This window comes from Streptomyces sp. NPDC126499 (assembly GCF_040302485.1).
GTDB lineage: Bacteria > Actinomycetota > Actinomycetes > Streptomycetales > Streptomycetaceae > Streptomyces.
The window spans coordinates 1-43,487 of sequence record NZ_JBEOUO010000036.1 but is presented as its reverse complement, the minus strand read 5'-3'; the positions used below and the strand labels follow the sequence as shown (position 1 = coordinate 43,487).

Below are 43,487 nucleotides of genomic sequence, written 5' to 3'. Positions count from 1 at the left end.
CCGTCGAACGCATGATGCGCGACGCCAAGATCACCCAGATCTACGAAGGCACCAACCAGGTCCAGCGCATCGTCATGGCCCGCAACCTCCCGTAATCCCCCCACAGGAACCCGCGGCCCCCGGCACGAAAGCGCCGGGGGCCGCGGTCCGTGAGCCCGTCCGGGACTACCGGACCTTCTCGCCGTCCGGCACCTGGTAGCAGCCGGAGACCACGAACAGGTTGAGCTTCGGAGGGTTCTCCTCGGCCCAGTGGGCGATCTTGACGCTGTGCTTCTTGGCGTCGTTGTCGGCCGTGAGGGTCAGGCTCCTGCTCTTGGTGTTGTCAGGCCCGAAATCGACGACCTTCCAGCCGTGCTTGGGCAACTCTTCCCTGAGCCGCTCCATGACGCCGTCGAGCTGGTCGGGCGACGCCGGGGTGAAGGTCCACGCGTGGAACGTGGTGAAGTACTTCTCCGGATCCTTGCCCGAGCACGCGTTGGTCCCGGGGCCGGGCTCGGTCGCCTTCCCCTTCAGACCGATCAGGTCGTAGAGCTCGCTCGAGACCTTCTCCGTCGCGTCCGCCGCCTGGGACGTCGTGGCGATGCCCGCGAACGGAGGGCTGTCGGACTCTTCGGCGTCGGTCATGCTGCATCCCGTGACGGTCGTGAGGGCGAGGGACATGAGGAGCGCGGCTGCGCCCACCTTGATCTTCATCTGACTAGCGCACTCCTGGCGTGGGGTTGGGCGGCGGCTTCAGGGCCACGTGTTCCGGTTCGCCCGCGACGACCATGCCCTGATTCTTCAGGCTCGTGGTGCCCTCCTTCCAGTAGTCGCTGTGCCCCTCGGTGTCCGTGGTCATCTGGTTGGCGCCGAAGCGCGCGTCGCTCGGGACCGTCCACGGGCCGTCCCAGTCGGTGCCGCCGTGCCCGAACCGGCCGACGTCCGGGACGATGTCCCCGTCGGCCTCCTGGTTCCAGACATGGCCCTTGGGGACATCCATCTGCTCGGCCTTGGGCACCTGCACGCCGGGGCTGCCGGCCAGGATCACGTCGTCCGCGTTCAGGTCGCCCTGCCGGGCCGCCGAGCCGATGAGGGTCGTGCCGTACGAGTGGCCGATCGCCGTCCGGTGGGGGTCGGAGTCGACCGCGCGGGACGCGTCGAGGCCGTCCATGAAGCGGTTGTACGCAGGGGCGCCGTCATTGGCGTAATGGCTGAAAGGAGCGTCCTTGACGATGTCCTGGGGGGCGTCGTAGCCGAGCCAGGTGATCGTGGAGACCGAGCCGTTCTCGGCGCCGGCGGCCACGCGCCACACGTTCTCCATCCGCTTGATGTCGCCGTCGATGCTGCCCAGGTTCGACGTCGTGCCCGGCACGTAGACCGCCTGGTGGTCGGCCGTGTCCGGGTTCCCGTTGGCGACGATCGCCCGGCCGTTCCTCTCCGGATTGAAGCCGAGTAAGTAGGCCTCGGGCAGACCTCTTTCCCCTGTCCTGTCGAAACGGGCCTGAATCGCGTTCATGCCGTTCAGGGACTTGTTGAGCTGTTCGTAGCGCTCGCCGTACTGCCGGTGCCACTCCATCCACTCGTCGGTGTGCACCTTCACCGGGTACCTCCCCGCCGTGATCCACGTCCACTCGTTGGCCGGCGGCTTCGGGATGGAGTTCAGCTCCGTCTGGTACTGCCCGTGCTTCTCCGCGAGGACGGTCCGGTTGGCCTCGTCGCGGACCGGCGACGGCAGGCCGTCCAGCGCGCCCACGGTGTCGGGCCGCAGGGACAGCCACGCCGACTGCTGTTCCGGGTCGAGTCCCTTCCACCAGGCCGCGTTGTCCTTGGGGCTGCCGTCCTTGGGTGGCTGGGGCAGGGAGGCGAGGTAGCTGTTGCCCGCCTCGTGGACCCCGCCCATGTCCGACTGGGCGTCGGCCCAGTCCCCGTCCGAGACCTTCAGGTCGTCGTCGGCCTTCAGGGCGCGCAGCTTCGGCGCCCACTTCGCGTCCGCCTCCGTGGCCTCCCGCAGGGCATCCGCGATCCGGTTCGCGAACGCGAGCGCCTTGCCGTAGTGCGGGTTCGGGTGGATGTTGACGGCCTGGCGTTCGAGCGCGTCGGAGGTCGCGCCGCCGCCGGCGCTGCCGGTGACCGTGCCGCCGTCCTCGACCTTCTCCGCGCCGGGCTTGGAACCGGGCGGGAAGCCGACCGAGCCGTTCGGGTGGACGGTGCAGCCGGCGGCCTGGGCATCGGCGATCGCGGCGTCCAGCTTGCGCTTGGCGGCGCCGACGTCGAAGGCGAAGCCGTTCAGCGCGGTGCTCACCAGACCGCACTCGGTCTGCGCGTAGTGGAAGTTCTTCGACAGTTCCTTGAGCTCGCCCAGGGCGGCCTCGGCGGCCGCGCCCTTGAGCTCGCCGCGGATGCCCGCCGAGATCCGGGTGTCGATCGCGTCCTTTGCTGTCATGGCCATGTCACCGACGGCCCGGTAGCCGTCCGCGGCCTCCTCGTACTCCGTCTGCTTGAAGGCCCGTAAGGTCTCCAGATCCATGGCCGCGGTCACTTCTCCTTCGCCTGGCCGCCGACGGCCGCGGTGTCCGCGTACCGCTTCGCGTGCGCGTCGAGGTCCTGCCTGACCGACTCGTCGGGCTTCGCCAGGTCGTGCCCCGACTGCTGAAGGATCCGGCTCAGCGACTCGCAGCGACCGCTCACGTCACCGACGTACTTCTTCCAGGAGTCGTACAACTCCTTCTGCGCCGCTGCGCTCTGGCAGCCGCCGGTGTCTCCGAGCCCCGCCTGTCCGCTGTCGAGCTTCGACAACGCCTTGGCGACGTCGTCCTTCAGGCCCGAGACGCCCTCGCCGGCCTTCGCCCAGGCCCTCTTGTCGGTCTTCAGGTCCTCCGAATACCCGCCGCCCTGCTCGGGCGCGACCTGGTTCAGGCGCATCGACGACTGGCGTGCCGCCGTCTCCGCCTTGGCCTGCTCCCACTCGTCCCACGGCATCCGCGAAACCTCCCCGTGTCCCCGTAGTCCTGCTGCCTTCGCCGTCAGGAGTCCCGGCAACCTTCAGGACTCGCGGCCCATACTGTCCGGTTCCATGGGCGCCGGCGGGCGAATCCAGACATTGGCCGAACGCCTGGCCGCTTCGACCGGACAGGAGTGCGTCGAGAACCTGTTCCCACCGGGCGGTACCGTGTGTCACGGGCACCGGCCCAGGGTTTCCGGGCGGCCGTGTCCCCTCTCCGCCCGACCCCAGTGAGGCCAGCACCGATGACCGGCGAGTCCGCCATGTCCCGCTCCCGACCGCTCGACCCGGGCCGGCTCCTCGCCGCGCTGCGGGGCGCGGCCCTGCTGCTCGTCGCCGGGGCGGTGCTCATGATCGTGCGGCTGCCGTGGATAGGCGACATGGGCGTGCACGCCGCCACCATAGAGCGGCTGCGGCACGACCTGGTCCACCCCGGCAACCCGATGGTCGACTCGCCCACCGACAGCCCCTACTACTCGCCGTGGACGGTCTGCCTGGCCCTCTTCGCCAGGGTGACCGGCCTGGACACCTTCGACGTGCTGCGGTGCGCCGCCGTCGCCGGTCTGCTCCTCCTGGCCGTCGGCGTACGGCAGTTCGTCCGCACCCTCAGCCGCCATCCGGCCGCGCCGCCGCTCGCCGTGCTGTGCCTGCTGCTGCTGTGGGGCGTGAAGCCCTTCATATGGAGCGGCTTCCTCGGCCTCACGTCGCTCTCGGCGAACGCCTCGTACCCGAGCACCTTCGCCACCGGCCTCGGCTTCCTCTTCCTCGCCCTGCTCACCCACGCGCTGCGGCGTCCCGGCACGGGCGTCGCCGCCTACGCCGGGCTCGGCGCGCTCTGGGCCGTTCTGACGCTCAGCCACCAGTTCACGGGCGTCGTCTTCACCTTCGGCGCCCTCGGTGTCCTCGTCGCCGCCCGCGTCCGGCCCACCCGGGCCCTGGTGCTGCGGCTCGCCGTCGCCCTCGCCGTGGGGCTCGCGATCCTGGCCGTCTGGCCGTACTACTCCTTCTTCGCCCTGCTCGGCGCGGGCGGCCTGGAGGACATCCACCAGCCGCTCTACCGGCACCGGCTGGTCCGCTTCACCCTCGTCCCGCTCGGCGTGTTCGCCCTCGCGCTGCGGCTGCGCCGGAACCGCCGCGACCCGCTGGTCGTCTGGTTCCTGCTCGGCCTGGTGACGGTCGCCGCCGGCGCGGTCTTCGACAAGTGGTCCCTGGGCCGCACCGAGCCCGCCGTGGTCATGCCCGCGCAGCTCGCCGCCGCCCTCTGCGTCCTGCACGGCGGCACCCGCCGCTTCCGCGCCGTGTTCGGCGCGGTGCTGGCCGCCGCCCTCGTGGTGGGGGCGTGGGCGCAGCGCGACTCCCTGACCTTCGTCATACGCCCGGACGCCCTGCCCGCGGCCGTCACCGCGGGCGCCTGGAAGGTGTGGGAGCCGCCGGCGTGGACGAACCGGTACACCGCCTACGGCGACGTCGTCCTGACCGGCGACCGGGGCTCCGCCATCACCCTGCCCGGATACGGCAGGTACACGGTCGCGCCCGGCTACCCCGACTTCTTCCTGCCGGACGAGGAGCGGCGGACCGCCGACAGCGAGCGCTACTTCGCCCCCGGCACCCCGCGCGAGGAGCGGCTGGCCGTGCTGCGCGCGTACGGCGTGACCTGGGTGCTCCAGCGGCCCTCAAGCGGCGGGCTCCCGGCCGGGGACCCCGCCCTGCGCGAGGTGGGCCGGGGCCCGGACGGCCGCGTGCTCTACCGGGTGGTGGACCAGGCGCTCGGCGGGACACGCGCCGGAGGCTGACCGCCCGAGGCCGACCGCCGGAGGCCGACCGCCGGAGGCTGACCGCCCGAGGCCGACCGCCGGAGGGCTGGCCGCCCGAGGCGGCGGTCAGCGGTTCCAGGTGACCGTCAGCGGCCGGAGGCCGACGTCAGCGGTTCGAGGTGACCGTGACCGGCTCGTCGTTCTGGATCTCCTTGACGAGCTGCTTCACCTTCGGCATGTCCCACTTCAGGGAGCCCTGCGGGGCACTGCCGCTGATCGGGATGTTCATCGACTTCCCGTCGCCGCCGCTGATGCCCTTCATCGCGAAGAACATCGTGGCCAGGTCGTAGAGCGACATGTCCTTGTCCACGATCAGCGTGTCCAGGCCCGCGCCCAGCGTCGGGTACAGCGTGAACGGGTTGAGGATCGTGCCCGGTGTCGCCGCCTGGTTCGCCAGCGCGGACAGGAACTTCTGCTGGTTCTTGGTCCGTGCCAGGTCCGACTCGGCGAAGGCGTAGCGGGTCCGCACGAACGCCAGGGCCTGCTCGCCGTTCAGGGTCTGCGGGCCGGCCTGGAAGTCGGCGCCGGACTTCTTGTCCTTGAAGCCCTTCTCGATGTTCATCTCGACACCGCCGAGCGCGTCCACGATGTTCGCGAAGCCGGCGAAGCCGATCTCCGCGTAGTGGTCGATGCGCAGCCCGGTGTTGTACTCGACCGTACGGACGAGCAGCTCGGGGCCGTCCATCGCGTACGCCGCGTTCAGCTTGGAGCCGCCGCGCGGACCGAACCGCTTGCCGGACTCCGAGCCCACGAAGGACGGGATGGTCACCCAGGAGTCACGGGGCAGCGAGATCATCGTGTTCCCGCTGGAGCAGGCCGCGAGGATCATCATCGAGTCGGTCCGCTTGCCCTCGGCGGAGCCGGTGTGCAGCTTCTTCTTCTCCTCGGCCGACATGCCCTCGCGGCTGTCGGAACCGACGATCAGATACGTGGTGCAGTCACCCTCCGCGGGCCGCTCGATCACCTTGGCGAGATCGACCTCGTTGCGCATCTGCGAGCTGGCCCACGCGTACGTGCCGACGCCCCACGCGAGGACGCCGACCAGCAGCACGACCGAACCGACCTTGATCCGGCGCCGCCAGTCGGGCGCGGGGGCGCCCGGCGCGCCGGAGGGGCGCGGGGAGTACTGCGGCGGTACGGTCCCGTGCCCGCCGCCCCGGCCGCCGCCCGCGCCCTGCGGGCCGCCGTAGACCTGGCCGGTGCTGTAACCGGAGTCGTACCCGGACGCCTGGGCCTGGGTGAAGTTCGGGTGGTAGCCCTGGCCGCCCCGGTCGTACCCCGGCTGCTGCTGCGGCGCCTGCGGGTACGGCTGCTGCGGGGGGACCTGCGGGCGCTGCACATGGCGCATCCGGCGAGGCCCCTCGGGCTGGGCGTCGGGCCACTCATTCATGCGGGACAGTCTGCCGTTCGGGCCGGGCGGCCCGACAGGCCGGGTGGGGAATCGGGGCGGCGCTGTTGCCAAGCTGATGCAAAGCGGACGGCGTCGCGACCCGCCGGAGGGCCGGGCATAAGGTAGAGGGCATGACAGATCAGGCCGACATCCCGGGCAAGCCCACCTCGGCGTCCCGCACCACCCTCAGCCACATCATGACCGCCCACGACACCAACCTCCTCGGCACGGTGCACGGCGGCGTGATCATGAAGCTGGTGGACGACGCGGCGGGCGCGGTCGCGGGCCGGCACTCGGGCGGCCCGGCCGTCACCGCCTCCATGGACGAGATGGCCTTCCTGGAGCCCGTCAGGGTCGGCGACCTCGTGCATGTGAAGGCCCAGGTCAACTGGACCGGCCGGTCCTCGATGGAGGTCGGCGTCCGCGTCATGGCCGAGCGGTGGAACGAGTCCACGCCCGCCACCCAGGTCGGCTCCGCCTACCTCGTCTTCGCGGCCGTCGACGCGGACGGCAAGCCCCGCCGGGTCCCGCCGGTCATCCCGGAGACCGAGCAGGACAAGCGCCGCTACCAGGAGGCCCAGATCCGCCGCACCCACCGCCTGGCCCGCCGCCGCGCGATCATGGACCTGCGCGAACGCCGGGCGGCGGAGGGCTACGAGGACTAGGACGCCCCCCGGGACACCGGCCCGCCCGCCCGACCGACCCCTCGGCGAGTGAGCCGAAGGGGCGCGCCGGGGGAACAGCGACGAGCGCGCGGAGCCTCCCGAGGAACGAGGGAGGCGAGCACGTACGGCGCTGTGAGCCCGGCTCAAGCGCCCCGGAGGAGAACCGAGCCACAGAAAATCACGGACACACGACCTGGTCGCCGGTGACCGCCTCGAACTGGCCCTTCTGCGTCTCCCGCGCCCGTACCGGCGTCACGCCCTTGTAGTCCGCGCCCACCGTGACCCGCAGGGTGCCGCCCTGGCCCTTCACCGGGCGGAGCTCGGCGCCCGGGAGGGCGGCGGCGAGGGACTGGGCCGAGCGGTCCCAGCCCGGGTCGTACTCGATGAGGGTGCGCGCGTGCTGACGGCCCGCGACGGCGGTCCGCGGGGCGCGGGTGGTGTCGAAGCCGGCACCCCGCAGGGCGGCGTCGACCCGGCCGCCGAGCCCGTCGGTGCGGGTGCCGTTGTAGACCTGGACCCGGATCGTCTTGGGTGCGACGTCCACGTCGACGGGCCGCGGCCCCTGCGTCGCTGGCGGCCGGGCGGGGGCGAGGGGCCGGTCCTCGCGCAGCGACTGGAACAGCTTCTGCGCCTTCGGCGCGTCCCACTTCACGGTGGAGCCGATCCCCTTGACCTGGAAGCTCATGTCGCCGATCGGCACGGACACGAACTCCGAGGACGCCGGCGTGAAGCCCCGCATCGCCTTCGCCAGGGCCAGCATCTGTTCCGTACGGAAGCCCTCGTCGGCCCGGACGGAGCCCAGCGTGGTCGTGGCGACCTGCCGGAACCGCACCGGGTTGAACAGCACCCCGCTGCCGGTGATCCGGTCGACGAGGGCGGCCAGGAACTTCTGCTGGCGCTGGATGCGTCCGATGTCGGCGGCCCCGTCGACATGGCGGGCCCGCACGTACTGGAGGGCCTCACCACCGTTGAGCTCATGGGGTCCGGCGGGCAGGTCGAGCCCGGTGTGGGAGTCCTTCAGCGGCTTGGTGGTGCAGATCTGCACTCCGCCGACGGCGTCGACGGTCTTCATGAAGCTGGTGAAGTCGACCTCCAGATAGTGGTCGATCTTCACGCCGGTCATCGACTCGACGGTCCGTACGGTCAGCCCGGGCCCGCCCTCCGCGTAGGCGGCGTTCAGCTTCACCGGGTGCGCGTTGTGGTGCCGGCCGGTGGTGAGGTCGGTGTGCGCGGGCATCTCGGCGTACGAGTCGCGCGGCAGCGACACCACGCTCGCCCGCTCCCGGTTCTCGGAGATGTGCACGAGCATCACCGTGTCCGTGCAGTGGCAGGGCTCTCCGCCGAGCCGGTACGTGCGCCGCTCCTCCTCGGTGATCCGGTCGCGGCCGTCGGTGCCGACGACCAGGATGTTCATGCCGTGCCCGGCCTGGGGGCGGTTCTTCATGTCCTTGAAGGGGTCGACCCGGCTGATGCCGGTGTCCAGGCCGGTCACCACCGCGTGCCCGATGCCTCCGGCCGCGAGTACCACCACCGACAGCGTGGTCGCCATCCGCATTCCCCACCGGGGCCGTCCGGGGCGGCGCCGCCGGCGGACCGGTGCGGGGCGGGCGGCGGGCCGGGACGGACGGGGCGTGCGGGGCGGTGTGGGCACCGGGGGACACCTCCGCGAGGGGACAGGGGACACCGTGAGCACCGTAGGCCCATACGATCAGCGCCACCCCGCATCGGGACCCGAGGCGCGCGAACGTGTCCCCCGTTCGCGGTAACGTGGCGGGCGATAACGCCGTCTCCCGGGGGCCGACCCCCGGACCCCCGAGCCTGTCTTCTGGGGGACGACCCCCAGGCCCCGAGACTGTTCCTTCTGGGGGACGACCCCCAGACCCCCGAGGAAGTTCATGCAGCCCCCTGTCTCCGTGATCATGCCGGTCCTCAACGAGGAGCGGCATCTGCGCAACTCGGTCCGCCACATCCTCGAGCAGGAGTACGACGGCGAGATGGAGGTGGTGATCGCGCTCGGTCCGTCCACGGACCGCACCGACGAGATCGCCGCCGAGCTCGTCCGCGAGGACCCGCGGGTGCACACCGTGCCGAACCCCACGGGCCGTACCCCGGCCGCGCTCAACGCGGCGATCAAGGCGTCCCGTCATCCGATCGTGGTCCGCGTCGACGGTCACGGCATGCTGTCGCCGAACTACATCGCGACCGCCGTCCGCCTCCTGGAGGAGACGGGCGCGCAGAACGTGGGCGGCATCATGCACGCCGAGGGCGAGAACGCCTGGGAGGAGGCGGTCGCCGCCGCGATGACCTCCCGGATCGGCGTGGGCAACGCGTCCTTCCACACGGGTGGCGCGGCCGGCCCCGCCGAGACCGTCTACCTGGGGGTGTTCCGCCGGGAGGCCCTGGAACAGCAGGGCGGCTACAACGAGGAGTTCATCCGCGCCCAGGACTGGGAGCTGAACTACCGCATCCGCGAGGCCGGCGGTCTGATCTGGTTCTCGCCGGAGCTGCGCGTCCGGTACCGGCCGCGGCCGAGCGTCCGCGCGCTGGCGAAGCAGTACAAGGACTACGGCCGCTGGCGGCATGTGGTGGCCCGCTACCACGAGGGATCCATCAACCTGCGCTATCTGGCCCCGCCGGCCGCGGTCTGCGCGATCGCGGCGGGTGCCGTGGTGGGCGCGCTGGTCACCCCGCTCGGCTTCCTGGTCCCGGCCGGCTATCTGGCCGCGATCACCGCGGGTTCGGTCCCGGCGGGCAAGGGCCTGTCCCTGAAGGCGCGCCTGCGGATCCCGGTGGCGCTGGCGACCATGCACATGTCGTGGGGCTTCGGCTTCCTCACCAGCCCGCGCTCGCTGGCGAAGAAGGTCATCGCGAGCAAGCGCCCGGCGGTCACCGCACAGCCGCCGGCCGAACGGTCCTGACGACGGTGGCCGGGCCCCTCGGGAAGGGGCCCGGCCACCGTCGTACCGGAACGTCACGGGACCGTGGGGTCAGCTCTCGCCGTCCCAGCGGTAGACCGAGTAGACGTCCATGCAGGCGGTCTTGCTGGACGCGCCCTCGGGCAGGTCGCCCGCCTGGACCGTCGGCCTCTTGTACGTGCCGCCCTCGCGCCAGTCCGAGCCGATCACCAGGGTGATCTGCGACACCTCGGCGTCCGGGCGGACGGCGGTCGCCGGCAGGCCGAGCGAGACGGCCACGGACACCGCGTTCGCCTTGCCCTGCTCGCCCGCCGCCTTCGGGTAGAACACCGCGCTGTCCTTGCGCGGCTTGGCGTCCCGGGAGGAGTCGGCCTGGGCGAAGCCCTTGCCCCGCAGGTTCTCGGCGATCGAGCCGGCCCGGCCCTCGGCGGGCGCCTGGCCGTCGCCCGAGGTGCCGTTGACGACCGAGACGGGGAAGGAGTCCGGTGCCCCGGCGGTCGCCGACGGCTTCGCGGAGGCGGTCGGCTTCGGCTTGTCGGCCGGGTCGCCGTTCTTGTCGAAGGCGACGTCCTCGCGGAGCATCGACCACATCTTGTCGGCGGACGACGGGACCATCTGGAGCCACGCCCGGGGGTTGCCCGGGTACGGCTGCGTCGGCACGGTGGCCGTCGTGAGCCGGTCCAGCTTCACGTTCTTGAGCTGCATCGACAGGTCGAAGAGCCGCTTCACCGACTTGATCTCGTCGGAGACCATCAGCGCCCGGGTGGCCACGTCGGCGAGACCCATGAGCCGGCCGGTGTCGGTCCAGGCGTTCTGCTCCTGGAGCTTCTTCATCATGCCGTTCATGTACATGTGCTGCGCCTTGGCGCGGTTCTGGTCGCTGCCGAACGCGTGCCGGGTGCGCAGCCACTGGAGGGCCTGCTCGCCCTTGACCTCGTGGGTGCCCTCGGGCAGCTTCAGGCCGGAGCCGCCCTTCTCGTGGGCGGTGGACCGGTCCCACACGCCGGTCTTGACGCAGACGGGGACGCCGCCGACCTCGTCGGCCATCGCCACCACGCCCGCGAAGTCGATCATCACCCAGTGGTCGATGTAGACGCCGGTGAGCGTCTCCCAGGTGGTGAGGGTGCAACCGGGGCCGCCGCGGCTCAGCGACTCGTTGATGGGCCGGTTGGTGGTGGCCGGGTAGGTCTGCTCGCCGTCCCGGCACGTGGGGATCGGCACGACCGTGTCGCGCGGGATGGAGATGATGGAGGCGTTCTTCCGGTCCGCCGACACGTGCAGCAGCATCTGCACGTCGGCGAGCGGCTTGCGGTCCCGGTCGTTCTTGCCGCCGCCGAGGGCCACGTTCCTGGCGTCGGCGCGGCTGTCGGAGCCGATGAGGAGGATGTTGAGCGGGGTGTCGCCCAGCGCGTTCGGCGCGGTCTTCTTCACGCCGCTGTCGCCGCCCGCGCGGCTGCCGCCGCGGAGGTTGTCGTTGAGGTGCTTGTAGTAGAGGTATCCGGCGCCGGCCGTGCCGAGTATCAGCAGCGACAGCGTCGCGGCCACCCAGCGCAGCACCTTGCGCTTGCCCGGCTTCCTGGCGCGCCGGCGCGGACCGCCCCGGCGATGCCCCCGGCGGGAGCCCGCGTCGCCGTCGCCGACGGAACCGCCCTCACCTATGGAGCCCCCATCGCCCGCGGGGCCCCCGTCGCCCGCCGAGCCGCCGCGAGCGCGGCGCGCACGGGGCACGGTACGGCCCGGGCTGCCACCCGCACCGGCCTCGCCGGCCCCGTCCTCGTAGAGACTCTCGTCCCAGCCCAAGTCGCGGGGGTGTGCGACGCGTTGCCGCGTCCCCTCCCTGCCCACGCCGTTCTGTCCCACCCCTGGTCTCCTCGTCACTCAGGTGTGCCCCAACACCCGGTCTGGCCGGGTCACTTGGCGCACACCTGCTTGTCTGCCGTCTGCGCACCCTCCGGCGCCTTCGCCGGACCGGTGAGGGGCACCCCCGCGCCCTTGAAGTCCGCGCCGAGGACGAGCGTCATGGGCTCGCGCTCCCCGGCGTCCTGCGTCCCCGGCTTGAGCGCCGAGGCGGGCAGGCCCATCAGGTCCGCGAGCTTGCGGGCCTGGTCGGCCTGGTTCGGTGCGTACGTGAGCGTGGTCTTCGCCGCCTTCTCGGGGGCGTTGCTCTTGTTGCTCGACCGCGTCACGCCGTGTTCGTTCTGGAGCCAGTCGATCGTCTTCTGCGCCGCGCCCGTGACACCGCTGCCGTTGTAGACGTCGACGCGGACCTCGCGGGCGGTGGAGCGGGCACCCTTCAGGAGCGCCGCCTGGGCCTCGGCCTGGGCGTTCTTGGCGTCCTGCTCCTTCTTCTTCACCTCGGTGAGCGAGGTGTCGGACTTCATCATCTCGAAGAGCCGCGGCGCCTCGACCGGGTGGGGGACGACCGTGACCGGGCGGGGCTCGTTCGGATTGTCGATGACCGGCATGGTCAGGAACGTGATGTTCTTGGTGTCGATCTGGGTGAGTTCCGAGGCCAGGGACTTGAGCTTCGAGATGCTCCCTATCCCGGTGTCGACCGTGAGCGCGTTGGTCGCGGCCTCGGCGAGGTCGTACAGCTTGCTCGGCGAGGTCAGCGTGTCGTCCGACTTCATCTGCCGGATCATCGAGCTGAGGAACTGCTGCTGGATCCGCATGCGGTCGAGGTCGCTCTTGTTGCCGAAGCTGGAGCGGGTGCGGACGAAGGCGAGGGCCTGCTCGCCCATGATCGTCGACTCGCCCTTGGGCAGCTTCAGATGCGACTTGGGGTCGTCGATCGGCCGCTCGACGCAGACCTTCACACCGCCGACGGCCGTCGTCATCTCCTTGACGGCGTTGAAGTCGGCCATCATGAAGTGGTCGACGGTCAGGCCGGTGATCTCCTTGACCGTGCGCATGGTGCAGCCGGGGTCGCGGCCGGACTGGCCGAGGCTCACGTTGAAGCGGACGCCCGACTGGGCCGGGATCGTCTTGACCGTGCCGTCGGGCTGCTTGGTCTCGCACTCCGGGATGTCGGTCATCAGGTCGCGCGGGATGGACATCGCCGTGGCGTTCGTCCGGTCCTTGGAGACGTGGAAGAGGATCGTGGTGTCGGCATGGCCGGGACTGTTCTTGTCACCGTAGCCGCCGTTGCCCTCACCGGTCCGCTTGTCGGTGCCGATGAGGAGGATGTTGAAGGCGGCGTCCTTCTTGAAACCACCGTCGCTGCCGCCCGCGACCTCGATGGTGTTGATGTTGTTGTCGAAGTGCCGGTAGAGCGCGTACGCGCCGGCGGCGCCGCCCACGAGGACGAAGGCCATCGTGCCGCCGGTCCACATCAGGACCTTCTTCTTCCTGGACTTCGCCGGCTTGCGCTTGCGGCGGCTCGGCGGGCCGCTCCGTTCGCCGGGCTCGGCGGTACGGCGGCGGCGCTGGCCCGGGACGGGCGGCATCGTCTCGGTGAGGCGGTCCTGGGCGCCCCGGTCCGGAGTGCCCCGGCCCTGCGCGCCCCGGCCCTGCGCTCTACGGGTCGGTGCGGGAACGACGCCGGGAGTCTGCGGGCGCGAGAGGGACGGGGTGTGCTGCGACTGCCCAGCGGAGTGGTCCAGTCGCAGTTCGTAGTTGCCGGTCTGCGGGTTGAGTACCCACTGGTCGGCGGGGTCGATCTCCTCCGCCCGTCCACGGCTGTGCGCGTCCACGGTTACCTGAGTCCTCCGTCGGTGCCACGCGAGGCGCCTCCCCCTCGGGCGCTCGGTCGTTCGATCCTTGAGTGCGCGACCACGCGGTCGGGTGCACCGGATCGCGTCACACTATCCGCCCAGTTCAGCGTGGGGCGACGTCCGTGACAAATTCCACGCCCCTTACAACCGGGCAATTCGCTCAAACCCCATGCACAGTCACCCTCCCCTTGGCCACGCCTTTACGAATCCCGCCCCCGGCCCACCCCGAGCCTCCCGCTAGCAGACCCCCTCCGCCGCGTTCCGTCCCGGGAAGGACGGCGCGACCGAGGCGTTGGGCCCCTCCGCCTCCGGCTTGCCGCTGCCGCCCGGCCGGACGGTGACCGGCCGGTCGGCACGCAGCCGGGCGAAGAGCTGGTCCGCCGCGGGTTGCACCAGTTCGTCCCGGTTCGGGTTGTACGCGTACGGCCGCCGCGGCACCGTGAGGAACTGCACCTTCTCGGTCGGGACGGCCCGCAACGACCGCGCCAGGTCGTACAGGTCCCGCAGCGAGTCCAGGCCGGCGTCCGTCGTGACCGACTTGGTGGCGGCGTCCAGGACCGGATAGAGCCGGGTCGGATTGAGCAGCACGCCGTCGCTCTGCACCTTGTTGACCAGGGCGCCCAGGAACTGCTGCTGGCGGTCCATCCGTTCGGTGTCGCTGCCGTTGCCGAGCGTCTTGCGGGCCCGCACGAAACCCAGCGCCTGCTCGCCGTGGAGCGTCTGACGCCCGGCCGGCAGCTTCAGATGGGCGGCGGGGTCGTCGATCGGCTCCTTCAGGCAGAGCTCCACCCCGTCCACGGCGTCGACCATCTTCTTGAAGCCCTGGAAGTCGATCACCATGTGGTGGTCGATCCGGATGCCGGTCAGCTTCTCCAGGGTGCGGATCGTGCACGCCGTGCCGCCGGACTCGAACGCGAGGTTGAACTGGGCGAAGGCGGCCCGGCTGAGCGTCTTGTCCGGTTTCGTGCAGCTCGGGATGTTCACCATCAGGTCACGCGGGATCGACACCGCCGTCGCGCCCGCGCCGCGCGCCGAGATGTGCAGCAGGATCGTGGTGTCCGAACGCTGGGTGCCCTTGTCCCGCCCGTACTGCCGGTTCCCGGCCCCGGCCCGCGTGTCGGAGCCGATCAGCAGGATGTTCCGCGCCGCGTTGACGGCCGGCGACGGCCGCTCCTTCTCGTACTTCAGGAGCTCGGCGGCGGCGGTGGTGTCCGTGGTGATGTTGCCGTCGAGCTTGCGGTACAACCACCACCCGCCCCCGGCCGCGGCCAGCACCACGACCGCCGCCCCGAGAGCGGTCCAGCGCAGCCAGTGCCGCTTGCGTCCGCCTTCGCCTTCGGCTCCGGCCTCCGCGGGCGTGTCTGCGCTGTCCGTCACGTCTTCGGTCCGTCCTCGATGGCGTCTTCGCGCGCCGCCCACCCGTCGTCGCTGAAGAAGACGGCCGTTCGCGGCGCCTGGTTCTGCGGAAGGCGTCGGCACCCCCTCGGCCGATCATCCACCGGACTCCCCGCGGGAGCCCGGGTACGCGGCGCGTCGATGGGCCGTACGGGTGGCCGGGGGCGGGGGAGGTGCCCGGCGCGCAGGCGTGGGGGCTGCGGGGGCCGTGACGGGGCGGGGCTGCCCGGCGACCCGCCCGGCGCGTCTCACGGAGCCCGGCGGGTCGACGGTGGCGTCCCACGGAGCCGGGCGGGTCCCCGGTGGCTCAGTCGGTGAGGGTGAGGGTGACCCGCTCGCTCTCCACGCGCTGGGCCAGGCCCTCCGGTCCGAGCTGGTTCAGGTGGCGGCACAGGACCACCGAGCCGCCGGCGGCGAGGGGCGCGTACAGGCCGGCCGAGACGCCGGCCCAGGTGTCGTACGAGCGGTCGGTCAGCAGCCGTGCCCCCGGGCCGAGCCCCAGCTGGGCGGCGTCCGTGCGGGCGCGCTCGACGAGCTGGACGCCCGTCAGTTCCATACCGTCGACGACGAGCGTGGGCGCGCCCGGATCGACCGGTACGAACGGGGCGAAGCGGTCGCCCTGGCTCGGCACCTCCACCGCGTAGTCCGCGTATCCCGCGGGCGGTTCGGGGAAGCGGCGCCCGAGCGGGGCGAGGGAGAGCGCGATCCGGTCTCCCGAGCAGGCCAGGCCCGCCTCCAGGGCGTCGGGCCCCGCGACGACGTAGTCGGCGGCGGCCGGGTCTCCGCCCACCTCCGCCGTCACTCCGACCGACGCGCAGGCGAGCAGCCACACGGCGGTCTGCCAGTGCGCGGGCAGCAGCAGCGCGAGCCGGTCGCCGGGCGAGGCGGACAGCTCGCCCTGGAGCAGATTGGCGGTCTTGGCCACCCAATTGGCGAAGGTGGCCACCGACAATTCCACGCGTTCACCGGTGGCGTCGTCGTAGAAAGTGACCAAGGGGCGGGTCGGGTCCGCGGCGAGCGCGGATCGCAGCAGGTCGGCGGGGGTGCGGTCGCTGGCGTTCACGCGGGCTAGCGTACGCGCGGCTCCGGGCGGGGTCCCCCGTACCGGTGACGCCCGTCCACCGGTCGGCCCGACGGAACGTCAGTTTCACCCGGGATTCCCGCCGCGCGGAACGCCCGCGCCCTGCGGACGATCGGCCCATGCGCGTTCATCTCGTCTCCTCGATCGCCGTCACCTGTGCGGCGGCACTCACCCTGCCGCTCGCCCTCGCGACCCCGGCCCCGGGCGTGGCCGCGCCGGTCCCGGGTGCCGCCGAAGCTCCAGGCGCCCCGGGCGCTCCAGGTGCTCCAGAGGCTCACGGGCCCGCGGCAGGGCCGGCCGCGCGGCACGCGGGCAGGCCCGCGGACACCACGCTCGCGACGACCGCCGGCGCGGTGCCGGAGGCCGCGCCCGCCGCGGACGTCGCCGGTTCCACGCAGTCGCTGCCGCTCGAACCGCTCGCGCCGGAAGGCCCGCGGAACCGCACGCCCGGGGCCGCCGATCCGGCGGCCGGGCAGGGCCTCGCCCGACAGGACGTCAGACCGTTCTCGCTGGTCGGCGTGGTCTGGGACGACGTCCGGACCCCGCTGCACGGCACCGTGCAGGTCCGCACCCGGTCCACGGCGGACGGCGTCTGGTCCGAGTGGCAGGACGTGGAGACCCACAACGGCGAGCACGGCGCCGACCCGGGGACGCAGGAGGGCCGTTCGGGTGCCCTGCACGGCTCCACCGCACCCCTGTGGGTCGGCGACTCGGACGGCGTCGAGGTCCGCGTACGCCCGGAGGGGCACGCCGGGCAGACCCCGCTCCCGGCCGGTCTGCGCCTCGAACTGGTCGACCCGGGCCCGGAACCGCCCGCACCCGACGCCCCGCCCGCAGCCGCCGCCCTGCCCGCACCCGACGCCCCGCCCGCCCCCGCACCGCCCTGGCCCGCCCCGCCGATGGCGCGCGCGGCGGCACCGGCCGCACCCGCCGCCCCCGCGGCACCCGACGCCCTGCCGGCCGAGCGCCGCGCGGCGAAGCCGTACATCGGTCCGCGTCCGAAGATCGTCACCCGCAAGGGCTGGGGCGCCGACGAGAAGATGCGCGAGAAGGGCTTCGTCTACACCAAGACGATCAAGGCGGCCTTCGTCCACCACAGCGCCACCGGCAACAACTACACGTGCAAGCAGGCCCCCTCCGTGCTGCGCGGCATCTACCGCTACCACGTCAAGAGCAGCGGCTGGCGGGACCTCGGCTACAACTTCGCCGTCGACAAGTGCGGAAACATCTACGAGGGCCGCGCCGGCGGTGTCACCAAGCCGGTGCTCGGCGCCCACACCCGCGGCTTCAACACCAACAGCATGGGCATCGCGGTCCTCGGTTCGTACGGAAGCGCCAGCCCGCCGGCCGCCGTCCTCACCGCCATCGCCCGGCTGACGGCGTGGAAGCTGGGGCTGCACGGGGTGAACCCGAAGGGCAAGGTGACTCTGACCTCAGGAGGCGGAAACCTCTACAAGAAGGGCAAAAAGGTCAAGTTCAACGCCATCGCCGGACACCGCGACGGTTTCGCCACCGACTGCCCGGGCGGGCGTCTCTACGGCAAGCTCGGCACCACCCGTACGGCCTCGGCGAAGTACCAGGGAAGGCGCTGATGCGGTCATCGGCTCAACCATCTGCATAAACTGACCGGTCATATCGTACGGACGGGCGCGCGACGCACCACCCCGGCGACGAGACCGGACCCGAACAGGAAGCAGAGACGACAGGTGACCGAAGCGATTCTCCTGGTCGGTGGCAAAGGCACCCGGCTGCGTCCCCTGACGGTCAACACGCCCAAGCCGATGGTCCCGGCGGCCGGTGTGCCCTTCCTGACGCACCAGCTGGCCAGGGCCAGGGCGGCGGGCGTGGACCACATCGTCCTCGCCACCTCCTACCTCGCCGAGGTCTTCGAGCCGTACTTCGGCGACGGGTCGGCGCTCGGGCTCAGCATCGAGTACGTCACCGAGGAGGAGCCCCTCGGCACCGGCGGCGCGATCCGCAACGTCGCCTCCCGGCTGCGCTCGGGCCCCGAGGACCCGGTCCTGGTCTTCAACGGCGACATCCTCACCGGCCTCGACATCGGCGCCCTGGTCGCCACCCACCGGTCCTCCGGCGCGGACGTCTCCCTCCACCTCACCCGGGTCGAGGATCCGCGCGCCTTCGGACTGGTGCCGACGGACGAGACCGGCCGGGTGACGGCCTTCCTGGAGAAGCCGCAGACGCCCGAGGAGATCGTCACCGACCAGATCAACGCGGGGGCGTACGTCTTCACGCGCTCGGTCATCGACACCATTCCGGCCGGCCGCCCGGTCTCCGTCGAACGCGAGACCTTCCCCGAGCTTCTGGCCTCCGGCGCGCACCTCCAGGGCATGGTCGACTCCACGTACTGGCTCGACCTCGGCACCCCGCACGCCTTCGTCCGCGGCTCCGCCGACCTCGTCCTCGGCCGCGCCCCGTCCCCGGCGGTACCGGGCCGCTGCGGCGACCGGCTGATCCTGGACACGGCCACGGTCGCCCCGGACGCCAAGCTGACCGGCGGCACGGTCATCGGCCCCGGCGCCGTCATCGGCTCCGGCGCCCGCATCACCGGCTCCACGGTCCTGGCCGACGCCGTCGTCGAGCCCGGCGCCGTCATCACCGACTCCCTCATCGGCACGGCCGCCCGCATCGGCGCCCGCACGGTGCTGACGGGGGCGGTCATCGGCGACGGCGCGGACGTGGGGGCGGACAACGAGCTGAGAGACGGCGTCCGCGTCTGGTGCGAGGCGAAACTCCCCGCCGCGGCGGTCCGCTTCTCCTCGGACCAGTAGCGGCTCGGCCGGGGGCGCGCCCCCCGGCGCAGCCGGACCGTGCGCCCCCACACCCGCCCGCCTCCCCCTGAGGCGGAGCTCACACCCACCCCCCACCCGCCCCCCGCCGGATAGGCTCGGCACATGGCCGGCCGTTTCGCCCCCCGCACCCCCACCACGCGCACCACCATCCGCGGCGGCCACATCCCCGTACCCGCGCCCCGGCCGCAGGCCCACAGCCGGCGGCTCCCGGACCAGCTCGGAGCCGAGGAGCTGGATCTCGGGCTCACGCTCGGGCCGCTGCGTCGCGGGCCCGCCGACCCGACCTTCCGGGCCGCCGCCGACGGCTCGGTCTGGCGGGCCAGCCGGACGCCGGAGGGCGCCGGGACCCTCAGGGTGCGGGTCCGGGGCGGCGTGGTCGAGGCGGAGGCGTGGGGCCCCGGAGGGCCCTGGCTCCTCGAAGGGCTCCCCGCGCTCCTCGGCGCCGACGACGACCCCGCCGCCTTCGTCCCCCGCCACAAGCTGCTCGCCCTCACCCACCGCGCCCGCCGCGGCCTGCGGCTCACCCGCACCGGTCTGGTCCTGGAGTCGCTGATCCCGTCGATCCTGGAGCAGAAGGTCACGACGCACGAGGCGTACGGCGCCTGGCGGTGGCTCGTGCGGAAGTACGGCGAGCCCGCGCCGGGCCCCGCGCCGGACGGCATGTACGTGATGCCCGACGCCCGTACGTGGGCGCTGATCCCGTCCTGGGAGTGGCACCGCGCGAACGTGGACGGCAAGCGCTCCGCCACCGTCGTGCGCGCCGCCCGGGTCGCGGCCCGCCTGGAGGAGGCCGCGCACATGGCGCCGGCCGAGGCCCGCGAGCGCCTGGAGCTCGTCCCCGGCATCGGCCCCTGGACCTCCGCCGAGACGATCCAGCGCAGCAACGGAGCCCCCGACGAGGTCACGACCGGCGACCTGCACCTCCCCGGCATCGTCGGCTGGGCCCTCGCGGGCGACCGTACGGCCGACGACGCGGCCATGCTGGAACTGCTCGCGCCCTACGAGGGCCAGCGCCACCGCGCCGCCCGTCTCATCCTGCTGAGCGGCCGCGTCCCGCCCCGCCGGGCGCCCCGGATGACCCCCGGCGACATCACGGCCATCTAGGGCCTTCTCCCGGATCAGGCCGGATCGGGGAGCGGGAGCAGCCCTCCCCTCACCATCACGGCCCTCTGGGCGGCCGTCCTTCCCTCACCGCACCTCGATGAACGCCCCCGGCCGCCGCACCGCCCGTTCCTTCGGCGGCGCCGCCGGCCGGCCGACGGCCACCGCGCCCATCGGGTCCCAGTCCCCCGGCAGCCCGAGCACGTCCCGTACGACGTCACGGCAGAACATCGTCGACGACACCCACGCCGAGCCGAGCCGCTCCCCGGCCAGGGCCACCAGCAGGTTCTGCACGCCGGCCCCCGCCGCCACCACGAACATCTCGCGTTCGGCGGCGTCCCGGCGCGGGTCGCCGTAGTGGTGGGCGCCGTCCATGACCAGGCAGGGCACGATCAGGTACGGCGCGTTGCGCAGGACGTCGCCGCGGCGGATGCGCTTGGCGATCGACTCCTCGGACTTCCCGTCCGCCCGCAGGTCCGCGATCCACGCCTCCCGCATGGCGTCGACGAGGCGCAGCCGCGCCGTCGCCGACTCCAGGAGCACGAAGCGCCACGGCGTGGTGTGGTGCGGGGCGGGTGCCGTGACGGCGGCGGCCACGGCCCGCCGTACCGCACCCGGGTCGACCGGGTCGTCGGTGAACTCCCGTACGGTGCGCCGCAGCGTCACCGCCTCCCGGACCGCCTCCGACGTCCCGAGCCGGAACATGTCGTCGGCCGCGCCGCGCACGAGGGCCCGGGCGCCCGGTTCCTCGTCGCCGGTGACGACATGGCGCAGTCCGCGGACGACGGCGACGGGACGGCCGGCCGCCTTGCCCTTCACCAGGTCTCCGGCGGCGGCGAGTTCGTCGGCGGTGGCGACGACGGTCACGTTCAGCTCGTTGCCGTGGGAGTCGGTCACGCCCCGCAGGTCGTCCAGGACCCGCACCCCGGCGGCGCCGATGGCCACGTCGGTCAGCCCGTTGCGCCAGGGTCGCCCGAAGGTGTCGGTGACGATCACCCCGACCTCGACGCCGAGCGCCTCGCGCAGGCCCTCGCGGATCCGCCGGGCCGAGGCGTCGGGGTCCTCGGGCAACAACAGCACCGTTCCGGCGGGGGTGTTGGAGGCGTCGACTCCGGCGGCGGCCATGACGAGGCCCTGCCGGTTCTCGACGATCCGCAGCGGTCCGCGCCGCGCCACCACCCGTACGGTCTCGGCGTCGATCGCCTCCTCCCGGTCGGCGGCGGTGATCATCCGTCCCTCCGCCTTGCTCACGATCTTCGAGGTGACGAGCAGGACGTCCCCGTCGACCAGTCCCGGCGAGACGGAGGCGATCAGCTTGGCGATGTCGTCGCCCTCACCGACCTCGGGCAGCCCGTCGAGGGCCCACACCTCGTAGCGGACGGGCACCGGCTCCTCCTCGGCACCCTCGCGCCCGGCCCCGCCCACCGGATCGCCCCGCCTCACGCGCCCGCTCCGCCGGCGCCGCCCGCTTCGCCGACCTCCGCCGCGAGGGCCAGGGCCTCGCGGGCCATCGCGGCCGTCGCGTCCAGGTCCGTCATCATCAGCGGCACCGCGCGGCAGCGGATGCCCGTCGCCTCGACGTCCGCGACCGTGCCCGCGTCGACCGTGTCGACGAGCCAGCCGTCGAGGAGCCCGGAGCCGTAGTGCCGGGCGACGGCCGCCGCCGTGGCCTCGACGCCGACCGCCGCGAGGACCTTGTCGGCCATGCCCCGCACCGGCGCGTCGCCGACGATGGGGGAGAGGCCGACGACCGGCGCGGAGGCGGAGGCGACCGCCTCGCGGATGCCCGGGACGGCGAGGATGGTGCCGACGGACACGACCGGGTTGGACGGCGGGAAGAGGATGACGTCGGCCTCGGCGAGGGCTTCCAGGACGCCCGGCGCGGGCTTCGCCTGCTCCGCGCCGACCGGGACGACGGCCCGCGCGTCCACGGAGGCGCGCAGTTTCACCCAGTACTCCTGGAAGTGCACGGCCCGCGTCTCGCCGTCCACGTCGATCGCCACGTGCGTCTCGACCCGGTCGTCGGACATCGGGATCAGCCGGACGCCGGGCTGCCAGCGGTCGCACAGCGCCTCGGTGACGGCGCTCAGCGGATAGCCGGCGCCCAGCATCTGGGTGCGGACGATGTGGGTGGCGAAGTCGCGGTCGCCGAGGCCGAACCACTCGGGTCCGACCCCGTACGCGGCCAGCTCCTCCTTGACGGTGAAGGACTCGTCGGCACGGCCCCAGCCCTGTTCCTCGTCGATGCCACCGCCGAGGGTGTACATCACGGTGTCGAGGTCGGGGCAGACCTTGAGACCGAAGAGATGGATGTCGTCACCGGTGTTGCCGATGACCGTGATGTCCGCGTCGGGCGCGGCCTGCTTGAGGCCGCGAAGGAAGCGGGCACCACCGATGCCACCGGCCAGAACCACAATGCGCATGCGGACAGTCTGTCAGCCGAAGCATGATCGTCCGAGGGGTGGTGGCGACGACGGACGGGCCGGTCAGGCCGATACGGCTCCGAGGGTGCCCGAGGCGCACTGCTCGCGCACCGACTCGTGCATCGGCATCTCGGTGAGCCCCGGGTAGTAGACGTGCAGGCTGACGGCCGGCTCCAGGGAGTCGTTGACGACCTCGTGCACGTAACCGGGCGCGAAGACGCGCTGGGCGCCGGGGTCGAGCGTCCGCGCGCCCCGTTCCGTACGCTCCGTCAGTTCGCCTTCCAGGACGGTCAGGACGCCGGAGGAGGGGCCGTGGTCGTGGGTTCCGCTGCCCTGGCCGGGCAGCCAGGAGAGCAGCCAGACCTCGTAGCCGGGGCCGGTGCGCAGCCGGTGGTACCAGCGGGTGGTGGCGTCGTACTCGACGTAGGGGGCCCACAGGGCGCGGTCGGCGGCGATCTCGCGGGCGAGGCCGACGAACTCGGCCACGGTGACGGGGTGCTCGCGGGCGGGCTGCAGGAGGTGCGGGACCTCAAGGATGTCGCCGGCGATCTGAAGGTCGCTGTCCATGTTCATGGTGCGGTGGTTCCTCGGCAGGAGTGCTGGGGTGTCGCAGATCAGGGTGGAGCGGGCGCGGCGGGGCCGCGGAAAGACGCTGGAGCGCTACGTCGGACGGGTGCGCGTCAACAGCTGGGACAGCAACAGCAACAGCGGGCCTGGACAGCGCGGCGGAACCCACGGGCGTGGGTCGCGGCGGGCGCTGTGGTCGCTGGCATGCCACCAAAGTGGCGGGAGGGACACCCGACTGTCAACTCAATGCCCGATTTGGCGGCAATGTTTCACCTCATCCGGTTGCCGTGTCCGGAGAAAGGTTTGTGCATGGGGTGCGCAGGACAGATGGCGCACCAACCGTGGCTGTGAACGCGGCGGGGGTCTCGTGATCAGACTGTGATCCGGATCGCTTCCGTGGCTGGATCGCAACAAGATCCACGTCCCGGACGTCCTCCTCTGTGGGGCGCGACGGTGGAGTCAGGCCCGTGGCATGTGTCAGGTTTTTGGTGATTTGAACACTTTCCGCATAGGCTTGGTTCCGCAGAGTGAATACGGGGCCCAATAGCAGATCTCGGCTTGACTCGCACAGAGCACGAACTTGTAATTTCACTCGTGTCGTTCGGCCGGATCGATCCGGCATCGGCAACGGCACCATCACGGGGACGCAAAGACGGACGAGGGGCGCAGATGACCGAGTTGTTCCAGGAACTGCTGGTCGAGGACGCGGGCGAGGAACTCGGCTGGCAGGAGCGCGCACTGTGCGCCCAGACCGACCCCGAGTCCTTCTTCCCCGAGAAGGGCGGTTCGACGAGGGAGGCCAAGAAGGTCTGCCTCGCCTGCGAGGTCCGCTCCGAATGCCTCGAATACGCGCTGCAGAACGACGAGCGCTTCGGCATCTGGGGCGGCCTGTCCGAGCGCGAGCGCCGGCGCCTCAAGAAGGCCGCCGTCTGACCGGATCCGGCCATCCGCCGGGCCCGCACGCGCGAGCGCGCACACCGCGCGCACACCGGGACACAAAGCCGCACACGACGAACGGTCCGCACCCTGTGCTCTGTCCACAGGCGGCGGACCGTTGCCGTGCCCGCCCGTCCCCGGCCACCGCCCCTCATCGCCGCGCTGGGCACCGCCCCCTCTTATCTGACGTTAGTGTGGGCCTCCGTCCGAGACGCACCCACGCCCCCCCGCGGGCGACCCCGGCCGGAGGGCCCGTAGCTCGATGTCCTCAACTCCTGAGTTTCCGCGACACGTCGTCACCGCCGTGCTCGTCGCCCACGACGGCGCCCGCTGGCTGCCGGACGCCCTCGCCGGGCTGCTCGCCCAGGAGCGCCCCGTACAGAACGCCGTCGCCGCCGACACCGGCAGCGCCGACGACTCCGCGCGGCTCCTCGCCGAGGCCCTCGGCGACGACCGCGTCCTCCACCTCGCCCGCCGCACCGGTTTCGGCGCCGCCGTCGAGGAGGCCGCCCGCACCGCCCCCGTCCTCGGCCCCGACGACCTGCCCTATCTGAAGCGGCCCAGCGGCTGGGACCCGGTCACCCGCACCTGGCGCGACGACGCCTACGACCTGCCCGAACTCCCGCACGGCGAGCCCGTCCAGTGGCTCTGGCTGCTCCACGACGACTGCGCCCCCGAGCCCGGCGCCCTCGCCGAACTCCTGCGCGTCGCCGACTCCGACGAGCACGCCGCCGTCATCGGCCCCAAGCTGCGCGGCTGGTACGACAAGAAGCAGCTCCTCGAAGCCGGCGTCTCCATCGCCCGCAGCGGCCGCCGCTGGACCGGACTCGACCGCCGCGAACAGGACCAGGGCCAGCACGACCAGATCCGCTCCGTCCTCTCCGTCTCCAGCGCCGGCATGCTCATCCGGCGCGACGTCTACGAGGAGCTCGGCGGCTTCGACCGCCGCCTGCCCCTCATGCGCGACGACGTCGACCTGTGCTGGCGCGCCCACGCCGCCGGCCACCGCGTCCTCGTCGCCCCCGACGCCGTGCTGCGCCACGCCGAGGCGTCCGCCCGCGAGCGTCGTACGGTCGACTGCGCCGGCCGCTCCGCCGCCAACCCGCACCGCGTCGACAAGGCCGGCGCCGTCTACACGCTGCTCGCCAACACCCGCGGCGCCGCCCTGCCGTACGTGCTCCTCCGGGTCGTCCTCGGCACCCTGCTGCGCACCCTCGCCTACCTCGTCGGCAAGGCGCCCGGCCAGGCCGTCGACGAGATCATGGGCCTGCTCGCCACCCTGCTGCGGCCCGAGAAGATCCTCGCCGCCCGCAAACGGCGCAAGAACCCCGCCGTCCCCGCGAGCGAGCTCCGCTCCCTCTTCCCGGCCCCCGGCGCCACCGTCCGCGCCACCGCCGAACAGCTCGCCGCCCACTTCGGCGGCTCCGACGCCGACTCCGGCGGCTCCCGCCACGGCGCCGTGGAGTCCGGACCCGGCGGAGACGACGCCGACTACCTGGAGATCGAGCAGTTCGCCCGGCTGAAGAAGATCGCCCGCAAGCCCGGTCCCGTCCTCTTCGCCCTCCTGCTCGTCGTCTCCGTCGTCGCCTGCCGCAACCTCTTCGGCGGCGGATCCCTCGCCGGCGGCGCCCTGCTGCCCGCCCCCGACACCGTCTCGGGCCTCTGGTCGCGCTACGCCGACGCCTGGCACGCCCTCGGTACCGGCGGCACCCAGACCGCCCCGCCCTACCTCGCGGTCCTGGCCGTGCTCTCCGCGCTCTTCCTCGGCTCGACCTCCTTCGCGCTGACCCTGCTGCTCGTCTGCTCGGTCCCGCTGGCCGGCTGCACCGCGTACGTCGCCTCCCGCGGCATCGTCGAGTCCCGGCTGCTGCGCGCCTGGGGCGCCATCGCCTACGCCTTCCTGCCCGCCGCCACCGGGGCGCTCGCCACCGGCCGGCTCGGCACCGCCGTCCTCGCGATCCTGCTGCCGCTGATCGCCCGCGCCGCCGTCGCCGCCCACGGCCTGCGCCGCGGCCCCGCCGCCGGACGCGGCGGCGACGAGCAGGACGCCGGCACCGAGCGCGGAAGCTGGCGCGCCACCTGGGCGTACACCTTCCTCCTCACCTTCGCGATGGCGTTCACCCCGGTCGTCTGGCCGCTCGCCGTCGTCCTCGGCCTCGGTGTCCTCGTCCTGCGCCGCGACGACATCACCGCCTACGGGCTGCGCTTCCTCGCCGCCGTCGGCACCCCGCTCCTCGTCCTCGCCCCCTGGTCGCTGACCCTTCTGACCAGCCCCTCCGCCTTCCTGCGCGAGGCCGGCCTCGACATCCGTACGGGCACGGCCTCCGCGCTCGACCTGCTCGGCACGAGCCCCGGAGGCCCCGGCACCGTCGGCGGACTCGTCCTCATCGGCCTGGTCCTCGCCGCCCTCGGCGCCCTGCTGCGCGAGGAGCGCGCCTTCGCCGTCCGCGCCGCCTGGGCCGCCGCCCTCGCCGGACTGATCTTCGCCGTCCTCGGCAACGGCGCCGGCGACACGGAGACCGGCTGGGCCGGACCCGCCACCCTCGTCTACGGAGCGGCCCTGATCGCCGCCGGCATGATCGGCGCCGAAGGCGGCCGCACCCGCGTCGCCGCCCACGGCTTCGGCTGGCGCCAGCCCGTCGCCGCGCTCGTCGCGCTCGCCTGTGCCCTCGGCCCCGTCATCGCCGCCGCCACCTGGATGATCGGCGGCGCCGACGGCCCGCTCACCCGCCGCGACCCGGTCCAGGTCCCCGCCTTCGTCGCCGAGGAGAGCGGCACCCGCGACCAGGCCCGCACCCTCGTCCTCGGCGGCAGCTCGCCCGGCCAGGTGTCCTACACCCTGGTCCGCGGCTCCGGCGGCCGCCTCGGCGACGCCGAGCTCGCCGCGGCCGGCGGCAGCGACCCCGAACTCGACAAGGTCGTCGCCCACCTCGTCGCCGGCTCCGGCGCCGACCAGACCCGGGAGCTCAGCGGCTTCGCGATCCGCTACGTCCTCGTACGGGACGGGGCGCCGCGCTCCATGAGCCGTGTCCTCGACGCCACCCCGGGCCTGTCCCGGCTCAGCCAGCTCGACGGCAGCGCCCTGTGGCGGGTCGACCGCGAGGTCGCCCGCGTCACCATCGTCCCGGGCGGCACGAAGGCCGCCGCCACCGGCCCCGCGGACGGCCCCGAGCGGCCGGTCACCGTCGCCGCCGGACCCGTCGAGGCCCACACCGACATCCCGGCCGGGCCCGCCGACCGCGTCCTGCGCCTCGCCGACCGCGCCGACGAGGGCTGGACCGCCACCCTCGACGGCAAGGAGCTCACGCCCACCACCGTCGACGGCTGGGCGCAGGGCTTCGAACTGCCTGCCGCCGCCGGCCGCCTCGACCTCACCTACGAGGAGCCGTTCACCCACACCGCGTGGATCTGGACGCAAGGAGTCCTCGCCCTCGTGCTGCTCGTCCTCGCCCTGCCCGGCCGCCGCCGCGACATCGACGACGACCTGCCCGACGAGGAGCTCGCCGTGCCCGCGCCGGCCGCCGAGGGCGACGGCCGCCGCGCCCGCCGCCTGCGCGCCGCCGCCGAGGCCGAGGCGGCCGCGGAAGCGGCGCCGGAAGCGTCGGAGCCGGCCCCCGCTCCCGCGCCCGTACCGGAGCAGTCGCGGTACGAGCCGCAGCCGGAATGGGACGGCCAGTACGCCGCGGCTCCGCAGGCGGGCTACCACCAGGGCCAGGCGCACGGCCAGGACCACGCCCAGGACCCGTACGGGCAGCGGACCTACGACCCCTACGCCCAGCAGCAGTACGACCCCGGGCAGTACCCGCAGCAGGAGTACCCGCAGCAGCCGTACGACCCGTACGCCCAGCAGAACGCCTACCAGGGCCAGGGCGCCTACGAGGGCTACGACCAGCAGGGCTACGAACAGCAGCAGGGCTACGAGCAGCCGAACGGCTACGACCCGCAGAACGGCTACGACCCGCAGGCGTACGACCCGTACGGCTACGAGCAGCAGCAGCGTCCCGACGGGAGCAGCAACCAGTGAAGCGCACCACCCTCTCCCTGATCGCGGTCACCGCCACCCTCGCCGCCGTCACCGGCGCCGCGGCCCTGACCGCGCCCGACGGCACCATGACGCGGACCCTGGAGGCGTCCGTCCCGCTGCCGGTCGAGCGCACCAGCCTCCTGTGCCCGGTGCCCAGCACCTCCGAGGTGGCGGAGACCACGTACACCTCCTACACGCCGCTCTCCAAGGGCCCGGGGGGCGAACGCGTGCCCTCCAACGCCCCGTCGGCCACGGCCGAACTGCGGCCCGCCGCCGCGGCCGGCACGCCCGGCGAGGCCCCGGCGAAGCCGCCCAAGCCGCCCAAGGCGCCCGCGACCGTCACCGAGCCCGGCACGCCGGTCACCGCCGAGGCGAACGGCGCCGCCGCACCCGCCCTGACCGGCTCGGCGAACGGCCCGCTCGCCCCCGGCTGGACCGTCCAGCAGACCACCGTCGTGCCGGCCGGCGGCTCGCGCGGCCTGCTCGGCGTCGGCTGCACCGCCCCGGACACCGACTTCTGGTTCCCGGCCGCCTCCACCGCCAAGCAGCGGCAGGACTACGTCCACCTCACCAACCCCGACGACACCGCCGCCGTCGCCGACATCGAGCTGTACGGCCCCGAGGGCCCGCTCACCACCCACATCACCGAGGGCATCCCGGTCCCGGCCCGCTCCAGCGTCCCGGTGCTGCTCTCCACCCTCACCACCGACCCCGCCAAGGACGACCTCACCGTCCACGTGACCACGCGCAGCGGACGCGTCGGCGCGGTCCTCGGCTCGGCCGACGACAAGCTGGGCAGCGACTGGCTGCCGGCCTCCGCCGACCCGGCCGGCACCGCCGTCCTGCCCGGCATCCCGGCCGACGCGACCTCGGTGCGGCTGGTGGCGTACGCGCCGGGCGACGACGACGCCGACCTGAAGGTCCAGCTCGTCACCCCGACCGGCACCATCGTCCCGGCCAGCGCCGGCGCCCTGCACGTGAAGTCGGGCATGACCGCCGCCGTCGACCTGGCCGACCTCACCCGTGGCGAACCCGGCTCCCTGCTCCTGACCCCGTCCGACCCGAAGAAGGCCACGCCGGTCGTGGCCGCGCTACGGGTGGTGCGGGGCAAGGGCGACCGGCAGGAGGTGGCGTTCATCCCCGCCACCGCCGCCATCGACGGCCGGGCGACCGTCGCCGACAACCGGTCCAAGGGCGCCACGCTCACCCTGACCGCGCCCGGCGCCGCGGCCGAGGTGCGCATCACCGCCTCGGCGGGCTCCCAGGGCGGCACCCCGGTCACCCGCAACGTCACCGTGAAGGCCGGCACCACCACCTCGCTGGCCGCACCGCTCCCCGAGGGCCTCAAGGGCTCCTACGCGCTGACCGTCGAACGCCTCTCCGGCGGCCCCGTGCACGCCGCCCGCATGCTGGAGCTGCCCCAGGACGGCATCCCGATGTTCACCGTCCAGACGCTGGCCGACGACCGGGGCACGGTCGAGGTCCCCGACGCCCGGCAGGACCTGTCGGTCCTGGACGACTGACGACCCAGGGGTTTTTGGGAGCCGTACGGGTCCGGGCTCAGTCCTGCCCGTAGCGCGGGTCGACGGACTCGGGGGAGAGGCCCAGGAGGTCCGCCACCTGCTCCACGACCACCTCGTGGACCAGCAGGGCCCGCTCGTCACGGCTCTTCGAGCGGATCTCGACCGGGCGGCGGTAGACCACGACCCGGGCCGGCGTGTTCTTCTCCGCCGGGGTCGAGCCGCCGAGCGGCACCGTCTCGCTCGTCACCGCCGGAGGGACCTCCATCACCAGGAACTCCACGTCCGCCAGCTGCGGCCAGCGCCGCTCCAGGCGCTCCACCGAATCCAGGACCAGATCGCGGAAGGTGTCCGCCCGGCTCGCCGACAGCGGGACCTGGGGCGGGGCGACCGGCCCCCGCATGCCCCGGCCGTGCCGGTCGCGGCGCCGCACGCGCGGCGCGGGACTCTCCATGCTCTCGGTGGTGTCGGTCACTGACGCAGCGTAACTCTCTCCGGTGTCCCCCGGTCGGTCCGAGAGGCCGTTCACGGGGGCACGCGGCCGCTCCCGCTGTCGCAAACCGACCGTTCCGGCCGCCTGACGGCTCGAATTCCGCATCCCCGGGGATCGGCCATCTGGCTGTGGTTGACCGGATTTCTCCCTCCCGCTGTCCGGATCGCACGCCGCCCACGGCCCCGTGCCCCACCGCTCCCGCAGGTCACCACGGCCGACCACGACCGGTCCGTGGCGGACGTCACACCGCGACACGGTGGAGTGACCTGGGGGAGAGTCGTCGCGGCCCGCTCAAGAGTGCGGTACCGTCCAACGTCGTGAGCCCTGTACGTCGCTGTTCGCGCACCGCGTGCGGCCGCCCTGCCGTCGCGACACTGACGTACGTCTATGCCGACTCGACTGCGGTCCTCGGCCCGCTCGCCACCTACGCCGAGCCCCACTGCTACGACCTGTGCGCCGAGCACAGCGAGCGCCTCACCGCCCCGCGCGGCTGGGAGGTCGTGCGGCTCTCCGACGGCAGCGCCCCCGCCCGGCCCAGCGGCGACGACCTCGAAGCCCTCGCCAACGCCGTACGGGAGGCCGCCCGGCCCCAGGAACGCGCGGCCGAGGCCGGCGGCGCCGGCAAGGGCGGCGGCCGCGGCGGCGACCCCGTGGAGGTCGGCCGCCGGGGCCACCTGAGGGTGCTGCGTTCCCCCGATAACTGATCAAGGACCCTTCCCGGGTAGTTTGGGCGTTCCGTACGCGTGCCGTATCCGCGCGTGCACCGCATGCCGAGACTTCAGGAGGGTTGATCCGTGGCTGCTGATCTGTCGCAGATCGTGAAGGCGTACGACGTCCGCGGGGTGGTGCCGGATCAGTGGGACGAGACCCTGGCCGAGCTGTTCGGCGCCGCCTTCGTCCGTGTCACCGAGGCCGGCGCCATCGTCGTCGGCCACGACATGCGGCCCTCCTCGCCCGGCCTCGCCACCGCCTTCGCGCGCGGCGCGGCCCGCCTCGGCGCCGACGTCACCCTCATCGGGCTCTGCTCCACCGACCAGCTCTACTTCGCCTCCGGACAGCTCGACCTGCCCGGCGCGATGTTCACCGCCTCCCACAACCCGGCCCAGTACAACGGCATCAAGATGTGCCGCGCCGGCGCCGCCCCCGTCGGCCAGGACACCGGCCTCGCCGACATCCGCGCCCTCGTGGAGCGCTGGACGGAGGAGGGCGCCCCGGAGCCGGCGGCGACCGAGGGCACCGTCAGCGAGCGCGACACGCTCCAGGACTACGCGGCCCACCTGACGTCGCTGGTCGACCTCACCTCGATCCGCCCGCTCAAGGTCGTCGTCGACGCCGGCAACGGCATGGGCGGCCACACCGTGCCCACCGTCTTCGGCGGCCTGCCGCTCGACGTCGTCCCGATGTACTTCGAGCTCGACGGCACCTTCCCCAACCACGAGGCCAACCCGCTCGACCCGAAGAACATCGTCGACCTCCAGGAGCGCGTGCGCGCCGAGGGCGCCGACCTCGGCATCGCCTTCGACGGCGACGCCGACCGCTGCTTCGTCGTCGACGAGAACGGCGACCCGGTCTCCCCGTCGGCGATCACCGCCCTCGTCGCCGCGCGCGAACTCGCCAAGCACCCCGGCGGCACCGTCATCCACAACCTGATCACCTCCTGGTCCGTCCCGGAGGTCGTCCGTGAGAACGGCGGCACGCCCGTCCGCACCCGCGTCGGCCACTCCTTCATCAAGGAGGAGATGGCCAAGACCGGCGCGATCTTCGGCGGCGAGCACTCCGCCCACTACTACTTCAAGGACTTCTGGAACGCGGACACCGGCATGCTGGCCGCCCTCCACGTCCTCGCGGCCCTCGGCGGCCAGGACGGTCCGCTGTCCGCCCTCGTCGCCGCCTACGACCGCTACGCCTCCTCCGGCGAGATCAACTCCACCGTCGCCGACCAGACCGCCCGCCTGGCCGCCGTGAAGGCCGCCTTCGCCGACCGTGACGGCGTCACCCTCGACGAGCTCGACGGCCTGACCATCACGTCCGCCGACTGGTGGTTCAACCTCCGCGCCTCCAACACCGAGCCCCTCCTGCGCCTCAACGTCGAGGCCCGCGACGAGGCCACGATGTCGGCCCTGCGCGACGAGGTCCTCGCCCTGATCCGCGCGTAACGGACGGGTCGGCCCCGCCCCCGGCCGGTGCCGCCGGTCGGGGGCGGGGCCGACGCAGTCCGGCGGTCAGGAAGGACGCGGCGGTCAGGAAGGACGGGGGCAGGAGTTCCCGTGGCGGCTGCCGGGACGCGGGTCCGCCCACGTGTCAGGACGGCCAGGGCGAGCCGGGATCTAGAGTCTCCGCTCATGGAGCTCCGTCAGCTGCGCTACTTCGTCTGCGTCGTCGAGGAAGGCGGTTTCACCCGCGCCGCCGCCCGGCTGCATCTGGCCCAGCCCGGCCTCAGCGCCCAGATCCGCCAGCTGGAGAAGGAGCTGGGGCAGCGACTGCTCGACCGCTCCGGCCGGTCGGTCACGCCGACCGAGGTGGGCCGGGCGGTCCTGCCGTACGCGCGCGCCGCACTGGCCGCGGCGGAGTCGGTGCGGCAGACGGTCGACGCGTACACGGGGCTGCTGCGCGGCCGGGTCACCCTCGGAGTGGTCTCCGGCGCCACCGGTCACGCCTTCGACATCGCCGCGCTCCTCGCCGACTTCCACGACGCCCACCCCGCCGTGGAGGTGGCCCTCACCGAGGACACCACGGAGCGGATGCAGGCCGCGCTCCTGGCCGGCGAGCTCGACATCGCCCTCCTGGGAACGGCGGAGCGGACGCCGCCACCCGGAGCGGCCTTCCAGACGGTGATCGACGTCCCGCTGGTCGCCGCCTTCGCGCCCACCGACCCGGTCCTCGACCGCGCCGACGGCACGAGCGTCCCGCTTGCCGAACTGCGGGACCGGAAGCTCATCTGCCTGCCCCGTGGCACCGGCGTGCGCACGGCGCTCGAACGCGGCTGCGCCCAGGCGGGATTCCGGCCCCGGGTCGCCTTCGAGGCCGCGGCCCCCCAGGTGCTGACGCAGCTTGCCGCACGGGGCCTGGGCATCGCCGTGCTCCCCGCCGGTGAGAACGAGCCCGCGCTCGACGGGCACCTGCGCACCCTGCGGATCGTCCGCCCCGAGATGCGTGGCCGCATCGCGCTCGCCTGGCAGGCCGGCGGCCCTTCGAGCCCCGCCGCCCGCGCCCTGCTCGACCGCCTGCGCGAGGCCGTCCCCCAGCCGACTCCTTGAGCGGGCCGCCGCCGCGGAGGCCCTTCCCGGACCGCCACCCCTCCTCGCTCACGGCCGTGGCGTGCGGTGCCCGGGGGAGGACCGCGCCCGGAGGGGGCCGCGCCGGGGGTGGGGTGCGCGCCCGAGGTGGGGCGCGCGTACGGCCTCTGATCGGTCGCAGTCCGTTCGTGCTGGGCGGGTTCAGTGCGGGGCGAGCGCGTACGGCCTCTGATCGGTCGTACTCCGTTCGCGCCCCGCCGGTTCGGGGCGGGTGCGCCCGCACCCACGACCGGGCTTGCTCCGTTCTGCGCCGCGCCGGTCCGGTGCGAGGTGGGGCGCGTACGGCCTCTGACCGGTCGTGCTCCGTTTCGCGCCGCGCCGGTCCGGTCCGGGTGCGCCCGCACCCACGACCGCACTCCCCCCCCGACCGGTCGCGCCCCGTTCCCCGCCGCGCCCACCCCCGTCCCCCTCCGCGCCACGCGGACCCCGCACCGTAGCCCGCGGCGCCCGCCGCACGCCGGGGGCGCCGCCCGCGGCCCGGCGGTAGGCTGACCTGGCCCGAGACCGCCGTACGTCCGTACCTTCCGTACGGCCGTGCCGCCCGCAACCGTCCGAAGGGACCGCCCCATGCCGCTCGAAGCCGGCCTCCTGGAGATCCTGGCCTGCCCGGCCTGCCACGCCCCGCTGAACGACCGTACGGCGGAGGAGACCCCGGAGCTCGTCTGCACGTCCTCCGACTGCGGCCTCGCGTACCCCGTCCGTGACGGCATCCCGGTCCTGCTGGTCGACGAGGCCCGCCGCCCCGCGTAGCCCGCGCCAGGGGCCCCCTTCGGGGGAAAATCCCCGCGGAAGACCTCGCCGGCCGCATCCACGCACGGCGGCCGGCCCCGCTCCGACCACCGGAGGCCCGCCACATGCTCGACGAGACGCTCCTCGACGCACCGGACGCCCTCGCCCTCGCCGACCGCCGCGGTCTGCTCCGCGGCGCCGCCGAAGCGGGCGCGCGGGTACGCACCGCCGCCCGGCACGCCAGCGAGGCCGGCATCGCCGAGCTCCGCCCCGAGGGCCGCCCCCGCGCCGTCCTCGTCGCCGGCCCCGGCACCGCGGCGGCCGGCGTCGCCGACCTGGTCGGCGCCCTCGCCGGCGCGGCGGCCCCGGTGATCCGGCTGCGCCCCACCGGCGTCGCCCCCGCCGCCGGCGCGCTGCGCTGGGCCCTGCCCGGCTGGGCCGGTTCGGTCGACCTGCTCCTGCTGCCGACCACGGACGGCTCCGAACCCGGCCTCGCCCTGCTCGCCGAGCAGGCGTACCGCCGCGGCATCACCGTCGTCGCCGTCGCCCCGAAGGAGTCCCCGCTCGCCGAGAGCGTGGACGGCTCCCGCGGCCTGATCGTCCCGATGGCGATGGCCCCGCACGAGACGGCCGAGGAGTACGCCGAGACGCTCGCCGCGAGCCCCGGCGCCCTGTGGGCGCTGTTCACGCCGCTGCTCGCGCTCCTCGACCGGGTCGGCCTCGTGGAGGCCCCGCCGGAGGCCCTGGAACAGGTCGCCGACCGCCTGGACCGTACGGCCGAGCGCTGCGGCCCCGCCATCGCCACGTACAGCAACCCGGCGAAGACCCTCGCCGCCGAGCTCGCCGACTCGCTGCCGCTGGTGTGGACCGAGGGCGAGGCGGCCGGCCCGGCCGGCCGGCGCTTCGCCGCGGTCCTCGCCGAACTCGCCGGCCTGCCCGCGCTCGTGGCCGAGCTGCCCGAGGCGCTGCCCGCCCACGGCATGCTTCTCACCGGCGACTACGCGGCCGGCGCCGACCCCGAGGACTTCTTCCGCGACCGCGTCGAGGAACCGCAGGCCCTGCGCGCCCGCGTGGTCCTGCTGCGCGACCGCCCCGCCGAGGGCAACGCGCTCAGCGCCGCCCCCGCCGCCCGCGAGCTGGCCCTCGGCCACGGCACGGCCATCAGCGAACTGGAGCCGGACGAGGGCAGCGCGCTCGAGAACCTCGCCGAGCTCCTCGCCGTCACCGACTTCGCCGCCGTGTACCTCGCCCTTGCGGCCGCGGCCCACACCCCCGAATAACCCGCCCCCGCCCGGCCCGAGCGTCCGCTCCGAGCAGCGCGCCCCGCCCGCCCCGAGCAACCGCCACCGTTCCAAGCCGCCCGCCCCGCCCCTGAGCCCGCCCCACCGCACCGCCCCGAGCAGGCCGCCCCTGCTTGAGCAGCCCGCCCGCCCCGACGGCCCCCCGCACTGAGAAGAGCTGGAAGCCCCATGGACCGCCTCGTCAACACCGTCCGCCCCTACGCCTGGGGATCCACGACGGCCATCCCGGAGCTGCTCGGCGTCGCCCCCACCGGCGAGCCCCAGGCCGAGATGTGGATGGGCGCCCACCCCGGCGCCCCGTCCCGCACCGACCGCGGCCTCCTCGACGAGCTCATCGCCGCCGACCCCGTACGCGAACTCGGCCCGGCCGCCGTCGAGAAGTTCGGGCCCCGGCTGCCCTTCCTCTTCAAGGTGCTCGCCGCCGGCGCCCCGCTCTCCCTCCAGGTCCACCCCGACCTCGACCAGGCACAGGCCGGGTTCGCCGCCGAGGAGGCCGCCGGAATCCCCCTCGACGACCCGCGGCGCAACTACAAGGACGCCCACCACAAGCCCGAACTGATCTGCGCCCTCACGCCGTTCCACGGCCTGTGCGGCTTCCGCGACCCCGTCGAGGCCGCCGACACGATGGACGCGCTCGGCGTGGACTCCCTCAAGCCGTACGTCGACCTCCTCCACGCCCACCCCGAGGAAGCCGCCCTGCGCGAGGTCCTCACCGCGCTGCTCACCGCCGACCGCGCCGAGATGGCCCGTACCGTCGCCGAGGCCGCGCACGCCGCCGCCCGCCTCGGCGGCGCCCACGCCCCGTACGCCGGCATCGCCCACCACTACCCGAGCGACCCCGGTGTCCTCGCCGCCATGCTGCTCAACCCGGTGACCCTCCAGCCCGGCGAGGCCATGTTCCTCGGCGCCGGCGTCCCGCACGCCTACCTCGACGGCCTCGGCGTCGAGATCATGGCCAACTCCGACAACGTGCTGCGCTGCGGTCTCACCCCCAAGCACGTCGACGTCCCCGAACTCCTGCGGGTCGTCCGCTTCGAGCCCAGGGACCCGGACATCCTGCGCCCCGAGGCCTCTCCGTCCGGCGAGGAGGTCTACGACACTCCCATCGACGAGTTCCGGCTCTCCCGCTTCGTACGGGCCGAGGGCGCGGCCCCCACGGACGCCACCCTCCCCACGCCGCAGATCGTCCTCGCCGTCGCCGGCCGCCCCCGGGTGGGCGGCGAGCCCCTCGCACCGGGCGAGTCGGTGTTCGTACCCGCGGGAGAAACGACCGAACTGTCCGGTACGGGAACGGTCTTCCGCGCCACCGTCGTGACCTGATGCGACAATGACCGGCCGAACGAGGGCAGTAGGGTGCCGTCGACAAGGCGGCAAGGCCGGATCAGGCCGGATCACCGACGAAGGGAAGACCCAGACCCATGAGCGCGTCAGGCGGAACCAAGGCGATCGTGGCGGCACTGGCCGCCAACCTCGCGATCGCCGTAGCCAAGTTCGTGGCGTTCCTCTTCAGTGGTTCGTCCTCGATGCTGGCCGAAAGCGTCCACTCCCTCGCCGACTCCGGCAACCAGGGCCTGCTCCTCCTCGGCGGCAAGCGGGCTAAGCGCGAGGCCACCCCGCAGCACCCCTTCGGCTACGGCCGCGAGCGGTACATCTACGCGTTCCTCGTCTCCATCGTGCTCTTCTCCGTCGGTGGCATGTTCGCCATCTACGAGGGCTACGAGAAGATCAAGCACCCGCACGAGATCGAGGCCTGGTACTGGCCGGTCGGCGTCCTCGTCTTCGCGATCATCGCCGAGACCTTCTCCTTCCGCACCGCGATCAAGGAGTCGAACGCGCTGCGCGGCAACCAGTCCTGGAAGGAGTTCGTCCGGCGCGCCAAGGCCCCCGAGCTGCCGGTCGTCCTCCTGGAGGACCTCGGCGCGCTCGTCGGCCTCATCCTCGCCCTCGCCGGCGTCAGCGTGGCGCTGGCGACCGGCAACGGCGTCTGGGACGGCATCGGCACCCTGTGCATCGGTGTCCTGCTCATCGCCATCGCGATCGTGCTCGCCGCCGAGACCAAGTCGCTGCTGCTCGGCGAGTCCGCCGGTATCGACGAGGTGAAGAAGATCGAGGACGCGATCGTCGACGGCGAGACCGTCACCCGCCTCATCCACATGCGCACGCTCCACCTCGGCCCCGAGGAGCTCCTGGTCGCGGCGAAGATCGCCGTACGCCACGACGACACCGCCACCGAGGTGGCCCGCTCCATCAACGCCGCCGAGGAGCGCATCCGCGCCGCCGTCCCGATCGCCCGGGTCATCTACCTGGAGCCGGACATCTACAGCGAGAAGGCCGCCGCGCCGGGCGCCTGACCCCAACACGCGACAGAGGCCCCGGACCTGATCACCAGGTCCGGGGCCTCCCGCATGTCACCTCATGGGGGCATGCCACCCGTCATGGAGCCATGTCACCCGACGGGGACGCCGTACGGGACGGGCGGAGGGAGCGGCGGCCCGCCCCGCCGCGCGGCGCGCCCGGTCAGCCGGCCGGCCACTGCCAGGCCGCAGCCGATCAGGGCCAGGACCACGCCGAGGCCCGCCCCGGCGCCGGCGGCGAGGGAGCCCGCCGGGCTGTCCACGGCCCGCTCCCGCACGGCCGTGACGGGGACGGTCCCGCCCGGTGACGCGTCCTGGTGGAAGCGCGAGTCGAGCGAGTTGCCCCGGTTGTCGCCGAGCAGGAACAGCCGGCCCTCCGGCACCCGCACGTCCAGGTCGGGCAGCGTGCCGTCGACCGGGTCGCCCCCGGCCACGTACGGCTCCGAGAGCGGCTCGCCGTTGACGTACACCCGTCGGTCGTCGGACGTCACCCGGTCACCGCCGACGCCGATCACCCGCTTCACGGCCAGGCCCTCGCGGACGCCCCACTCCGGCACCGAGACCAGGACCACATCGCCGCGCCGCACCTCGGACGGCTCGATCCGCTCGGCGTAGAGCATGTCGCCGTGCTCGTACGTCGGCCGCATCGAGTCACCGGGCACCCGATGGCCGGGATACGCGCTCCGCAGCAGCAGGCCCCCGGCCAGCAGCAGCACCCCGAGGGGCAGGAGCACCCATCCCGCGATCCGCAGCCCCCGCCCGGCTCGCCCCGCCCGCCCCGCTCCTCCTGGTGTCACCGGTCGTCTCATCGTCAGCGCCCCTCGCGGCATGGTCACGGCCCCGCACCCTATCGGCGGGCCGTCGATGGGCCGGATCCGGACGCCTCCGCGGCCCGGACCGATCCCCGGCCGGCCCCGGACCGGCCCCCCGCCGACCCCGGGCCACTGTGGGCCACTGCGCCGATCGGTGTAGATTCGTGATGAGCCAGACGTCGCTGCTGATGGCGGTCGGGCGGTCCGCGCGTTCGCACGGACCGGCCGAGGGAGAGAGGGCCTCCGACGACTGCACCGCGGGAGCACCCGGGCATTCGTATGCCCGAGTCGCCCACAGCCGCGGTGCCAGGTGCCCACTCGACCCTCGAAACCGATCCACGAGGAGCAGCTCCAGTCATGACGACTGTCGCCCATGACTTCAAGGTCGCCGACCTCTCCCTGGCCGCGTTCGGCCGCAAGGAGATCACCCTCGCCGAGCACGAGATGCCCGGCCTGATGTCGATCCGCCGCGAGTACGCCGAGCAGCAGCCGCTCGCCGGCGCCCGGATCACCGGCTCCCTGCACATGACCGTGCAGACCGCCGTCCTCATCGAGACCCTCGTCGCCCTCGGCGCCGAGGTCCGCTGGGCCTCCTGCAACATCTTCTCCACCCAGGACCACGCCGCCGCGGCCATCGCCGTCGGCCCCCACGGCACCCCGGAGAACCCGCAGGGCGTCCCGGTCTTCGCCTGGAAGGGCGAGACGCTGGAGGAGTACTGGTGGTGCACGGAGCAGGCGCTGACCTGGCCGAACACCCCGACCGGCGGCCCGAACATGATCCTCGACGACGGTGGTGACGCCACCCTCCTCGTCCACAAGGGCGTCGAGTTCGAGAAGGCCGGCTCCGCCCCGGACCCGTCGACCGCGGACAGCGAGGAGTACGGCTACATCCTCCAGCTCCTCAACCGCACCCTCGCCGAGAACCCGCAGAAGTGGACCCAGCTGGCGTCCGAGATCCGCGGTGTGACGGAGGAGACCACGACTGGTGTCCACCGTCTCTACGAGATGATGCAGGCCGGGACTCTGCTGTTCCCGGCGATCAATGTGAACGACGCGGTGACGAAGTCGAAGTTCGACAACAAGTACGGCTGCCGTCACTCGCTGATCGACGGCATCAACCGTGCCACCGACGTTCTCATCGGCGGCAAGACGGCCGTGGTCTGTGGCTACGGCGATGTCGGCAAGGGCTGCGCGGAGTCGCTGCGCGGCCAGGGCGCCCGCGTCATCGTCACGGAGATCGACCCGATCTGCGCGCTGCAGGCGGCGATGGACGGCTACCAGGTCACGACGCTGGACGAGGTCGTGGAGACGGCGGACATCTTCATCACGACCACGGGCAACAAGGACATCATCATGGCCTCGGACATGGCCAGGATGAAGCACCAGGCCATCGTGGGGAACATCGGTCACTTCGACAACGAGATCGACATGGCCGGTCTGGCGAAGATCCCGGGCATCGTGAAGGACGAGGTCAAGCCGCAGGTCCACACCTGGACGTTCCCGGACGGCAAGGTCCTGATCGTGCTGTCCGAGGGCCGTCTGCTCAACCTGGGCAACGCGACCGGTCACCCGTCCTTCGTGATGTCGAACTCCTTCGCGGACCAGACGCTGGCCCAGATCGAGCTCTTCACCAAGCCGGAGGAGTACCCGACCGACGTCTACGTGCTGCCCAAGCACCTCGACGAGAAGGTCGCGCGCCTCCACCTCGACGCCCTCGGCGTCAAGCTGACGACCCTCCGCCCGGAGCAGGCCGAGTACATCGGCGTCAAGGTCGAGGGCCCGTACAAGCCGGACCACTACCGTTACTGATCCCCGACCGGCGGGTGACGGCACACACCGGCACCCGCCCGTCGCAGGATCCCTCAGCGGAACGAGCAGGCCCCCGCACCCCCGTGCCGGGGGCCTGCCCCGTCTTCGACCACCGCTTCAGGACGCACCCGAGGACCCATGCCCCGCGGCCGATATTCGCTCCACGATCCGCACGATCACACCCCCCTCGGCGAAGAACACTTCCACTGCGCGCCCGGCCCCTCCGGCTGGCGCTACGTCTCCCGTACGACGACCCCCTCCGGCGACCCCACCGGCTCCGTCGACCTGGCCATCGACGACCGCGGCCGCCCCATCCGCCTCGAACTCCACGCCGCGCACTGGCAGGTCCGCGGCGCCGCCCTCGACGGCGTCACCTGGGTCCGTACCGACCCCACCGGAACCCACGCCACCGAAGGCAATGTGCGCGCCCACGCCTTCACCGGCCGGTCCCCGGCATTCCTCGTCGCGATCTCCCGACTCCTGCGCCTCACCCCCGATTCCCCCGAGACCCGCGTCCGGCTCGTCGCCTTCACGGATCCCGTCCTCGCCCCCCTGACGGTCGACCAGTCCTGGGCCCTGGTGAAGAGTGAAGCGCACGCCACTGACAACGGCCCCCTCGTCGTGGACGAGTACCAGGTCAGCGCCCTGGACACGGGGGAACGGCACACCGTCCACCTCGCCGGCGACGTGGTCCTCTCCGCCCCCGGCATCGAACTCGAAGAGCTCGACACCCCGCCGAACGTCTTCTGACGACCGGACGCCGGACCTCAGGCCGGCGGAGCGAACCCCGTCGCCCGCGGCACCGGAGAAGGAGCGCCGGGAGCCCCCGGGGCCGCCGTGATCGCAGGCGTCGCCGGGACCGCAGGCGCGACCGGAACCTCAGGCGTCGCCGGGACCGCAGGCGCCGCCGGAGCAACCGGAACGATCGGCGCCGGGGCCACGAGAACCCCAGGGCCCGCGGGCGCCGGAGCCATCGGCGCGCGGGAAGGCCGCCCGGCCGGAGCCAGCGCCCGCCGCGCCTCGCGTGCCTGCCGCTCCGCCATCACCCCCGCCAGATACGCGGCGGCCGGCACCCCCGCCGGGGCGGGTGCCCCCGTCCGCGCCACCAGTTCGTAGGCCAGCCGCTCGGCCAGCCGCCGCCCGATCGCCGGATCCAGCTGCCCCGCACGCGTCAGGTACTGCCGTACCTCCAGCCACAGACCGTCCGGCACCGCGGACAGATCGAGCCCCGCGAACCGCCCCACCAGCCACGGCGGCGGAGGCGGCAGCACCCCGCCCGCGGCCGGCGCCACCCGCTCCCGCACCACCAGCGTCCCCGCGAACACGTCCCCGAGCCGCCGCCCCCGCTCCGACACCAGCGAGGCGACGCACGCCACGACCCCGAACGTGATCAGCAGCTCCACGACCCCCATCGCCCCGCGCACCAACGCGTGCCGGAACCGGATCGGCCCGCCGTCCTCCCGTACGACCCGCAGCCCGCACACCAGCTTCCCGAGCGACCGCCCGCGCGACAGCGTCTCCACCGCTATCGGCACCCCGACCGCCAGCAGCAGGAAGGACGCGATGGCGAGCGCCGCCGTCGCCGCCTCGTCCAGCGACGCCGTGGCGAACGCGAGCCCGACACTGACCAGCAGATACCCCGCCCACACCACGACGAGGTCGAGCAGCAGCGCCAGCGCCCGGCTCGGCAGCCGCGCGGGCTCCAACCCCAGATAGACGGCATCCCCCGTCACCACCCCGCTCACGGTGCCCACCCTTCGTCGCCTTCTTCGCCCTGCCGATCCCCGTCCGAACGCCAGTCTGCCAAGCTGACCCGCAGCGCGCCGCAGTAGTACGAAGCAGCAGTACGCACCCGTACGCATCCCCGTGCATCCGTACGCACCAGTGCCTGGAGCAGCAGCCGATCATGGACCTCGACGTCTTCGTCACCACCCACAGCGCCGAGTGGGACCGCCTCGACCACCTGCTGCGGCGCGGCCGACGCCTCACCGGAGCCGAGGCCGACGAACTCGTCGCCCTCTACCAGCGCACGGCCACCCACCTCTCCCTGATCCAGTCCAGCGCCCCCGACCCGATGCTCACGGCCCGGCTCACCCAGCTCGTCACCCGCGCCCGCGCCACCGTCACCGGCGCCCGCCGCGCCTCCTGGCGCGACGCGGCCGCGTTCCTGACCACCGGCTTCCCCGCCGCCGTCTACCGCTCCCGCCACTGGTGGATCCCGACCGCCGTCCTCTCCACCCTCCTCGCGGCCCTCATCGGCTGGTGGATCGGCACCCACCCCGAGGTCCAGTCCGCGATCGGCGCCCCCGCCGAGCTCCGCGAGATGACCCGCCCCGGCGGCCAGTACGAGACCTACTACTCCAGCCACCCGGCGGCCTCCTTCGCCGCCCAGGTCTGGACGAACAACGCCCAGGCCGCCGCCATGTGCCTGGTCCTCGGCGCCTTCCTCGGACTTCCGGTGCTGCTGGTCCTCTTCGCCAACATGCTCAACCTGGGCATCGGCATCGGCCTCATGTCCTCCGCCGGCCGCCTCGACGTCTTCCTCGGGCTGGTCCTCCCGCACGGCCTCCTCGAACTGACCGCCGTCTTCGTCGCCGCCGGCACGGGCCTCCGCCTCGGCTGGACCGCCATCGACCCGGGCCCGACCACCCGGCGCGCCGCCCTCGCCCAACAGGGCCGCGCCGCGATCGGCATGGCCGTCGGCCTCGCCCTCGTCCTGTTCGTCTCGGGCCTCATCGAGGGCTTCGTGACCCCCTCGGGCCTCCCCACGTGGGCCCGCATCACCATCGGCGTCGCCGCCGAGCTGGCCTTCCTCGTGTACGTCTACGTCCTCGGCGGCCGCGCGGCCCGCGCCGGAGCCACCGGCGACGTGGCCGAGACCGACCGCACCGCGGAGCAGCCCACCGCCGCCTGAAGCGAACCGAGGCGGGCCCGATCAGGGCCGATGCCGCCGGATGTGCGAAGCACCCCGCTGACCTGCTAGTCTCCTCTTCGCCCGCCAAACCCGTTGACACGGGTGGCGCGGGGAGGTAGATTTCAACGGTTGCCGGGGGAGCTGGACAAGCACCCGGCAGACGAGCTAAAATCTTTCTCGCTCCGGTCGGAAGTAATGACGACGGAGCCACTCCGATTCCTTATCCGAATCACTGAAGCCATCGATTAGGTCGGCGGAAATGAATCTGATAAAGTCGGAGCCGCTGGAAAGGCCCGAAAAGACGAAAGTCGAATAGGACCCGGAAAGCACCGAGGAAATCGGATCGGAAGGATCTGATAGAGTCGGAAACGAAGGAAGCGCCCGGAGGAAAGCCCGCGAGGGTGAGTACGAAGGAAGCGTCCGCACCTTGAGAACTCAACAGCGT

At 73.1% G+C, this 43,487-nt stretch carries 35 protein-coding genes; 20 read left to right on the top strand and 15 right to left on the bottom strand.

Annotated features, from left to right (window positions below):
• The coding region (locus ABTZ91_RS32900; protein WP_132919430.1) for an acyl-CoA dehydrogenase family protein at positions 1-95 on the top strand (95 nt) is incomplete at its 5' end.
• A 70-nt stretch (positions 96-165) separates the two neighbouring features.
• Here ABTZ91_RS32900 and ABTZ91_RS32895 read toward each other — a convergent pair.
• The 3 genes from ABTZ91_RS32895 to ABTZ91_RS32885 are packed head-to-tail and all read right to left on the bottom strand — an operon-like array spanning position 166 to position 2,958.
• Entirely contained in the window at positions 166-693 is a 528-nt protein-coding gene (locus tag ABTZ91_RS32895; RefSeq protein ID WP_352080893.1) for a hypothetical protein, read from the bottom strand.
• 4 nt (positions 694-697) lie between these two features.
• Positions 698-2,506 carry an alpha/beta hydrolase gene (locus ABTZ91_RS32890; RefSeq protein WP_352080892.1) on the bottom strand — a complete coding sequence of 603 codons (1,809 nt, stop codon included), beginning with the start codon at positions 2,504-2,506 and terminating at the stop codon, positions 698-700.
• 8 nt (positions 2,507-2,514) lie between these two features.
• Positions 2,515-2,958, bottom strand: a complete 444-nt coding sequence (locus ABTZ91_RS32885) for a hypothetical protein (protein ID WP_352080891.1) — start codon at positions 2,956-2,958, stop codon at positions 2,515-2,517.
• 267 nt (positions 2,959-3,225) lie between these two features.
• Here ABTZ91_RS32885 and ABTZ91_RS32880 point away from each other — a divergent pair, with 267 nt between their 5' ends.
• Positions 3,226-4,773: a hypothetical protein gene (locus tag ABTZ91_RS32880; RefSeq protein ID WP_352080890.1), complete on the top strand. Its 1,548-nt coding sequence runs from the start codon at positions 3,226-3,228 to the stop codon at positions 4,771-4,773.
• 127 nt (positions 4,774-4,900) lie between these two features.
• On the opposite strand, the gene ABTZ91_RS32875 is transcribed toward ABTZ91_RS32880, so the two are convergent.
• Positions 4,901-6,184, bottom strand: a complete 1,284-nt coding sequence (locus ABTZ91_RS32875; RefSeq protein WP_407078080.1) for an LCP family protein — start codon at positions 6,182-6,184, stop codon at positions 4,901-4,903.
• 131 nt (positions 6,185-6,315) lie between these two features.
• Between ABTZ91_RS32875 and ABTZ91_RS32870 the strand changes: the two genes are divergently transcribed.
• Positions 6,316-6,849, top strand: coding sequence for an acyl-CoA thioesterase (locus tag ABTZ91_RS32870; protein WP_352080889.1), 534 nt, complete (start codon positions 6,316-6,318; stop codon positions 6,847-6,849).
• Between the two features lie 178 nt (positions 6,850-7,027).
• On the opposite strand, the gene ABTZ91_RS32865 is transcribed toward ABTZ91_RS32870, so the two are convergent.
• A complete protein-coding gene (locus ABTZ91_RS32865; RefSeq protein WP_352080888.1) occupies positions 7,028-8,404 on the bottom strand; it encodes an LCP family protein in 1,377 nt (458 codons plus the stop codon).
• A gap of 340 nt (positions 8,405-8,744) precedes the next feature.
• Here ABTZ91_RS32865 and ABTZ91_RS32860 point away from each other — a divergent pair, with 340 nt between their 5' ends.
• Positions 8,745-9,767, top strand: a complete 1,023-nt coding sequence (locus tag ABTZ91_RS32860; protein WP_352080887.1) for a glycosyltransferase family 2 protein — start codon at positions 8,745-8,747, stop codon at positions 9,765-9,767.
• 69 nt (positions 9,768-9,836) lie between these two features.
• Here the strand turns inward: ABTZ91_RS32860 and ABTZ91_RS32855 are convergent, their stop codons facing one another.
• From ABTZ91_RS32855 to ABTZ91_RS32840, 4 genes are all read right to left on the bottom strand, one after another.
• Positions 9,837-11,309: an LCP family protein gene (locus tag ABTZ91_RS32855; RefSeq protein WP_352080886.1), complete on the bottom strand. Its 1,473-nt coding sequence runs from the start codon at positions 11,307-11,309 to the stop codon at positions 9,837-9,839.
• A 365-nt stretch (positions 11,310-11,674) separates the two neighbouring features.
• Positions 11,675-13,456 (bottom strand): LCP family protein, encoded by a 1,782-nt coding sequence (locus ABTZ91_RS32850; RefSeq protein ID WP_352080885.1) that lies wholly within the window; start codon positions 13,454-13,456, stop codon positions 11,675-11,677.
• A gap of 258 nt (positions 13,457-13,714) precedes the next feature.
• Positions 13,715-14,854 carry an LCP family protein gene (locus ABTZ91_RS32845; RefSeq protein WP_352080884.1) on the bottom strand — a complete coding sequence of 380 codons (1,140 nt, stop codon included), beginning with the start codon at positions 14,852-14,854 and terminating at the stop codon, positions 13,715-13,717.
• Positions 14,855-15,179: 325 nt separating this feature from the next.
• Positions 15,180-15,935: a TIGR03089 family protein gene (locus ABTZ91_RS32840; RefSeq protein ID WP_352080883.1), complete on the bottom strand. Its 756-nt coding sequence runs from the start codon at positions 15,933-15,935 to the stop codon at positions 15,180-15,182.
• A gap of 137 nt (positions 15,936-16,072) precedes the next feature.
• Between ABTZ91_RS32840 and ABTZ91_RS32835 the strand changes: the two genes are divergently transcribed.
• From ABTZ91_RS32835 to ABTZ91_RS32825, 3 genes are all read left to right on the top strand, one after another.
• Positions 16,073-17,545, top strand: a complete 1,473-nt coding sequence (locus ABTZ91_RS32835; RefSeq protein ID WP_352080882.1) for a peptidoglycan recognition protein — start codon at positions 16,073-16,075, stop codon at positions 17,543-17,545.
• A gap of 114 nt (positions 17,546-17,659) precedes the next feature.
• A complete protein-coding gene (locus ABTZ91_RS32830) occupies positions 17,660-18,742 on the top strand; it encodes an NDP-sugar synthase (protein ID WP_352080881.1) in 1,083 nt (360 codons plus the stop codon).
• Positions 18,743-18,865: 123 nt separating this feature from the next.
• The gene (locus ABTZ91_RS32825; protein WP_352080880.1) at positions 18,866-19,867 is read left to right on the top strand and encodes a DNA-3-methyladenine glycosylase 2 family protein; all 1,002 of its coding nucleotides are present in this window, start codon (positions 18,866-18,868) and stop codon (positions 19,865-19,867) included.
• Between the two features lie 84 nt (positions 19,868-19,951).
• Here the strand turns inward: ABTZ91_RS32825 and ABTZ91_RS32820 are convergent, their stop codons facing one another.
• From ABTZ91_RS32820 to ABTZ91_RS32810, 3 genes are all read right to left on the bottom strand, one after another.
• Entirely contained in the window at positions 19,952-21,289 is a 1,338-nt protein-coding gene (locus ABTZ91_RS32820; protein WP_407078081.1) for a coenzyme F420-0:L-glutamate ligase, read from the bottom strand.
• A gap of 14 nt (positions 21,290-21,303) precedes the next feature.
• Positions 21,304-22,287 (bottom strand): 2-phospho-L-lactate transferase, encoded by a 984-nt coding sequence (gene cofD / locus ABTZ91_RS32815; protein WP_352080879.1) that lies wholly within the window; start codon positions 22,285-22,287, stop codon positions 21,304-21,306.
• Positions 22,288-22,350: 63 nt separating this feature from the next.
• Positions 22,351-22,860, bottom strand: coding sequence for a cysteine dioxygenase family protein (locus tag ABTZ91_RS32810; RefSeq protein ID WP_352080878.1), 510 nt, complete (start codon positions 22,858-22,860; stop codon positions 22,351-22,353).
• Positions 22,861-23,523: 663 nt separating this feature from the next.
• Here ABTZ91_RS32810 and ABTZ91_RS32805 point away from each other — a divergent pair.
• From ABTZ91_RS32805 to ABTZ91_RS32795, 3 genes are all read left to right on the top strand, one after another.
• The gene (locus tag ABTZ91_RS32805) at positions 23,524-23,787 is read left to right on the top strand and encodes a WhiB family transcriptional regulator (RefSeq protein WP_345487777.1); all 264 of its coding nucleotides are present in this window, start codon (positions 23,524-23,526) and stop codon (positions 23,785-23,787) included.
• 265 nt (positions 23,788-24,052) lie between these two features.
• The gene (locus ABTZ91_RS32800; RefSeq protein ID WP_352080877.1) at positions 24,053-27,814 is read left to right on the top strand and encodes a glycosyltransferase family 2 protein; all 3,762 of its coding nucleotides are present in this window, start codon (positions 24,053-24,055) and stop codon (positions 27,812-27,814) included.
• Entirely contained in the window at positions 27,811-29,337 is a 1,527-nt protein-coding gene (locus ABTZ91_RS32795; protein ID WP_352080876.1) for a DUF5719 family protein, read from the top strand. Before ABTZ91_RS32800 ends, ABTZ91_RS32795 begins: the two co-directional genes overlap by 4 nt.
• A gap of 37 nt (positions 29,338-29,374) precedes the next feature.
• Here the strand turns inward: ABTZ91_RS32795 and ABTZ91_RS32790 are convergent, their stop codons facing one another.
• Positions 29,375-29,788, bottom strand: a complete 414-nt coding sequence (locus ABTZ91_RS32790) for a metallopeptidase family protein (protein WP_352080896.1) — start codon at positions 29,786-29,788, stop codon at positions 29,375-29,377.
• 305 nt (positions 29,789-30,093) lie between these two features.
• On the opposite strand from ABTZ91_RS32790, the gene ABTZ91_RS32785 reads away from it, so the two are divergent.
• The 7 genes from ABTZ91_RS32785 to ABTZ91_RS32755 all read left to right on the top strand — a co-directional run bounded on the left by ABTZ91_RS32785 (position 30,094) and on the right by ABTZ91_RS32755 (position 37,504).
• Positions 30,094-30,531: a DUF3499 domain-containing protein gene (locus ABTZ91_RS32785; RefSeq protein ID WP_352080895.1), complete on the top strand. Its 438-nt coding sequence runs from the start codon at positions 30,094-30,096 to the stop codon at positions 30,529-30,531.
• Between the two features lie 90 nt (positions 30,532-30,621).
• Positions 30,622-31,983 (top strand): phosphomannomutase/phosphoglucomutase, encoded by a 1,362-nt coding sequence (locus ABTZ91_RS32780; protein ID WP_352080875.1) that lies wholly within the window; start codon positions 30,622-30,624, stop codon positions 31,981-31,983.
• 186 nt (positions 31,984-32,169) lie between these two features.
• A complete protein-coding gene (locus ABTZ91_RS32775; RefSeq protein WP_352080874.1) occupies positions 32,170-33,084 on the top strand; it encodes a LysR family transcriptional regulator in 915 nt (304 codons plus the stop codon).
• 606 nt (positions 33,085-33,690) lie between these two features.
• Positions 33,691-33,873: a Trm112 family protein gene (locus tag ABTZ91_RS32770; RefSeq protein ID WP_352080873.1), complete on the top strand. Its 183-nt coding sequence runs from the start codon at positions 33,691-33,693 to the stop codon at positions 33,871-33,873.
• Positions 33,874-33,977: 104 nt separating this feature from the next.
• A complete protein-coding gene (locus ABTZ91_RS32765; RefSeq protein ID WP_352080872.1) occupies positions 33,978-35,132 on the top strand; it encodes an SIS domain-containing protein in 1,155 nt (384 codons plus the stop codon).
• A gap of 189 nt (positions 35,133-35,321) precedes the next feature.
• The gene (gene manA / locus ABTZ91_RS32760; RefSeq protein WP_352080871.1) at positions 35,322-36,473 is read left to right on the top strand and encodes a mannose-6-phosphate isomerase, class I; all 1,152 of its coding nucleotides are present in this window, start codon (positions 35,322-35,324) and stop codon (positions 36,471-36,473) included.
• Between the two features lie 98 nt (positions 36,474-36,571).
• On the top strand, positions 36,572-37,504 hold the full coding sequence (locus tag ABTZ91_RS32755; RefSeq protein WP_352080870.1) for a cation diffusion facilitator family transporter: 933 nt from the start codon (positions 36,572-36,574) through the stop codon (positions 37,502-37,504).
• 95 nt (positions 37,505-37,599) lie between these two features.
• Here ABTZ91_RS32755 and lepB read toward each other — a convergent pair whose 3' ends face one another.
• Positions 37,600-38,241, bottom strand: a complete 642-nt coding sequence (lepB, locus tag ABTZ91_RS32750) for a signal peptidase I (RefSeq protein ID WP_352080869.1) — start codon at positions 38,239-38,241, stop codon at positions 37,600-37,602.
• Positions 38,242-38,676: 435 nt separating this feature from the next.
• Between lepB and ahcY the strand changes: the two genes are divergently transcribed.
• Both ahcY and ABTZ91_RS32740 read left to right on the top strand, forming a co-directional pair.
• The gene (gene ahcY / locus ABTZ91_RS32745; protein WP_352080868.1) at positions 38,677-40,128 is read left to right on the top strand and encodes an adenosylhomocysteinase; all 1,452 of its coding nucleotides are present in this window, start codon (positions 38,677-38,679) and stop codon (positions 40,126-40,128) included.
• 138 nt (positions 40,129-40,266) lie between these two features.
• Complete coding sequence (locus ABTZ91_RS32740) at positions 40,267-40,878, top strand: hypothetical protein (RefSeq protein WP_352080867.1); 612 nt, start codon at positions 40,267-40,269, stop codon at positions 40,876-40,878.
• A gap of 17 nt (positions 40,879-40,895) precedes the next feature.
• Here ABTZ91_RS32740 and ABTZ91_RS32735 read toward each other — a convergent pair whose 3' ends face one another.
• Positions 40,896-41,873, bottom strand: a complete 978-nt coding sequence (locus tag ABTZ91_RS32735) for an RDD family protein (protein ID WP_352080894.1) — start codon at positions 41,871-41,873, stop codon at positions 40,896-40,898.
• A gap of 161 nt (positions 41,874-42,034) precedes the next feature.
• Here ABTZ91_RS32735 and ABTZ91_RS32730 point away from each other — a divergent pair, with 161 nt between their 5' ends.
• Positions 42,035-43,042, top strand: coding sequence for a stage II sporulation protein M (locus ABTZ91_RS32730; RefSeq protein WP_352080866.1), 1,008 nt, complete (start codon positions 42,035-42,037; stop codon positions 43,040-43,042).
• The last annotated feature ends 445 nt before the right edge of the window (positions 43,043-43,487 follow it).

Coding starts and splice junctions, on each gene's coding strand:
- ABTZ91_RS32895 (WP_352080893.1), bottom strand. CDS start 693: ATGAAGATCAAGGTGGGCGCAGCCGCGCTCCTCATGTCCCTCGCCCTC.
- ABTZ91_RS32890 (WP_352080892.1), bottom strand. CDS start 2,506: ATGGATCTGGAGACCTTACGGGCCTTCAAGCAGACGGAGTACGAGGAG.
- ABTZ91_RS32885 (WP_352080891.1), bottom strand. CDS start 2,958: ATGCCGTGGGACGAGTGGGAGCAGGCCAAGGCGGAGACGGCGGCACGC.
- ABTZ91_RS32880 (WP_352080890.1), top strand. CDS start 3,226: ATGACCGGCGAGTCCGCCATGTCCCGCTCCCGACCGCTCGACCCGGGC.
- ABTZ91_RS32875 (WP_407078080.1), bottom strand. CDS start 6,184: ATGAATGAGTGGCCCGACGCCCAGCCCGAGGGGCCTCGCCGGATGCGC.
- ABTZ91_RS32870 (WP_352080889.1), top strand. CDS start 6,316: ATGACAGATCAGGCCGACATCCCGGGCAAGCCCACCTCGGCGTCCCGC.
- ABTZ91_RS32865 (WP_352080888.1), bottom strand. CDS start 8,404: ATGCGGATGGCGACCACGCTGTCGGTGGTGGTACTCGCGGCCGGAGGC.
- ABTZ91_RS32860 (WP_352080887.1), top strand. CDS start 8,745: ATGCAGCCCCCTGTCTCCGTGATCATGCCGGTCCTCAACGAGGAGCGG.
- ABTZ91_RS32835 (WP_352080882.1), top strand. CDS start 16,073: ATGCGCGTTCATCTCGTCTCCTCGATCGCCGTCACCTGTGCGGCGGCA.
- ABTZ91_RS32825 (WP_352080880.1), top strand. CDS start 18,866: ATGGCCGGCCGTTTCGCCCCCCGCACCCCCACCACGCGCACCACCATC.
- cofD (WP_352080879.1), bottom strand. CDS start 22,287: ATGCGCATTGTGGTTCTGGCCGGTGGCATCGGTGGTGCCCGCTTCCTT.
- ABTZ91_RS32810 (WP_352080878.1), bottom strand. CDS start 22,860: ATGAACATGGACAGCGACCTTCAGATCGCCGGCGACATCCTTGAGGTC.
- ABTZ91_RS32805 (WP_345487777.1), top strand. CDS start 23,524: ATGACCGAGTTGTTCCAGGAACTGCTGGTCGAGGACGCGGGCGAGGAA.
- ABTZ91_RS32800 (WP_352080877.1), top strand. CDS start 24,053: ATGTCCTCAACTCCTGAGTTTCCGCGACACGTCGTCACCGCCGTGCTC.
- ABTZ91_RS32790 (WP_352080896.1), bottom strand. CDS start 29,788: ATGGAGAGTCCCGCGCCGCGCGTGCGGCGCCGCGACCGGCACGGCCGG.
- ABTZ91_RS32775 (WP_352080874.1), top strand. CDS start 32,170: ATGGAGCTCCGTCAGCTGCGCTACTTCGTCTGCGTCGTCGAGGAAGGC.
- ABTZ91_RS32770 (WP_352080873.1), top strand. CDS start 33,691: ATGCCGCTCGAAGCCGGCCTCCTGGAGATCCTGGCCTGCCCGGCCTGC.
- ABTZ91_RS32765 (WP_352080872.1), top strand. CDS start 33,978: ATGCTCGACGAGACGCTCCTCGACGCACCGGACGCCCTCGCCCTCGCC.
- manA (WP_352080871.1), top strand. CDS start 35,322: ATGGACCGCCTCGTCAACACCGTCCGCCCCTACGCCTGGGGATCCACG.
- ABTZ91_RS32755 (WP_352080870.1), top strand. CDS start 36,572: ATGAGCGCGTCAGGCGGAACCAAGGCGATCGTGGCGGCACTGGCCGCC.
- ahcY (WP_352080868.1), top strand. CDS start 38,677: ATGACGACTGTCGCCCATGACTTCAAGGTCGCCGACCTCTCCCTGGCC.
- ABTZ91_RS32740 (WP_352080867.1), top strand. CDS start 40,267: ATGCCCCGCGGCCGATATTCGCTCCACGATCCGCACGATCACACCCCC.
- ABTZ91_RS32730 (WP_352080866.1), top strand. CDS start 42,035: ATGGACCTCGACGTCTTCGTCACCACCCACAGCGCCGAGTGGGACCGC.